This is a genomic window from Megasphaera massiliensis (assembly GCF_000455225.1).
GTDB classification, from domain to species: Bacteria; Bacillota; Negativicutes; order Veillonellales; family Megasphaeraceae; genus Megasphaera; species Megasphaera massiliensis.
Genome location: NZ_HF954536.1, coordinates 91326 through 136211 on the forward strand (window position 1 = coordinate 91326; position 44886 = coordinate 136211).

44 protein-coding genes and 1 riboswitch are annotated in these 44886 nt (G+C 49.1%); of the genes, 19 read left to right on the forward strand and 25 right to left on the reverse strand.

Annotated elements, in window-relative coordinates; genetic code table 11:
* Positions 1 to 21 precede the first annotated feature (21 nt).
* Positions 22 to 1305 (reverse strand): adenylosuccinate synthase, encoded by a 1284-nt coding sequence (locus TX77_RS03215; protein ID WP_044503390.1) that lies wholly within the window; start codon positions 1303 to 1305, stop codon positions 22 to 24.
* A gap of 284 nt (positions 1306 to 1589) precedes the next feature.
* Between TX77_RS03215 and TX77_RS03220 the strand changes: the two genes are divergently transcribed.
* From TX77_RS03220 to TX77_RS03245, 6 genes are all read left to right on the forward strand, one after another.
* A complete protein-coding gene (locus TX77_RS03220) occupies positions 1590 to 2693 on the forward strand; it encodes an NADH:flavin oxidoreductase (RefSeq protein WP_044503391.1) in 1104 nt (367 codons plus the stop codon).
* An 89-nt stretch (positions 2694 to 2782) separates the two neighbouring features.
* Complete coding sequence (locus TX77_RS03225) at positions 2783 to 3559, forward strand: hypothetical protein (protein ID WP_044503392.1); 777 nt, start codon at positions 2783 to 2785, stop codon at positions 3557 to 3559.
* Positions 3552 to 3962 carry a GerW family sporulation protein gene (locus TX77_RS03230; RefSeq protein ID WP_044503393.1) on the forward strand — a complete coding sequence of 137 codons (411 nt, stop codon included), beginning with the start codon at positions 3552 to 3554 and terminating at the stop codon, positions 3960 to 3962. Before TX77_RS03225 ends, TX77_RS03230 begins: the two co-directional genes overlap by 8 nt.
* A gap of 106 nt (positions 3963 to 4068) precedes the next feature.
* Positions 4069 to 4497: an OmpH/Skp family outer membrane protein gene (locus tag TX77_RS03235; RefSeq protein ID WP_044503394.1), complete on the forward strand. Its 429-nt coding sequence runs from the start codon at positions 4069 to 4071 to the stop codon at positions 4495 to 4497.
* A gap of 203 nt (positions 4498 to 4700) precedes the next feature.
* Positions 4701 to 5021: a metal-sensing transcriptional repressor gene (locus tag TX77_RS03240; protein WP_044503395.1), complete on the forward strand. Its 321-nt coding sequence runs from the start codon at positions 4701 to 4703 to the stop codon at positions 5019 to 5021.
* A 13-nt stretch (positions 5022 to 5034) separates the two neighbouring features.
* Positions 5035 to 7707, forward strand: coding sequence for a heavy metal translocating P-type ATPase (locus tag TX77_RS03245; RefSeq protein WP_044503396.1), 2673 nt, complete (start codon positions 5035 to 5037; stop codon positions 7705 to 7707).
* 73 nt (positions 7708 to 7780) lie between these two features.
* Here the strand turns inward: TX77_RS03245 and TX77_RS03250 are convergent, their stop codons facing one another.
* From TX77_RS03250 to TX77_RS03275, 6 genes are all read right to left on the reverse strand, one after another.
* The gene (locus TX77_RS03250) at positions 7781 to 8935 is read right to left on the reverse strand and encodes a sensor histidine kinase (protein ID WP_044503397.1); all 1155 of its coding nucleotides are present in this window, start codon (positions 8933 to 8935) and stop codon (positions 7781 to 7783) included.
* Positions 8922 to 9629, reverse strand: a complete 708-nt coding sequence (locus tag TX77_RS03255; RefSeq protein ID WP_044503398.1) for a response regulator transcription factor — start codon at positions 9627 to 9629, stop codon at positions 8922 to 8924. The genes TX77_RS03250 and TX77_RS03255 overlap by 14 nt, the downstream gene beginning before the upstream one ends.
* A gap of 126 nt (positions 9630 to 9755) precedes the next feature.
* A complete protein-coding gene (locus TX77_RS03260; RefSeq protein ID WP_044503399.1) occupies positions 9756 to 10394 on the reverse strand; it encodes a DUF6803 family protein in 639 nt (212 codons plus the stop codon).
* 28 nt (positions 10395 to 10422) lie between these two features.
* On the reverse strand, positions 10423 to 10638 hold the full coding sequence (locus TX77_RS03265) for a hypothetical protein (RefSeq protein ID WP_044503400.1): 216 nt from the start codon (positions 10636 to 10638) through the stop codon (positions 10423 to 10425).
* 104 nt (positions 10639 to 10742) lie between these two features.
* Complete coding sequence (gene panC / locus TX77_RS03270; RefSeq protein ID WP_044503401.1) at positions 10743 to 11588, reverse strand: pantoate--beta-alanine ligase; 846 nt, start codon at positions 11586 to 11588, stop codon at positions 10743 to 10745.
* A 26-nt stretch (positions 11589 to 11614) separates the two neighbouring features.
* Complete coding sequence (locus TX77_RS03275; RefSeq protein WP_081651687.1) at positions 11615 to 12577, reverse strand: bile acid:sodium symporter family protein; 963 nt, start codon at positions 12575 to 12577, stop codon at positions 11615 to 11617.
* 447 nt (positions 12578 to 13024) lie between these two features.
* Between TX77_RS03275 and TX77_RS03280 the strand changes: the two genes are divergently transcribed.
* Positions 13025 to 14431: a sodium:solute symporter family protein gene (locus TX77_RS03280; protein WP_044503402.1), complete on the forward strand. Its 1407-nt coding sequence runs from the start codon at positions 13025 to 13027 to the stop codon at positions 14429 to 14431.
* Positions 14432 to 14566: 135 nt separating this feature from the next.
* On the opposite strand, the gene TX77_RS03285 is transcribed toward TX77_RS03280, so the two are convergent.
* Positions 14567 to 14953 (reverse strand): winged helix-turn-helix transcriptional regulator, encoded by a 387-nt coding sequence (locus TX77_RS03285; protein WP_044503403.1) that lies wholly within the window; start codon positions 14951 to 14953, stop codon positions 14567 to 14569.
* Positions 14954 to 15125: 172 nt separating this feature from the next.
* Between TX77_RS03285 and TX77_RS03290 the strand changes: the two genes are divergently transcribed.
* Positions 15126 to 15416 (forward strand): hypothetical protein, encoded by a 291-nt coding sequence (locus tag TX77_RS03290; RefSeq protein ID WP_044503404.1) that lies wholly within the window; start codon positions 15126 to 15128, stop codon positions 15414 to 15416.
* Between the two features lie 106 nt (positions 15417 to 15522).
* Here TX77_RS03290 and TX77_RS03295 read toward each other — a convergent pair whose 3' ends face one another.
* From TX77_RS03295 to rpmH, 16 genes are all read right to left on the reverse strand, one after another.
* Positions 15523 to 16335 (reverse strand): basic amino acid ABC transporter substrate-binding protein, encoded by an 813-nt coding sequence (locus tag TX77_RS03295; protein ID WP_044503405.1) that lies wholly within the window; start codon positions 16333 to 16335, stop codon positions 15523 to 15525.
* Between the two features lie 134 nt (positions 16336 to 16469).
* Positions 16470 to 18101 (reverse strand): phosphoenolpyruvate--protein phosphotransferase, encoded by a 1632-nt coding sequence (ptsP, locus tag TX77_RS03300; RefSeq protein WP_044503406.1) that lies wholly within the window; start codon positions 18099 to 18101, stop codon positions 16470 to 16472.
* 21 nt (positions 18102 to 18122) lie between these two features.
* Positions 18123 to 18380, reverse strand: coding sequence for an HPr family phosphocarrier protein (locus tag TX77_RS03305; RefSeq protein ID WP_044503407.1), 258 nt, complete (start codon positions 18378 to 18380; stop codon positions 18123 to 18125).
* Positions 18381 to 18468: 88 nt separating this feature from the next.
* Complete coding sequence (locus tag TX77_RS03310; RefSeq protein WP_044503408.1) at positions 18469 to 20412, reverse strand: PTS fructose transporter subunit IIABC; 1944 nt, start codon at positions 20410 to 20412, stop codon at positions 18469 to 18471.
* Positions 20413 to 20481: 69 nt separating this feature from the next.
* Positions 20482 to 21387, reverse strand: a complete 906-nt coding sequence (pfkB, locus tag TX77_RS03315; RefSeq protein ID WP_044503409.1) for a 1-phosphofructokinase — start codon at positions 21385 to 21387, stop codon at positions 20482 to 20484.
* The gene (locus TX77_RS03320; RefSeq protein WP_044503410.1) at positions 21384 to 22145 is read right to left on the reverse strand and encodes a DeoR/GlpR family DNA-binding transcription regulator; all 762 of its coding nucleotides are present in this window, start codon (positions 22143 to 22145) and stop codon (positions 21384 to 21386) included. Before TX77_RS03320 ends, pfkB begins: the two co-directional genes overlap by 4 nt.
* 254 nt (positions 22146 to 22399) lie before the next feature.
* Positions 22400 to 23647, reverse strand: a complete 1248-nt coding sequence (locus TX77_RS03325) for an L-lactate MFS transporter (RefSeq protein ID WP_044503411.1) — start codon at positions 23645 to 23647, stop codon at positions 22400 to 22402.
* Positions 23648 to 23732: 85 nt separating this feature from the next.
* Positions 23733 to 23818, reverse strand: a riboswitch (ZMP/ZTP riboswitch).
* Between the two features lie 47 nt (positions 23819 to 23865).
* Complete coding sequence (locus TX77_RS03330) at positions 23866 to 24900, reverse strand: D-alanyl-D-alanine carboxypeptidase family protein (RefSeq protein WP_081651688.1); 1035 nt, start codon at positions 24898 to 24900, stop codon at positions 23866 to 23868.
* 15 nt (positions 24901 to 24915) lie between these two features.
* Positions 24916 to 25626, reverse strand: a complete 711-nt coding sequence (rsmG, locus tag TX77_RS03335) for a 16S rRNA (guanine(527)-N(7))-methyltransferase RsmG (RefSeq protein ID WP_044503412.1) — start codon at positions 25624 to 25626, stop codon at positions 24916 to 24918.
* Between the two features lies 1 nt (position 25627).
* On the reverse strand, positions 25628 to 27502 hold the full coding sequence (gene mnmG / locus TX77_RS13545; RefSeq protein WP_044503413.1) for a tRNA uridine-5-carboxymethylaminomethyl(34) synthesis enzyme MnmG: 1875 nt from the start codon (positions 27500 to 27502) through the stop codon (positions 25628 to 25630).
* Positions 27503 to 27514: 12 nt separating this feature from the next.
* Entirely contained in the window at positions 27515 to 28891 is a 1377-nt protein-coding gene (gene mnmE, locus TX77_RS13550; RefSeq protein ID WP_044503414.1) for a tRNA uridine-5-carboxymethylaminomethyl(34) synthesis GTPase MnmE, read from the reverse strand.
* A gap of 72 nt (positions 28892 to 28963) precedes the next feature.
* Complete coding sequence (gene jag / locus TX77_RS03350; protein ID WP_044503415.1) at positions 28964 to 29770, reverse strand: RNA-binding cell elongation regulator Jag/EloR; 807 nt, start codon at positions 29768 to 29770, stop codon at positions 28964 to 28966.
* Positions 29767 to 30429 carry a YidC/Oxa1 family membrane protein insertase gene (locus TX77_RS03355; RefSeq protein ID WP_044503416.1) on the reverse strand — a complete coding sequence of 221 codons (663 nt, stop codon included), beginning with the start codon at positions 30427 to 30429 and terminating at the stop codon, positions 29767 to 29769. Before TX77_RS03355 ends, jag begins: the two co-directional genes overlap by 4 nt.
* Positions 30430 to 30486: 57 nt before the next feature.
* Positions 30487 to 30696, reverse strand: a complete 210-nt coding sequence (gene yidD, locus TX77_RS13155) for a membrane protein insertion efficiency factor YidD (protein WP_071822302.1) — start codon at positions 30694 to 30696, stop codon at positions 30487 to 30489.
* Between the two features lie 6 nt (positions 30697 to 30702).
* Positions 30703 to 31056, reverse strand: a complete 354-nt coding sequence (gene rnpA / locus TX77_RS03360; RefSeq protein ID WP_044503417.1) for a ribonuclease P protein component — start codon at positions 31054 to 31056, stop codon at positions 30703 to 30705.
* 75 nt (positions 31057 to 31131) lie between these two features.
* Entirely contained in the window at positions 31132 to 31266 is a 135-nt protein-coding gene (gene rpmH, locus TX77_RS13160) for a 50S ribosomal protein L34 (RefSeq protein ID WP_071822304.1), read from the reverse strand.
* Positions 31267 to 31638: 372 nt separating this feature from the next.
* Between rpmH and dnaA the strand changes: the two genes are divergently transcribed.
* From dnaA to TX77_RS03410, 10 genes are all read left to right on the forward strand, one after another.
* Positions 31639 to 33156: a chromosomal replication initiator protein DnaA gene (gene dnaA / locus TX77_RS03365; protein WP_044503418.1), complete on the forward strand. Its 1518-nt coding sequence runs from the start codon at positions 31639 to 31641 to the stop codon at positions 33154 to 33156.
* A gap of 225 nt (positions 33157 to 33381) precedes the next feature.
* Positions 33382 to 34497: a DNA polymerase III subunit beta gene (gene dnaN / locus TX77_RS03370; protein WP_044503419.1), complete on the forward strand. Its 1116-nt coding sequence runs from the start codon at positions 33382 to 33384 to the stop codon at positions 34495 to 34497.
* The gene (locus TX77_RS03375) at positions 34497 to 34712 is read left to right on the forward strand and encodes an RNA-binding S4 domain-containing protein (RefSeq protein ID WP_044503420.1); all 216 of its coding nucleotides are present in this window, start codon (positions 34497 to 34499) and stop codon (positions 34710 to 34712) included. Before dnaN ends, TX77_RS03375 begins: the two co-directional genes overlap by 1 nt.
* A gap of 2 nt (positions 34713 to 34714) precedes the next feature.
* Positions 34715 to 35827 (forward strand): DNA replication/repair protein RecF, encoded by a 1113-nt coding sequence (recF, locus tag TX77_RS03380; RefSeq protein WP_044503421.1) that lies wholly within the window; start codon positions 34715 to 34717, stop codon positions 35825 to 35827.
* Positions 35808 to 36713: a DciA family protein gene (locus TX77_RS03385; RefSeq protein WP_044503422.1), complete on the forward strand. Its 906-nt coding sequence runs from the start codon at positions 35808 to 35810 to the stop codon at positions 36711 to 36713. Before recF ends, TX77_RS03385 begins: the two co-directional genes overlap by 20 nt.
* Positions 36691 to 36951 (forward strand): extracellular matrix regulator RemB, encoded by a 261-nt coding sequence (remB, locus tag TX77_RS03390; protein ID WP_044503423.1) that lies wholly within the window; start codon positions 36691 to 36693, stop codon positions 36949 to 36951. Before TX77_RS03385 ends, remB begins: the two co-directional genes overlap by 23 nt.
* Before the next feature lie 101 nt (positions 36952 to 37052).
* Positions 37053 to 38972, forward strand: a complete 1920-nt coding sequence (gene gyrB / locus TX77_RS03395; RefSeq protein ID WP_044503424.1) for a DNA topoisomerase (ATP-hydrolyzing) subunit B — start codon at positions 37053 to 37055, stop codon at positions 38970 to 38972.
* Between the two features lie 12 nt (positions 38973 to 38984).
* Positions 38985 to 40145: a pyridoxal phosphate-dependent aminotransferase gene (locus TX77_RS03400; RefSeq protein WP_081651689.1), complete on the forward strand. Its 1161-nt coding sequence runs from the start codon at positions 38985 to 38987 to the stop codon at positions 40143 to 40145.
* Between the two features lie 36 nt (positions 40146 to 40181).
* Positions 40182 to 40970 carry a hypothetical protein gene (locus TX77_RS03405; RefSeq protein ID WP_044503425.1) on the forward strand — a complete coding sequence of 263 codons (789 nt, stop codon included), beginning with the start codon at positions 40182 to 40184 and terminating at the stop codon, positions 40968 to 40970.
* Between the two features lie 23 nt (positions 40971 to 40993).
* Positions 40994 to 42361 (forward strand): hemolysin family protein, encoded by a 1368-nt coding sequence (locus TX77_RS03410; RefSeq protein ID WP_044503426.1) that lies wholly within the window; start codon positions 40994 to 40996, stop codon positions 42359 to 42361.
* Between the two features lie 57 nt (positions 42362 to 42418).
* Here TX77_RS03410 and TX77_RS03415 read toward each other — a convergent pair whose 3' ends face one another.
* Positions 42419 to 43378, reverse strand: coding sequence for an NAD(P)H-dependent glycerol-3-phosphate dehydrogenase (locus TX77_RS03415; RefSeq protein ID WP_044503427.1), 960 nt, complete (start codon positions 43376 to 43378; stop codon positions 42419 to 42421).
* 255 nt (positions 43379 to 43633) lie between these two features.
* On the opposite strand from TX77_RS03415, the gene TX77_RS03420 reads away from it, so the two are divergent.
* Positions 43634 to 44827 carry an anaerobic nitric oxide reductase flavorubredoxin gene (locus tag TX77_RS03420; protein ID WP_044503428.1) on the forward strand — a complete coding sequence of 398 codons (1194 nt, stop codon included), beginning with the start codon at positions 43634 to 43636 and terminating at the stop codon, positions 44825 to 44827.
* The last annotated feature ends 59 nt before the right edge of the window (positions 44828 to 44886 follow it).

Consider the following 44886-nt stretch of genomic DNA (forward strand, 5'->3'; position numbering starts at 1 on the left):
GTTATGGTATAATTCAGTTACTTAAAAAATGGTTTTAAGAATGATGGTCTGATTGCGGTTCGGACCGACAGAGACGATTCCCAGAGGTACGCCGACGAGTTCGCTAATCCGTTCCACATAATGACGGGCTGCTTCCGGCAGTTCATCATAGGATTTGCAGTTTGAAATCGACGTCTTCCAACCCGGCATATCTTCATAAATCGGTTCGACGTTTTCAAGGACATCGAGGCTGGCCGGATATTCTTTCAGCTGCTGGCCCTTGTATTTGTATCCCGTGCAGATTTTAATCGTATCCAAGTCGTCGAGGATGTCGAGGCGGGTAATAGCCAAATAATCGAGGCTGTTCAACATGGCTGCGTATTTTACAACGGCCGTATCGAGCCATCCGCAGCGGCGGGGACGACCGGTAACGGTACCGAATTCGTGACCCGTATTGCGCAGATAATCACCGATTTCATTGAGCTGTTCCGCCGGGAACGGACCGGCACCGACACGCGTCGTATAGGCTTTTACGACACCGACGATATTTTCCATGCGGCGAGGACCGACACCGGAACCGGTGCAGGCACCGCCGGCCGTCGGATTCGAGCTGGTGACGAAGGGATATGTACCATGGTCTAAATCAAGCATAGCTGCCTGAGCCCCTTCAAAGAGGACCTTCTTACCTTCACTGACGTAGAGGTTAGCCGAGTAGTTCGTATCCTTTACATACTGGCGGATTTGGTCGGCATAACCGAGGTATTCCTGGAGTACTTCATCGTAATCGAAGCCCTGGCAGCCGTAATATTTTTCAAAGAGACGATTTTTCAATTCCATATTGCTACGCAATTTTTCCGCAAAAACATCGCGGTCCATGAGATCGCCAATGCGAATGCCGACACGGTTGATTTTATCGGCATAGCAGGGGCCGATACCATTTTTCGTCGTGCCGATTTTAGCATCGCCCTTGAGCTTTTCATCTTCTTCATCAATACGGACATGGTACGGCATAATGACGTGTGCCCGCGTAGAAATTTCCAGCTTACTGATAGTTACGCCTTTTGAAGTCATGCTTTCAATTTCTTCGAGGAGGACTTTCGGGTTAACAACGACACCGCTGCCGATGATACAAGTTTTGTCGGAAAAGAGGATTCCCGACGGCAAGAGGCGCAGTGCAAAGGACTTATCGTCAACGACGACCGTATGGCCGGCATTATTCCCACCTTGGGAGCGGATGACGACGTCGGCTTTTTGGGCCAAATAATCTACGATTTTACCTTTTCCTTCGTCGCCCCACTGGGTTCCGATTACCATTGCTGTAGCCATGTATTCAACATCCCTTCATGAATTGCAAAATTAACAAACACGTATATTATACCATAGGCCTTATAGTTATGCTACTAAAAAGGCAATAGCTTTTACCCCTTTTTTACGATGTCAGCTTGAATAAAAAAAATTTTCCCTCGGGATCCCTATAAAATAAAAAGAAACATTTCGATACAGACTTGATAAAACAACTCATTGGCTTATTTCAACAAATATTGTATAATATGGAAATACCAAAGAAAAAACTGAAATTCAATTTTTATTACCAAGGAGAGATTTTTACTATGTTATTTGATACCTGTCGCATCGGCCGTATTGAAACGAACTGCCGTATTATCCGTTCTGCTACGTTTGAAGGAATGGGAAGGTACGGTGTGCCGACAGAAAATCTGACCAAAATGTATGAAAAATTGGCAGACGGCGGTGCCGGTATCATCATTACCGGTATGATGGCTACCAATAAAATGGAACCGCGGCAGCACTGCCAGATTCGCATTGACGATGACCAGTGCATCGAACCCCTCGCCAAGGTTACCCAGCACGTCCACGACCACGGCAGTAAAGTCGTCGCTCAGCTCGTCGTCATGGGATCGGCCATCCTCCTGCCGGAAGTACCCGAAGGGGAAGAACGCTTCATCTTCAGTCCCAGCGGCGTTACCGAAAAGGTCGCCAAGTGGACCCAAGAATCGAAGGCCTTGACAATCGATCAGATTCATGAACTGATCGAAGCCGTTGCCCGGGCAGCCAAACGAGCCCAAGAAGCCGGCTTCGACGGCGTCCAGTTCCATGGGGCTCACGGTTATTTGGCCAGCAAATTCTTGTCCCCCCACTTTAATACCCGTACCGATGAATACGGCGGCAGCTTAGAAAACCGGGCCCGCTTCCTCTTAGAAGCCATTGCGGCTATGAGAAAATCCGTCGGTCCGGACTACCCCATTTGGGTCAAGCTGAACTGTGCCGACTTCATGAAAGACGGCAGCCTGACCTTTGAAGAAAGCAAACAGGTCATGACCTGGCTTGCTGAAGAAGGTGTCGACGCCATCGAAGTCAGCGGAGGCAATACATCGTCCCTTCCGCGCAAAGGGCCGATCCGGGCCATTAAGCGCACGAAAGAACCGATGTATTTTAAAAACTATGCTGCCGAAGCCGCTTCCTTATTAAAAGGTAAAATCGATATCGGCGTCGTCGGCGGCTTCCGCAGTGCCGAAGAAATGGAACAGGCCCTTAGTGAAACGGATTTGGCCTTTATTTCCATGAGCCGCCCCTTCCTGCGTCAGCCGGATCTTCCCAAACGGTGGCGCGAAGGCGATACCGAGCCGTCCTTATGCATTTCCTGTTCGCGCTGCTTCGGTGCTGAAAACGTCGACTGCATCTTCAATAAGCGGTAAAAAGAAAATCAAGAAGTCTGAGATTCTATACTGAAATAAAGAGATTCGCTACGTGTTGATTTTGTACGCATGGAAGAGGAGGGCTGGTCATGACGCTTATCGCCATTGCCGTCATACTATTCAGCACGATCCTGCTCATTTTATGTCTGCCTGTCACTTATGAAATCAAAGTCCATATCGGCCCGCCCTTCCACTTGGCCTTCAGTGCCGGTTGGGGACGACAGCTGATTCGAAAATCCTGGTCCTATACCGTAGGTGAAGAATTTAAGGATGAACTCTATATCCTCGGAAAAAAGGACAGCCTGCCCTCGGAAAAAGAGTCAACCCCGATGGAAGAATCCCGGGAAAAACCGCCTCCAGCTGAGGAAATCCGAAAAACAGCAGATGAGACGCTTCCGCCTATGGAAGATATCGAAAAAGAAGTCGAAAAGGCAGTTAAAAAAGAGGTTGAAAAAGAACCTGACAAGGAAGCCGGCAAGGACCCTCCTGAAAAGAAGAAGGACAGCCTCGGAGAGTGGATTCCCCTCATCGTCAACACCGACTTCTTAGCCGCTCTTTTCACTTGGCTGTCCCGCCTCATCGGTCACGGTCAAATTCGTCACCTGTCCTTATGCGGAATCCTAGGCCTTCCGGCTCCGCATAAAACCGGTTTCTTAGCCGGCGCACTATACGCCTATTGTCCCGGAAATCTCGAAAACCTTCACTTCAACTTTTTGGAAGAACAATATGACTGCACCGCCTATGCTTCAGGTCGCCTCTATCCGGCAATGCTCCTCTTGTTCACCTTGATGTTTGCCTTGTCGCGACCTGTACGCCATATAATAACTCATTGGTTTGCTGTGAATAAGGAGACGCGCTATGGATAACTCGAATATCAAAAACAATTTAGAGCAAATTTTTGAAAGTTTCAGAGAAATGATCAAAGTCGAAACCGTCGTCGGCCAGGCAGTCCACATCGGCGATGCCATCTTGGTTCCTTTCGTCGACGTCACCTTCGGTTTTGGTACCGGCGGACTGAACGGTAAGACCGACAACGGCCGCGACAGTATCGGCAGCGGCGGTGGAGCCAGACTCGAACCGGCAGCTATCCTGGTAATCAAAGGCGACCGCGTCGAAATGTTCTCCATCAAAAAAGGCGGCTATCAGGCCTCGGCCTTTGAAAAGCTCATCGCCATGGCACCGGAAATCATCGACAAGATGAAGAAGGATAAATATATTTATATCCACGACGATGCAGAAGATGAATCCCCTGAAAAAGAGGAAAAATAAGCTTAGCTCTTTTGCTCATTATTGTAATTCTTAACTAAATTTGTTATAATATAATAGTAATCATATTTAGTATTTGAACCGCACCGCGGTATAGGAGGAATAAATTATGAAATTAAAAAAACAATTGGCATCTCTCGCCGTTATGGGTATGATGAGTCTTGCAGCTGCATCGTCAGCCTTTGCTGCCGGTGTCGGTTACGTTAATTTCGACGCCCTCGTTCAGGCGCACAAAGACTTCCCGAAAGTCAGCGCTCAGATGCAGTCGGCTATTAAAGACGCTAACGACAAGTTCTCTAAACAGGCCCCGAAACTGAAGACCGATCAGGAAAGACAGAACCTCGGCCGTGAATTGGCACAGAACCTCAGCCAGCTTGAAACGAAACTCGTCGTTCCGATTGAAAAAGACGTCGTCTCTAAAGTTGAACAGGTCCGCAAAGAAAAAGGCCTCGACAGCATCGTCGCTCAGGGAGCTATCATCGCCGGTGCTGAAAATGCTACCGACGAAACGGATGCCGTCAAAGCCTTGTTAAAATAAAATCATCGATTTTCCAAAGACTGTCACCTTCGTGGCAGTCTTTTTTTGTGCCTTCTTCGTGCCTATAGAAGCTATAACAAAGCCCTTTTCCAACCTTTTTGTAAAAATATATCAAAATCCCACACTCACTCTTGACATATACCCCCATTGGGTATATCATAACAATGTACCCCAAGGGGGTATCTAAGGAGGGAACCAATACTATGGAAGAAAAAGATGTCTGTCCCTGCTGCAATTCTGAAAAACATAAGTACCGCAGCAAAGAGGGCAAAGAGTATAAATCTCTCGTATCGCGGCTGAACCGTATCGAAGGCCAGGTCCGAGGCGTGAGAAACATGTTGGAAGACGACCGCTACTGTATCGATATCCTGACTCAAGTCAGTGCCATCCAATCGGCATTGAATGCCTTTAATAAAGAGCTCTTAGGTCAGCATATCAAGGGATGCGTCGTCGATGATATTCGCGATGGCAAAGACGAAGTCGTCGATGAACTCGTCGGAGCCTTGCAAAAACTCATGAAATAAAGGAGTGAGCCTAGTGAAACACGAAAAATTTACCATTACCGGCATGAGCTGCTCTGCCTGCTCAACGCGTGTTGAAAAAGCAGTCAATAAGCTGGACGGCATCGATAAAGCCAGCGTCAACCTCTTGACCAACAGCATGCAGGCCGACTACGACGAAAACGTCGTCAGCCAGCAAGATATCATCAAAGCCGTCGTCGATGCCGGCTACGGTGCCAGCCCGGCCGATACGGGAAGTTCCGCCTCATCCGGAGCGCCGCAGAAGAGCGCCTCCGATTTAGCAAAAGAAGAAATGAAGTCCATGAAGCAGCGTCTCATCGGATCCATCATCTTCTTGATCCCGGTCATGTACATTTCGATGTATCATATGTTCAATGAATGGTTCGGTCTTCCTATTCCGAATTTTATGCACTACATATTTCATGGGCCGCAAAACGCCATTACCTTTGCATTTACCCAGTTCTTATTAATCCTTCCCATCCTGTACCTGAACCGCAAGTACTATATCAACGGTTTCCGCAACCTCTTTGAAGGGGCGCCGAACATGGACAGCCTGGTAGGTTTAGGCTCGATGGCTGCTGCCCTCTACGGCGTCTTCGCCATTTTCCGCATGAGCTGGGGCCTCGGCCACGGCGATTTAGCACTGGTCTCTCAATACAGCATGAACCTGTACTTTGAATCGGCCGGTATGATCGTCACCCTCATCGACATCGGCAAATACCTGGAAGCCCGCGCCAAAGGCAAGACCAGCACGGCCATCGAAAAACTGATGGATCTGGCACCGAAACAGGCGACGGTCCTTCGTAACGGAATCGAAACGGTCATTCCCGTCGAAGAATTAGTCGTCGGCGATGAAATCGTCATCCGCCCGGGCGAAAGCATCCCCGCTGACGGGATCATTTCGGAAGGCTCGACGAGCGTCGACGAATCGGCCATTACCGGTGAAAGCATCCCTGTCGAAAAACAGGCCGGCGACAAGGTTACGTCGGCTACGATCAATAAAACGGGCTTCATCCACATCAAAGCCCAGCGCGTCGGCTCCGACACGACGATCAGCCAAATCATCAAACTCGTCGACGAAGCCAGTGCCAGCAAGGCTCCTATTGCCAAACTGGCCGACACCATTTCCGGTTACTTCGTACCGGCCGTCATCGCCATCGCTCTAGTAACCGGTATCGTATGGTATTTCGTCTTAGGCTTCAGCGCTGAATTCGCCTTCTCGACAGCCATTGCCGTCCTGGTTATTTCCTGCCCCTGCGCCCTGGGCCTGGCAACACCGGTGGCCATCATGGTCGGTACCGGTAAAGGCGCTGAAAACGGGATCCTCATCAAGTCCGGCGAAGCCTTAGAAACGGCCCATGCCATCGATACCGTCGTCATGGATAAAACCGGTACCATTACCGAAGGTCGCCCGAAAGTTACGGATATTATCTCCTTTAAGGGCAGTGACGATCAATTAGTCAGCCTCGCTGCCGCCCTCGAAAAAGGCAGTGAACACCCCTTGGCCGAAGCTATCAATACCTATGCTGCCGATCACAGCCTCACAGGGAAAACCGCCAGTGATTTTAAGGCTCTCTTCGGCCGCGGTGTCCAAGCCGTCATCGACGGAAAAACCTATTACGCCGGCAACATCCGCCTCATGGATGAAGTCCACATCGATACGACAGCCATTACGGCAACCCTCAACACCCTGGCCGACGACGGCAAGACGCCGCTCCTCTTTGCCGATGAAAAAGAAGTTATCGGCATCATCGCCGTCGCCGACGTCGAAAAAGAAACGAGTGCCGAAGCCATTGCCGACTTTGCCAAAATGGGCATCAACGTCGTCATGCTGACCGGGGACAACCAGCGCACGGCTGAAGCCATTCGCCAGCGTCTCAACATTCCTCAGGTCATCGCCGGTGTCCTGCCTCAGGATAAAGAAAAACACATTGCCGCCCTCCAGGCGAAAGGCCATAAAGTCGCCATGATCGGCGACGGCATAAACGACGCTCCGGCCCTTGCTAAAGCCGATTTGGGCATGGCCATCGGTGCCGGCACAGACGTCGCCATCGAAAGCGCTGACGCAGTCCTCATGCGCAGCGACCTTCTCGACGCCGTCAGCGCCATCCGCCTCAGTAAAGCCGTCATCAAGAACATTAAGGAAAACCTGTTCTGGGCGTTCTTCTACAACGTCATCTGCATTCCCTTGGCCGCCGGCCTCCTCTATCCGGCCTTCGGCATCCGCCTCAGCCCCATGATTGGCGCCGCAGCCATGAGTCTCTCAAGCTTTACCGTCTGCATGAACGCCCTGCGCCTGCGTTTCTTCCAAACGACGCACAGCTCCCGTGTTTCACGTGAAACACGTACCGATAAATCCCAGCCTGCTGTTACCGCCGCTGAATCAAAAGCGGTCGAAGCAGCCACAACCTCCGTTTCCGCAGATAAAACTGCTGAAGATACAGGAAAAGTTTCTAACGAACCTAAGAAAGGAAATGATGAAACGATGGAAAAAACACTGAAAATCGAAGGCATGATGTGCCAACACTGCCAGAATCACGTACATGAAGCATTGTCCGCTATGGACGGCGTCACCGCTGTTACGGTTGACTTGGAAGGTAAAAAAGCCGACGTCACCCTCAGCAAAGATATTCCCATGGAAGATTTTGCTAAGGTCATTGCCGACGCAGGCTATGAATTAGTAAAATAATCGAACTATAGGAAAGGGCTCATCCGATTTTTCGGATGAGCCCTTTTTCTGCTTAACAGACTTAATGTTTGCCCTAGATTTTGGCCTTAAGGGGGAGAATAAAGGTAAAGGTCGTTCCCTTGCCGACCGTACTGTCAGCCCAGATGTTGCCGCCGTGACTGCGGATAAACTGCTGTGCCAATGCGAGGCCAATGCCGCTTCCGCCACTTTTTCGATTCCGTGACTGCTCACTGCGATAGAAGTATTGAAAAATATGATTCAAATCTTCCGGAGCAATCCCCTTTCCCGTATCGGCAACCTGTACCTGAGCATAGGTTTTCCCCTCTACGGCAACCTTCATGGTTGAAACGGTAATCGTACAGCCCTTGTCGATATAGCGGATGGCATTGTTCAGTAAATTATAAATGACCTGATTGATGCGATCGACGTCGATGACAAGAGACGGCAGATCACGACTTAGGTTTTGTCGAACTGTCAGCGATTTTTCCTCACATAAAGGCTGAAGCATACTGACCGCCCGTTCTAACATCGTATTGATATCGGCCGGCTCCTTATGGAGGGTCAATTCATCGATTTCTGCCAAGGACAGGTCCCGAAGATCCTGAATAAGGCGCCCCATGCGCACCGTCTCATCGGCCATAGACAAGAGTATTTTTTTATCCGTGGGAATAATATCATCGATCATGCCTTCTAAATTCCCCTGGAGAATGGCCAGAGGAGTCCGCAGTTCATGAGCAATGTTGGCAAACAACTGGCGCCGCATCTTATCGTTCCGTGCCAGTTCTTCCGACATCTTATTAAAAGACTCCGTCAAGACACCGACCTCATCGTGGCGTTCCACAGATACCGTTTGACCATAGTTTCCGGTCCTGATGTTTTGGACGGCACCGGTCAGGGTCGACAAGGGACGCATGATTTCCCGGACGACAAAATAACTGACGATGACACTGACGCCAATCATGCCCAAGCCGACCCACAGCAAGGACTGGTGGACAGCAGAAATATAAGTACTCTCTGCCGGCCCGTGCATCGATCCGTGCATACCGCTCATGCCCATTCCCATGCCGTTCTGGGCATTGCCCATCATATGAGACATATTGGTCAGGTATTGGGAAAAATGGTTATTCATCTGATTATTGACTAAAATGAGCAAGATAGCAATCGTCAAAAGCAGCAGAATAAAGACTAAGGCTGTCAGACGAATCACGATGCTGTCAGACCTCTTCATGGCTGCCTCCTACAAATTTATAGCCGATGCCGTACACGGTCAAGATATACGTAGGTTCGGCCGGATTGGGCTCCAGCTTTTTGCGCAGATTGCGGATGTGCGTATCGATAGTCCGCTCATAGCCCTCAAAGCTGTATCCTCCCTGTATCTTATCCATGAGCTGCATGCGGCTGAAGACGCGGTCCGGAGACGCTGACAACACGTCTAAGAGATTAAATTCCGTCGGCGTCAGTACGATAGGCTGGCCGTTTCGAAGAACAGTGAACTTCTCTTTATCGATGACCAAATCGCGAATCATGTACGACGTCGGCTGCTGCAGGACCTCGCCCCGAGTGCGGCGCAATAGGCTGTAGACCCGGGCAATGATTTCCTTAACGTGAAAAGGCTTGGTCACATAGTCATCACCGCCGATATTAAGCCCTACCAAACGATCCGTTTCATCATCTTTTGCCGACAGAAAAATAATCGGTATATCACTGAACTGCCGCGTCCTACGGCAGACTTCAAACCCGTCCATGCCGGGCATCATCAAATCGAGCAGCATGATCTGCGGCTTTTGGTTCCGCAAAATATTCAAGGCCTCCAAGCCGTCATGAGCGATGTACACGACAAACCGCTCCTCTTCAAAATAGGATCGGAGCAAGGCACAAAGCTTTTCATCGTCATCGACGATGAGAATGGAATTGGTACGCAAAAAGGCTCACCTCCAAAAATTTCTTTGTTTCTATTGTACCATATGGCCTCTATAGGAGCGACCCCATCAAAAAAAGACTGCCTCCGAAGAAGCAGTCCATTCTTATGATTGAAAATACACGAAATCTTATTTATTCGAATCCATCTGATCGTGACTCATCTGGTCATGACCCATCTGATCGTGGTTCATCTGACCATTACTCATCTGGTCGTGATTCATCTGGTCATGGTTCATCTGGCTGTGATCCATAGGCATATTCATGTCCATCTGCATGTTGTCATGCATCTGCATTTCCTGCTGCGTCGGAACGTAGCCGGCCAGTTTCGGATCTGCCATCCCAAAGACCATCGCCAAGTGGGTGAACAGAACGAAGAGGATCATGAGCACGATATGATTCTTGATCTTAGACGTAGAATCCTGGTTCTTGAAGATAATCCCCAATTCCTGCAAGAGAATCAAAACGGCAGGAATGACGCCGAGGACGTAAGCCCAAATCGAAACCATGTCGATAGGACCGCGCCACTGAATGGTCGGAACGTAAGACGTGACGATATATACCGTCGCAATGATGAAGAATACCCCGAGAATAATACCGCAGATGTGGCTCAGGCTGTCCCATTTTTCGCTGCGATGATCCTTATACAGCAAGGAAAAGGCACCCGATGCCAAAATCGTTTCTGCCAATACCATCGGCACCAGCATGAAGAGAATCAAAAACCACGGTGAATGAAGCGACAAGAGCTCCATGTAATGAGTCATTACCATATTAACTTCCCCCTTTTAAAACAAATGATTATCTCTGATAGCCATGGTGGCCCATGTACGGGCCATGGCAATAGCCGTCGTCGTAGCCATCGCCATTGTCACTGTAGTAGCCATTGCCGTGACAGTAATAACCATTGTTGTAATAAGAAGAATCATTCTGGTCTGAATATGAATTGGCTGCAAAAGCAGAGAATCCTGCCATAACGGAAAGAGCAGCTACGATAAGCAGTACCTTCTTTTTCATAGATATAACCTCCTAAAGAAAATCATCATCATTTCTATGGTTAGAGTATACCAAAATGGTGCGAAAAAGATATGGAGGAAATGTCAAGAAAATATAAAGATTTACTATTTTAAGATGATATTGTCGATGAGGCGGGTCTTACCGATGCGGACGGCAATGGCCAAAAGGCTTTCGTCGGAAACCGTTTGGATCGGTTCCAAGTCAGGGAAGGAAAAGAGATCGACATAATCGATGGAAGCCATCGGTTCGGCTTCAATTTCAGACGTAACAATGGCTTTCAGCTTTTCTACATCTTTTTCGCCGCCGTCATAAGCCGTCTCAGCTTTTCTCAGGCTGCGCGAGAGGACCAGGGCTGCTTCTTTTTCAGTGTCGGACATATAAGCATTGCGCGAACTCCGAGCCAGACCGCTGTCTTCACGGACGATGGGGACCATATTGATATGGACGGGCAGGTTAAGGTCACTGACGAAACGGCGGACGACGACGACCTGCTGGGCATCTTTTTGGCCAAAGAAAGCTTCATCGGCGCCGGTAATATTGATCAGCTTGGTGACGACCGTTGCCACACCGCGGAAATGGATGGGCCGCTGGGCACCGCAGAGCTTATGGGTAATATCGCCGTCGACATTGACGTACGTGCAGTAACCCTTGGGGTACATTTCCGACGGTTCCGGATGGAAGACGGCATCGACGCCGACGCTTTCCAGTTTCCGGCAGTCTTCTTCAAAGCGGCGCGGATAGGCGTCGTAGTCTTCGTTGGGGCCGAACTGGGTCGGATTGACGAAAACCGAAGCGACGACGACATCACAGGCGGCTTTCGCCGTCCGCATCAGCGTCAAATGCCCTTCATGGAGGGCACCCATAGTCGGGACCAGTCCGATGACCTTGCCGGCCTTCTTTTGTTCACGAGAAAATGCCTGCATTTCTTTGACAGTACGGAAAATTTTCATGATAATAAACTCCTTTATAAAATAGATTATGCCACGTGGGCCGTCGATTCCTTAACACAAACGGCGCCTCTCTTTTCATCGCGGCGAGAGAAGTAGTTGGCAATGAGGGATCCGGAAATATTGTGCCAGACACTGAAAATAGCACCGGGAATAGCCGCTGCCGGATTAAAGTACAAGACCGCCAAGGACGCTGCCATTCCGGAATTTTGCATGCCCACTTCGATAGCGACGGTCCGGGATTTTTTCGAATCGAGGCGGAACAGTTTGGCCATGAGGTAGCCGAGGGTCAGTCCGAAGACGTTGTGCAGGACGACGATGACAGCCATTAAGAGGCCGACATCGAAAAGGCGAGATGCACTGAGGGATACGACGCAGCCTACGAGAATGACGATGGTGACTACGGAAACGACGGGCATGGCCGGAAGAATCCGTTCGACGCCGCGGGCAAAGAAATGGTTAACCCCTAAGCCGAGCAGCACCGGAACCAGGACCATCTGGACAATGGAAAGCATCATCGACAAGAAAGAAACATGGATCCATGCGCCCGCCAAAAGCCAAGTCAAAGCCGGCGTAACGATGGGAGCCAACAAGGTCGTTGCCATGGTCATCGATACCGACAGGGCTACGTCGCCCTTAGCTAGGTAGGAAATGACATTCGATGCCGTCCCACCCGGGCAGGTGCCTACCAAGATGACGCCGATAGCCAGTTCCGGCGGCAGGGCAAAGATACGGACCAGGCCCCAAGCCACGAAAGGCATGATCAGGAACTGCGCAAAGATGCCGATAAGGACTTCCCAAGGCCGCTTAAAAACGGTCTTAAAGTCCGCGACGGTCAAGGTCATGCCCATGCCGAACATGACGATGCCCAAGAGCCAGCCGACATAAGGAGCAGCCCACTTCAGCGTCCACGGCCACAGCGCTCCGACAACGCCGATGAGGACGACGAAGACGGCCATATGGCTGACCAGAAAATCACAACACTTTTTCAATCAATCTATACCTCCTGTCTTAGTTTCGGGGCAAAAGGACATAAAAAAATACCTTTCAGCTCGGACTGAAAGGTATGGATATCTGCAAACGTCACTTGGCCCGGGGACAGATCGTAAAATAATGCGCCGCCAGCCCTTGCCGTAACATGATGAGCAATCCTTCCTGTCTCGGTCTGAATCAGATCCAAGCAGATAATGACTCGATAGTAGACATAAAAAAAGTATAACTCACATTGCGTGATGCTATCTTTTGCCTCGGCCGTATCATACCATATTTATGCGCCTCATGCAATGGTCCTCACAAAATCAGAAAAAATAGGCGATCCGTCCATAAACTCCTTGTATTTTTCATCATTTTATCCTATAATATTACCAATTCTTGTCACATGTTGTTCCATTGTAAGGAACCAATGTTGCAAAATAAACAAAAAGGGAGATACCAGGAATATGTCGATTCAACTTGCTATTGTCATCTTATACATCATCTTATTATTTGCCATCTCCATGTATGTCAAACATCGGGCCAGCCAAAATCCGACGGAATACCTCTTTGCCGGCCGTAAGTTTTCGACCGGCTTGGTCGCCGTCAGTATTACCGGTATGGCCGTAGGCGCAGCTTCCACCGTCGGCGTCGCTGAAAGTGCCGTAAAAATCGGCTTGGCCGCCGGCTGGTACAATGCCGCCTGGGCTATCGGGGCCATCGTCATGGGCTTCGTCGCTGCCGGCAAATACCGTTCGCTGAACTGTACGACCATTCCCGAACTCTTTGAACGGAGCTATGATAAAAAAGCCCGCATCATCAGCGTCATCGGCTTGTCTCTCATCATGCTCTGCATCACGTCCCTGCAGTACGTCGCCGGCGGCTCCATCCTGCACGCCCTCATGCCGGATATCTTTTCCATGCAGGGCGGCATGATTACCAGCGCCATCGTCTTCGTCGGCATCACGGCCATCGGAGGCCTGTGGTCGTCGGGCCTGTCCAATATCTTAAGCGTTACCGTCATTTACCTTGGCATCATCTATTCCCTAATTCGCATCCTCATCCGTGACGGCGGCATCAGCGGCATCAACGCAGCGCTTCCGGCAGCGGACTTCAACTGGTTCTCTCCCATGGGCGGCCTGTCCTTCGCCGTCCTCATGGGCTGGATCATCGTCATGACCACCCAGGCCATCACCGCCCAAGGGCCGGTACAGATCGCCTGCGGTGCCAAAAGCGCCAAAGAAGCCCGTAAAGGATTTATTCTCGGCGGCCTGCTCATCTTCCCTATCGGCTTCTTATCGGCCATCTTAGGCCTGGCTGCCAAGGCCCAGTTCCCCGATATCAATCCGACCCTGGCCCTGCCGCAAATCATCATGAGCCTCGATCCTTTCTCTTCCGGGATGACCTTAGCCGCCCTTTGGGCCGCTGACGTATCGACGGCCTGCACCATCCTCCTCGGCGCCGGCACGCTCATCTCTCAGGACGTGTTTAAACGTTTTATCAAGCCGAATATGTCGGACATGACCTACGTCAAAGCCAACCGCCTGATCATCGTCATCATTGGCGCCATCACCCTGCTGATGGCCTTCTATGCCGTCGGCATCGTAAAGGTTATGCTCATTGGCCTGAGCCTTACGACAGCCTTTACCTTGGTATTCCTGTGCACCCTCTTCGCCCCGTCCCTGTGCCGTAAAAACACGGCCTTTTGGACGACTTTGGTTGGCATCGCCGGCCTAATTCTCTGGCAGTTATGCCCGGCTGTCCGCCTGCTGCCCCATGTCATCTACTTTGAATGGGTCATCTGTATCATCACCTTGCTGATTGTCCGCCTCGTCGATAAGACACCCATCAAAATGCCTGAACTGAAAAGTTAAATGACATATCCTGCAAAAACGCACGGTATCCATGAAAAAGAGAGATCGTCATCCACTCGGTGACAATCTCTCTTTTTTTATCGGCTGTACCCGTTGAAAAATCCTGCTCGGATTATAAGAACACATAGGTCTCCCTCAGTCAGTCCGCTGATTGTAATCACATTTTTGGCACTGGCTCAGCGCATGTTCATGGTCGTCCCTATGATAAGCTCCGGACCATTTACAGATACTTTGCAGCAGGGGAACGGAAGATATCCCTTTAGCCGTCAGTCCGTATTCAACCCGCGGCGGAATTTCATAAAACTGATGCCGTTCGATCATGTCATCATTCATCAGTTCTTTCAACGTTGCCGCTAAGACGGCATCGGTGATATTGGACATCTCTTTTCGTATCGCACTGTAGCGCAGCCTTCCTTTTTGGGCCAGCACGCAGATGACCCTCGATTTCCATTTACCGCCAAAAACAGACAGTCCATATTCTAAGGGACATCGGATATCCTTTTCTAATTTAGGCTTATACACCGTTCACGCCACCTTTCTTGATGCTGATTTTATTATAGTAGCTCCCTTTTATCCCTTCAAGTTACTATTAAAATGAATAGTGACTCATAAATTTGCTTATATCTTCTCCCGGCCGAGTAAGAAAGCTATAATGAAGAAGAGCTCACAGAAAACCGAAAGGGAGGAACATACTATGAACGTAAAGGCTTATTTAGAAATTACCATGAAAATCGATGCCGCCAATCGACCGGCTGCCGCCAAAGTATATACGGACTACCGCCAGCCCTTCCTGACGACTATTGAAGGAGCCTTGACCAAAGACCTCCTCATCCGCGATGAAGACGTACAGGTACTCCACGGCTTTGACAGTGCCGAACACGCCCAGGCTTATCTTTCCAGCGACCTCTTCAAAAACGACGTCTTCGTCGGCCTTCAGCCCCTTTGGACAGGAGATCCGGAAGTAAAGATTTATACCCTTGCATAGTTTCGCAAGCATCCAAAAATACCGGTATCATAAAAAATAAGCAGCCCTTAAAGGCTGCTTATTTTTATCTCTCATGTTCTATAACGAAGGCTGCCTGTGCTGCCCCTTATTTCAAGACTGCATCGGCACTGGTCGGGAGATCCGGCATGTCCGTATTGAACCATTTTTTATAGATCTGCTGGAATTCGCCGCTCTTCTTCAATTTTTCCATAGCTTCATTTACTTGCTGCAAGAGTTCCTTATTGTCCTTATTGAGGGCAAAGGCCAGATATTCCGGCTTCGTATTGCTGATATCGATGACATCGAATTTATCCTTACCATCTTGGGTCAGGAAGTAATCGGCAACAGGCTTATCGATGATAGCTGCCGGCGAGCCGCCAACCTGGAGTTCCATGATGGCTTCCGAGTTATTATCGAACTGCTTGACATTGTAGCCCTGTTCTTCAGCATATTTAGCCCCTGTCGTCCCGATCTGGACAGCAATCTGTTTGCCCTGGAGATCCGCTGCCGAATGGATACCGCTGTTCTTCGGCGTTAAGATGACCAGTTTCGATTCATAGAAGGGCGCGGCAAAAGCGACTTTCTGAGCCCGTTCCGGCGTAACCGTCATCCCTGTCGCAGCAATATCCATATCGCCCTGCTGGATGATGGGGATGATGCCGGAAAAGGCAATATTATTAAATTCGACATCGCGATTCATTTCTTTGGCGACGGCACGGATCAAATCCATTTCAAAGCCTTTGTATTCGGCCGACTGATCGCTGTCTTTAAATTCAAAAGGAACGAAGGTCGCATTGGTAGCGACTCGAAGCGGCTTATTGGCATCGCCTGCTTCTTTTTGACTGCTGCCGCAGCCGGCTAAGAGTGACGCCGCCAAAACACCTGTAAGCAATGCAGTACCCATTTTTTTCATATCCATGCCAATTCCTCCATTAAAATGAATAAAAATTAAATTTGTTTTTATTATTATACCATTTTATACAAAAAGTAAAGAGGCTTTTAGGCTAAAATATCAAAAAAGCGCTGCTCCCGAAGGAGCAACGCTTTGATAGATTATTTACTGAGATCCAAAGAGCGAACTTTTTCACGCAGCGGCAATACAGACGGAGGGCTGACCGACAGTTCGTCTACCCCCATGCGCAGGAAGGTTTCCGTCAAGGTCAAATCAGCACCGAGTTCACCGCAGATACCTACCCAAATGCCGGCTTTATGGCCATTTTCAATGGTCATCTGAATCAGTTTCAGGACAGCCGGATGATGGGGATCGAAGAAGGTATCGAGTTTCGTCTGCTGACGGTCGATAGCCAAGGTGTACTGGGTCAAATCGTTAGAACCGATGCTGAAGAAGTCAACTTCTTTAGCCAGTTCTTCACTCATGACGGCAGCCGCCGGCGTTTCGACCATAATGCCGACTTCCATATCCTTATCGTAGGCAATGCCTTTGGCATCCAATTCCCGGCGGACTTCGTCCAAGATTTTTTTGCTCTGCTGTACTTCCCAGACGGAAATAATCATGGGGAACATGATGGCAATCTTACCGAATGCCGAAGCACGCAGCAAGGCGCGGAGCTGTGTCTTGAACAAATCGACGCGGCTCAGGCAGATGCGGATAGCACGCATGCCCATAGCCGGATTTTCTTCCGGATCAAGGTCGAAATAGTCAACCTTTTTATCGGCACCGATATCAAGCGTACGGATGACGACGGTCTTGCCTTCAAGGGCTTCTGCAGCCTGCTTATAGGCTTCGAACTGCTGATCTTCCGTCGGATAGTTGCTGCTTTCCAAATAGAGGAATTCGCTGCGGAAAAGACCGATGCCTTCAGCATCATTGGCCAGAACCTGAGGCAGGTTGCCCGGATTTCCGATATTGGCAAAGAGATTGATCTTCTTGCCGTCTTTGGTAACCGTCGGGACACCGCGCACCTGTTCTAAGGCTGTAAGGCGCAGTTCTTCTTCTTTCTGCTTTTTCTTCATCAGGGCCAGCGTTTCTTCATCAGGATTGATGTAAACGTCCCCTGTCGTACCGTCGATGACGGCCATCATACCGTCAACGTCGTTGTGAAGCTGCGTTCCCGTGCTGACGACAGCGGCAATGCCCAAGGTACGGGCTAAGATAGCCGTATGCGAGTTGGTGCTGCCTGCTGACGTAACAAAGCCAAGGATCTTGTCAGTATCGAGCTGTAACGTTTCGCTCGGTGCCAAGTCGTCAGCAGCAATGATAACCTGATCATAGTTACTGAAATCAATCCCCGGGCCGCCGCTGAGCTGCTGCTCTACGCGGCGGGAAATATCGAGAACGTCGGCTGCACGGGCCTGCATATAGGCGTCTTCCATGGAGCGGAACATCTCCGCAAGTTCTTGAGCCGTCTGATCAACGGCTGCTTCAGCATTCATTTTTTCCTCGCGGATTCTTGTTTCAATACCTTCAACATAGTCATCGTCATCGAGCATCATCTGATGAACTTCAAAGACAGCCGCTTGTTCTTCACCGACTTTGTCTACAGCTTTAACATATAAGTCTTTCAGCTGGCTCATCGCTTCTTCACGCGCTTTTTGGAAACGCGCCAATTCTACTTCGACACTTTCAATGGGCCGAACGGCTGTAGAAATAGTGTTGCGATGAAACAGTGCCAGCGGTCCGATACTGATACCGGAAAAGACACTCTTACCTTTTAACGTCAGCATCTGCTTTCCCCCTCAAAAATCTTAGAAGTTTTCCTTCAAGAAGGCTTCTACAGCACTTGCTGCCTGTTCTTCGTCAGCGCCTTCTACCTGTACTTTAATGGATTCACCCTGCTTTACCCCTAAAGCCATGACGGTGAAGATTTTTTTCAAATCACCTTTACGAGCGCCTTTGAAGACACTGATGTTGGATTCAAATTTTTTAGCTTCTTTAACCAAGAGGCCAGCCGGACGAGCATGGATACCCTGGGGATCGGTTACAACAAATTCAAATTCTTTCATGAAAATTCCTCCTTCAGGAAATAAGTGTTTGGAATAGTTGAGATAAAACTCTATTATATAGTGTACTTGATTTATGGAAATTACGCAATTACTCTTGAGGACGTTTTTTGCGGAAAATACCGAGTAAGATGGCTGCTACGATGACACCGGCGATTAAAGAGACGATATACATGGGCCAATTGGTGATGACACCGAATACGAAGATACCGCCGTGAGGTGCCGGAAGGGCGCAGCCAAAGAGCATCGACAGCGAGCCGGCGACAGCAGAACCGATGGCGCAGGCCGGAATGACGCGAAGCGGGTCAGAGGCTGCAAAAGGAATGGCACCTTCCGTAATGAAGGACAGGCCCATGATGAAGTTGGTAATCGTCGACTGCCGTTCTTTCGGCGTAAACTTATTTCTAAAGATCAGCATAGCCAAGGCGATTGCCAGGGGCGGAACCATGCCGCCGGCCATGACCGAAGCCATGATGCCCGAGCTGACAGCCTGACCGGTAGCACTCATGAGCGAGGCCGTCCCAAAGACGTAAGCTGCTTTGTTGATAGGACCGCCAAAGTCAATAGACATCATGCCGCCCAGGACGAAGCCGAGGACGATACGGCTCGACGTCGTCATGCTGTTGAGGCTGTCGAACAACCAGGTATTAAAGATAGCCGTCGGCGGATTGATGACGAAAGTCATGATGAGGCCGATGAGAACCAGGCCTAACACCGGATAAAAGAGGATGGGCTTCGTGCCTTCCAAAGATTCCGGCAGGACCGACAATACTTTTTTCAATAAAAGAACCAAGTAACCGGCAATGAAGCCCGCAAAGAGGGCTCCAAAGAAACCGGATCCGCCCGTTGTCGCCAGGAAACCGCCGACGATGCCGGGCATGAGAGCCGGCCGTTCACCGATACTCATGGCAATGTATCCGGCTAGGATAGGCATCATCATACTGAAGGACAGGCCGCCGATATTTTTCAATAAGGCGGCGACAGGCGTCCCACTGCCGAAGTTTGCTGCACCGGCATTATCCATATCGAAGAGGAAGGCCAAGGCGATGAGAATACCGCCGCCAATAACGAAGGGCAGCATATGAGATACGCCGTTCATCAAATGCTTATAAATCTGACGGCCGACGCTTTCTTTTTCGGAGCTTTCAAGAGCCACCGATTCAGAAGACGATTCCGCCCCCTGATAAACGGGAGCTTTGCCGTCGAGGACTGTCTGAATCAATTCTTCCGGGATCTTAATGCCGTTGGCAACTTTGGTGAAGATGACCTTTTTGCCGGCAAAGCGCTGGACCGGTACGTCTTTATCGACGGCGACGATGACGCCGACAGCCCGCTTGATATCGGCTTCGGTCAGGTGATTTTTAACCCCGCCGGAACCATTGGTTTCGACTTTGATGTCGACGCCCATGGCAGCGGCCTTGTTTTCCAACGCTTCGGCAGCCATATAAGTATGGGCAATCCCCGTCGGGCAAGCCGTAACGCCGACGATGAAGGGTCGTTCGGATGGAGCCGCTTCTACGGCCGGTGCTTCTTCCGCAGCGGCTTCAGCGGCCGCTTCTGCGGCTTCGGCTTCAATCTGTTCGGCTTCGGCCTTATCGATCGTCGCCAGGTATTCTTCCGGCGTCTTAGCCTGCATCAAGGCATTGCGAAAATCATCATCCATCAGCATACGGCTCAAACGGCTCAATACTTCCAAATGGACGTCTGCACCGCCGGCCGGGGCTGCAATCATGAAAAACAGATGAGCCGGTTCGTCGTCGAGGCTTTCGTAATCGACGCCGTCACGAACGATCATCGAGGCCAGCCCCGGTTCGTTTACGGCTTCCGTCTTGGCATGAGGAATGGCAATGCCTTCGCCGATACCCGTGCTGCCTTCGGCTTCACGAGCCAGAACACGTTCTTTGTACAGCTCTTTGTCATTCAAATTACCGCCGGCATCCATGAGGTCGACGAGGTGGCCAATGGCCGCTGTCTTATCGGCAACAGCGGCATTAAGGTCAATGCTCTGCTTCTTGAGTAAATCTACAATACGCATCTACATCACTCCTTCTCGCTTTAATTCTCTATACCATTCAATTCTCTAATACAAAAAGTACAAATTCACTTATAACTGGGAATAAATGTCCCGAATCTGGGATTCCGTTGCCAGCCATTCATTAAAGGCCGAAGCACTGCCGGCGCTGATACCCATCTTCAAAGCTTCATTGAGGTCTCCCTTAGCCGATTCAAAACCGGCCAGGAATCCGGCGACCATACTGTCTCCGGCACCGACAGAGTTGACCAGTGTGCCCTTCGGGGACGGACGGCGGTATACTTTTCCGTCTTCGCCGAGAAGAAGCGCACCGTCTCCCCCGAGAGAAACGAGGACGTTGCGGGCCCCCATAGCCTGCAGCTGTTTAGCGCAGACGATGATTTCATCATCCGTCTTGAGATCGACGCTGAACAGTTCGCCTAATTCAAAATTATTGGGCTTAATGAGGAATGGTTTATATTTAATGACATTTTTCAATAAGTCGCCTGTAGCATCGACGACGACGCGAATATCCCGGCCTTGAAGGCGCTTCAAGATCTGTTCATAGATATCGTCCGGAATATCACTGGGAATACTGCCGGCCAAGACCAATGTATCACCATCCGCAATGGCATCGATTTGCGCCAAAAGGGCATTGAGCTTATCTTCAGGAATATTCGGACCCATGCCGTTAACAGCCGTTTCGTCATCGGCACTGACCTTGAGGTTAATGCGCGAGCATCCTTCATCGAGGAGGATAAAATCCGTATCCCCGCCGTTTTCTTTAGCCAGGCGTTCGATTTCCTTACCCGTAAAGCCGGCCACAAAGCCCAGCATCTTAGACGGGATGTGAAGGTTGCCGAGAACGAGGGATACATTGATGCCCTTGCCACCGGGATAAATCATTTCCTGCTCTGCCCGATTGATATCACCGGCTGTAAACTTCTTCATATGGACAACATAATCTAAGGATGGGTTGAACGTAACTGTATAAATCACAGGATATGCACCTCCGTAATTTGCTGATACGGTTTGTAATCGAGGCTGTCATCGTCCCGCGCCGTAATCAGCGTAACCATTGACAATTCTGCAAATGTAATATGTGAAGATAAGCCGAACTTACTGGAATCGGCCAAGACAAAGCGGTCCAAGCACTGCCCCAAAGCGGCTCTTTTACAAACGGCCTCTTCATCATCGGGCGTCGTGCAGCCGGAATGGACTGCAATGCCGTTGGCACCAAAAAATCCTTTGGTAAAATGGTATCGGCCAATCATGTCTCTCATTTCACTGCCGACGATGGCTTCCGTATCGCCCTTCACTCGTCCGGGAACGATATAGACCCTGCCGCCGATGCGGCCTAATTTCTGTGCCAAGGGGATACTGTTCGTAACAAATGTCGCTTCTGAACCGGCCAGGAACTCGACGAGCTGTTCCGTCGTCGAACCGGCATCGAGATATACAAAGTCCTCTTTATGAATCAGTCGGGCTGCATACTGAGCAATACGCCGCTTTTCACTCATATGAATAGAATATTTATCCTGCAAATTCTCCATATCCGCTTCATATAAAGAATCGTCTCGAAGTGTCGTCGCTCCGCCATGAACACGGCGCAGGCGGCCTTCCCGATCAAGGGTCAGTAAATCCCTTCGGACTGTCGATTCCGAGATGTTCAAAAAACTAACTAAATCCTGAACAGATACGGCTCCGCTCGTATTGACGAGTCGCATTATTTTTTCATGTCTTTCTTCAGTCAGCATCGCATCACTTCCTTTTCCAGCCTCCTCTCGCCATATTATATCGTTATTTTCATTCATTTTCAATCAAATACAACCATTATAATCAAAAAGCAATCAAATTCGTTCATTTATGTGCTCAGCTCATTCAAGTGATTTTATTCACATAGAAATAAAAAAAAGAAGGAAACTGTCATATAAGGGACAATTTCCTTCCATGAACTTCCATAACCCGATGATGAATCGGTCGGGTCAATCATTTCTGTTTAAGAAAGCACTTACATACCGGTACTCCGGGACGGCTGGGCCGTCGTTTCAATTCCGTGACGGGTCTGGTATTTCAAGAATGCCATCAGTACCAAAGCCACTACGAAGGCTCCGACGAAGAAGTACAGCGTCGTAGCGTAGCTGTTCGTCGTTTCTTTGATGATCGATACCAAGACCGGACCGGCAACGCCGGCAGCCCCCCAAGCCGTCAGGATACGGCCGTGAATGGCGCTGAGATACTTGGTCCCAAAAAGGTCGCTGAGGTAAGCCGGCATGCAGGAAAAACCGCCGCCATAGCAAGTAATGATGAGCAGGAGGAGGATTTGGAAGCTGAAAGCGCTGGTTACATTGGCAAGCTGCCAGAAGGCCAGGATTTCAATGGCGAAGAATAAAACATATGTCGACGAACGGCCGATATAGTCGGAAACGGTAGCCCAAGCAATGCGGCCGGCACCGTTCAAGAGACCGATGAGGCCGACCATAGAAGCCGCTGCCATGGGAGACATGCCGACGACATCCTGGGCCATGGGAGAAGCGACGGCCAAGAGGGCGATGCCGCAGGTAATGTTCGTAAAGAAGAGCCACCAAATGGCGTAGAACTGCCACGTTTTCATGGAGTCGCGAACGGTAAACTGAGGCTGTGCATCAGCATATTCAACGTTTGATTTCTTTTCAGCAGCCGCTGCCGAATCTTCTTCGGGAGACGCTAAATATAAGGAAGAGGCCGTCATAATGACCATATATACAATACCGAGGATGATGAAATTAGCCACCAGACCAAAAGACTGAACCAGAATTTGCATGGCAGGACCTGCAATCAAGCTGGCAAAACCGAAGCCCATGATAGCCAAACCCGTTGCAAAGCCTCGGTTTTCAGGGAACCACTTAACCAACGTCGATACCGGCGTAATGTATCCCGTCCCCAGGCCGATGCCGCCGATGACGCCGTAGAACAAGTAGAGCATGGGCAGGCTGTGCAGATAGAGGGCAGCTGCCGTACCGAACATAGCCAAGACGAAGAAGGTCATCGACAAGAGCCCTGATTTGCGAGGTCCGATTTTTTGAACAAAACTGCCCAAGAAACCGGCCGATAATCCGAGGAATAAAATAGCTAAAGAAAAAGTCCACGTCGTTTCCTGCAGGCTAAAGCCCATAGCTTCCATGATCGGCTTGGTCAAAACGCTCCAAGCGTAGACACTGCCGATACAAATATGAAGGCCGATAGCCGACAAAGCGATGAGCCAACGATTTCTTTTCATGATCCATTATCTCCTTCCAGGTAGGGAGCCAAGAGGTCTGAAAAAAAATATACCGACCCCCGGGCCCAAGAATATGTTAGTAGCATACACTTGCCCAGACGGTCGGCATGAAATGGCTTCGTACAGTTCACGTGGTTGCTCCACTTGAATCCGTCAGTCCTGTACGAATCTGCTGATGTTATTATACGAATATTGATTTATTTTGTCAATATCAAATTTTAAGCGGCCGGAGAAAAAGGAACGTAGTCCTTCGATTCCGTGGACTGGCCGGCAGCTTTTTGTGTCGTTGCTGCACTCGACGATTGTTCCTGCCCCTGCTGAGCGGCTAATTCAGCAGCCTGCTGCTGCTTTTCCTGAATATCCGATAAGGTCTGGCCTGCCGGTGCATGGCGCACGATGTAGACATTTTCTGCCGGTTCCGCATCTTTCAGAGCCGAAAAAGCGTAGGTCATCAGTTTCTGGGCATCGCCATAGCGGTCACTCGAATTCATGATCGACGCAATGACCGTCCGGCCGTCTCTCGTTGCCGAAACGACCAGGCAAGGACCGCCGGCATTGGTCGTACCGGTCTTGATGCCGTTGGCGCCGGCAAAGCCGCTGGTCAAAAACTCGTTGGTCGACGTGCAGTGCTTGAATCCGCCGTCCATATAGGGCATGTCGAATTCGCTTCGGCTGACCATATCCTGAAATTCAGGGATCTTCATGCCATAGGCAGCGATAACAGCCATGTCGTGAGCCGTCGAGTAATGGTTCGTATCGGGAAGGCCGTGAGGATTGGCAAAGTGCGTATGAGAAGCGCCTAAAGCAGCTGCTTTTTCATTCATCTTGGCGACAAAATCGGCTTCTGTCGGCGTCACCGTTTCGGCGACGGCAACGGCCGCATCACAGCCCGATACGAGCATCATGCCGGTCATGCCATTACTGAGGGTAATCTGATCGCCCGGTTTGATGCCGAGGACCGAAGCATCACTTTCGATGTCATAGATATCATTCGTAATATTAAGGGGTTTATCCATCAGATTTTGACTCTTCCCGAGCTCAATGCCGAGGATGGCCGTCATAATCTTAGTCGTACTGCCGGGATAGGCCAGGTCATCGGCATTTTTCGCATAGAGTTCATCCCCCGTATCGGCATCCATGACATAGGCTGCATGAGCCTCGATATCCGGTTTCTGCAGTTCATCGGCAAAGACCGGCGCTGCCATCGTCATACAGGCAGCAGCAGCCAAACAAATCATTTTTTTCAAAGACATAATTGCACCTCTCCTTTATAAAGGATTTTTTACAGCCATTTTCGGCTTGCGCGGATATTTTTTAGGACTTTCGCCAGTCTTTTGAATATAGATGACGGCCCGCACCTCATCGAGTCCCGGAAGCTGAACGGCCTTCACATGGTCCACCGTACCGCCTAAAATCTTCAAGGCCTTTTCAGCTTCTTTCAGTTCGTCCTCATACTGGGCGCCCTTTAAAGAAATGAAATAACCGTCCTGTTTGACATAGGGCAGAGCCCATTCGGCCAGAATATTTAAACGAGCCACGGCTCGGCTGGTCACGACGTCAAAGGCACTGCGGTAGATAGGCTGATGGGCCGCCTCTTCGGCCCGACCGTGAAGGAAATCGGCAGTAAGTCCCAATTGATCGACCAAGTTCTGCAAAAAAGTAAGTCTCTTTTGCAGGGAGTCAAAAAAGGTAACCTTCAAATCCGGGCGATAGATGAGCAGGGGCAGGCCGGGAAAACCGGCGCCGGTTCCCAAATCAAGAACGGACGCCCCCGGCGTAAAGCAATCCGCTTCATAACAGGAAAGACTGTCGGCCATGTGTTTTATCGCTACTTCTTTAGGCTCGGTAATGGCCGTCAGGTTCATGACCTTATTGGTTTCAATTAATTGTTCATGAAAGACGTCGAATTGGCGGAGCTGTCCCTCCGTAACCGAAAGTCCCATGGCTGTAAGAGCCGATTGTAATTCACTGCCAAACATATTACTTATCCCCCCGGTTGTGTTGTTCCAAGAGAATCAGAAGGGCCGTAATATCGGCCGGTGAAACGCCGGAAATACGGCTGGCCTGACCTAAGGACAAGGGGCGGATTTCATCGAGCTTCTGCCGCGCTTCGGCAGACAAAGTGTCGATGTCGGCATAGACGATGTCTTTGGGCATTTTCTTCTTTTCCAGACGGTTCATCTTATCGACCTGTTCCATCTGGCGACTGATATAGCCTTCATATTTAATCATGATTTCGATTTCTTCCTCAACGTCTTCCGCTAAGTCCGGCAAGTCAAAGACGGTCTGCAAGGAAGCATAGGTCACGTCATCACGACGAAGAAGGTCATAGGCTGTGAGGGCCGTATGGATAGGCGCTGTGCCGAGTTTTTCAAGTTTCGCCAAGTTGTCTTTAGACGGCGTAACTGAAATTTCCTTCAAGGCCGAAATCCCCGCTTCAATAGCCTGTTTCTTATTTGTGAATGCCTGATATCGTTCTTCTGTAACCAGGCCGATATCATAGCCCTTCTGGGTCAGGCGCAAATCGGCATTATCCTGCCTCAGGATGAGGCGGTACTCACTGCGGCTGGTCATGATGCGGTAAGGCTCGTTCGTTCCCTTGGTGACTAAATCATCGATGAGGACACCGATGTACGCTTCGGAACGGGTCAGGACGAAGGGATCCTTATGCTGCACTTTTAAAGCTGCATTAATACCGGCAATCAGCCCTTGAGCTGCCGCTTCTTCATAGCCGCTGGTACCGTTGGCCTGGCCGGCTGAAAAGAGGCCGGAAATCTTTTTCGTTTCCAACCACGGCGTAAGCTGCGTCGGATCGAGGCAGTCGTATTCGATGGCGTAACCGGGACGCATTATTTTCACGTCCTCAAGACCCGGTATGGTCCTCAAAAAAGCGTACTGAACATCGGCCGGCATACTGGTACTCATGCCCTGGACATACATTTCTTCTGTCGATTCCCCTTCCGGTTCGACAAAGAGCTGGTGCCGCTTTTTATCGGCAAAGCGGACGATTTTCGACTCAATGGACGGGCAGTACCGGGGACCTATGCCTTCGATGACGCCGTTGCACATCGGCGCCCGATCAAGGTTGTCGCGAATGATTTTATGCGTTTCTTCATTGGTAAAGGTCAGCCAGCAGCAAGCCTTGTTGCGGTTCTTTCGTTCCGACAAGAAGGAAAATGCATGGCCGTCTTTATCCCCTTCCTGCTTAGTCATTTCATCAGTCCGAAGGGTGCGGCGGTCAACGCGGGCCGGCGTACCGGTCTTAAAGCGCATGAGCTTGATCCCGGCTTTTAAGAGCGATCCCGACAGGTCTTCTGCCGAACGCTGGCCGATGGGGCCGCCGGAATAGGTGCAGTCGCCAATGATGATTTTCCCCTTTAAATAGGTTCCTGTCGCCAAGATGACGCAGGATGCCTTATAGACTTCGTCCAGTTCCGTCCGCACGCCAGAAACCTTACCGTCTTCGAGCAGCAAGTCAGTAATCATAAGCTGTTTGACATCGAGATTTTCCTGGTTTTCCAGGGTCTTGGTCATGTCCATCTGATACAGCTTTTTATCGGACTGCGCCCGCAGCGAATAGACAGCAGGACCCTTGCCGGTATTGAGCATCCGCATTTGCAGGCACGTTTTATCGGTATTGATTCCCATTTCTCCGCCTAAGGCATCGATTTCCCGGACCAAATGACTCTTTCCGGGACCTCCTACGGCCGGATTGCAGGGCATGAGGGCAATATTATCTAAATTTAAAGTAGCCATCAACGTCTTGGCACCTAAGCGGGCACTGGCAAGAGCCGCTTCACAGCCGGCATGGCCGGCGCCGATGACGATGACATCATATGTATCGACGGTAAACATAGTTCCACCTCTTTATTTTCCCAAACAGAATCGGCTGAAGATTTCTTCAACGATATCGTCATGAACGGTATCCCCCGTGATAGAGCCCAAGAGGCTCCAGGCTTCCCGCAAGTCGACGACGGCAAAATCGACAGGCATGCCGTCTTCCATCGTCTTCAGGGCACGGCTCAAGGCCTCCCGGCTTTGGCGGACCAGCTCAATATGACGCGTATTGGTTAAAAGAGCACTGCCCGATTGATTCGTACGTGGCAGGGCCTGTTCCAAAAGCCGGTCTTTTAAAACCTCCAGGCCTTCGCCGGTACTGGCCGAAATAGACAGGATCGGATGGTCATAAGCCGTAAGATTGCCTTCGCCGACGACAGCCGGCAAATCGAGTTTATTGAGGACGATGAGGGCATTTTTATCAGCCGTTGCCGCTAAGATGCTCTTATCTTCCTCAGAAAGAGGCCGAGAACGGTCGATGACAACGACGGTGATATCGGCCTTGTCCATATAGGATTTAGCCTTCGTTACGCCAATCTGTTCGACCCGGTCATCGGTCTCGCGAATTCCTGCCGTATCGACCAAACAGACGGGAACGCCCTTTAAAGAAATCCATTCTTCGAGAACGTCCCTCGTCGTGCCCGGCACATCGGTGACGATAGCCCGATCGCTTTGAAGCAGGCAGTTGAGCAGGCTCGATTTGCCGGCGTTCGGTGTGCCGGCAATGGCTGCCATGACGCCGTCACGGATCATTCGCCCTTCCCGCGAAGCAGTCAACATCTCATCGAGGGCTTCAATTTGAGTCCGAATAGAACCGGCAACATCTGGGACCGTAATATCTTCTAAGTCTTCTTCAGGATAGTCGATCATGACTTCTAAGCGGGTAATAAAATCGGTCAATTCCCTGCGCATGGCACCGACGGCCTTCGAAAGCCGTCCTTCAAGCTGACTGACAGCATTGGTAAGGCCCTGATCGCTCTTGGCCTGGATGACATCCATGACGGCCTCGGCCTGAGCCAGGTCGATACGGCCGTTCACGAAGGCCCGCTGCGTAAATTCGCCGGGATTGGCCAGGCGGGCCCCATGGGAAAGGACCTGAGCCAATATTTCTTCTAAGGCCTTGTAGCCCCCGTGGCACTGGATTTCTAAGACATCTTCAGCTGTATATGAATGAGGCCCCTTCATGATGAGCAGCAAAACTTCATCGATTGGCCGGCCGTCATCAGACACGATCATACCGTGCTGGATGGAACGGTCCCGACGGTTCGCTAAAGGAACCTCAGAGGAACTCTTAAAAACGGCATCGCCGACCGCATAGGCCTTGCTGCCGCTGATACGAATGACGCCGATGCCGCTTTCACCGAGCGGGGTTGCAATGGCCGCAATCGTATCGGCCGTATCATACATCATATATGACTCCTTCCATAGTCTAAAAGGAGTTGTCAGCGACAACTCCTTTTTCATATCTATCGTTATGCGTTATCCTTGATAATAAATGACGACGTGACGGTACGGATCTTTGCCTTCGCTTTCCGTCCGCACTTCCGAATCATTTTGAAGCGCGACGTGAATAATTTTTCGTTCATAGCCATTCATCGGCTCTAAGGTAACGGACTCGCCATTTTGTTTGACCCGGTTGGCCAAACGATGAGCCAGCTGCTTCAGCGTTTCTTCACGGCGATGGCGGTAGTTTTCAACATCGAGCATAATAAAGTACCGTGCATTCTCGCCTTGATTGGTCGTCAGGTTGGTCAAATATTGGAGGGCATCCAAGGTTTGACCGTGCTTGCCTATAAGAATGCCTAAGTTCTTGCCATGGAGATGAAGAAGGATCTTATCGGATTTAATCATCTTTTCAATGACTACGTCAATGCCCATGTTCTTAAGGACTTCCTGAAGGAAAGCCTTGCCCTTGGCAGCCGCTTCTTCTGCCGAAAAAACAGCTTCCTCCGGTTCATGTACGACCGCTTCAGAAATCCCGTCTTCTTCCACATCAGATGCTGAGACTTCTGGATCCTTTGCATCTTCAGACGTTTCAGCTATTTGCGGTTCTTCAACGAGAACTTCCTTTTCCGGTTCGGCCTGAACGACGTCAGACGGTACCGGCGTGACATCGGCCTTTTCAGTAATACGGACCCGGGCCGGTTTACTGCCAAATCCAAAGAAACCGCTTTTCGGTTCTTCTAAGATCTCGATATCGACTTCTTCTTTCATTCTGCCGAGGCGCACCAGACCGGAGCGCACGGCATCTTCGATCGTTTTTCCTGTTGCTTCGATAGTACTCATGCTTCTGCTCCTTTATTCTTGAGGTGAGCCATAATCATCTGCTGGCCCCACTGGAAAAGGTTAGAAACGACCCAGTAAATGACCAAGCCGCTCGGGAAGTTGAGGCTGATCCAACCGATAAACAGCGGCATGACGACTTTCATGATTTTCTGCTGTTTCGCTTGAGCCTCCGAGGCAGCTACCTGTGCGCCGGACATCTGGTTCTGAATAAAGTACGTCGAAATGGCCGACAGGATTGGCATGACGTAAATAGGATCCGGCTGACCGAGACTGGGAAGCCATAAAAAGCTTTCAAAGGCAGGGTCATAAGGATACTCTCTTAAAGCATAGAATATAGAAATAAGGAAAGGCATCTGAATGAGAATGGGAAGGCAGCCCGACAAGGGGTTAACGCCCATTTCCCGATACAGTTTAGACATTTCTTCCTGCATCTTCTTCTGATTTCCCTTATATTTCTTCTGTATCTCTTTAATCTTAGGCTGCAAAAGCTGCATGCCTTCCATGGAACGGATCTGTTTCGCCGTAAGGGGCGACAGCACCAATTTAATAATCAAGGTGAGCAAGATAATGGCAATGCCATAGCTCGGATAGCCCATGTTCTGGGTAAAAGCATAACAGTAATTCATAAATGTCGTCATAATACCACTGAGGACATCCATTATTCCACTGAAAAAGCCCAATGTGCTCAACTCCTGTTCAGTTGTAAAAATAAGGATTTACGGTACGGGATCATATCCACCCTTATGAAAGGGATGGCATTTTAAAATGCGCCTTATTGCCAAGTAACTCCCTTTTAACGCACCGTATTTCTGCAATGCTTCAAGAGCATAGGCAGAACAAGTGGGATAAAACCGGCAGCATGGCCGGTGAAGCGGCGATATAAATAACTGGTAGCCCCGAATCAGGGCTATGAAACACCATTTCATGCATCATCACTTCTTTTTCAATACCCTGGCATGCCGGAATAACTGCAAAATAGACTGCTCTGCTTCTGCATATCCGGCATATTTCAGACTGCTGCGGCCAATGAGGACTAAATCGAAACCGTCCTTCAGATCAAACTGATGGAGTCGGTATACTTCCTTCATCAGACGGCGGCAGCGGTTGCGCTCAACGGCACAACCGATTTTTTTCCCCGTCACAAAACCAATGCGGGTCGGTTGCTTTGGCGACCGCGGCAGGACGTATAAAACGACGCGGCGATTGACATACGACTTCCCGCGGCGGTATACGAGCTGGTATTCGCGATTTTTACACAGCCGTTGCTCTTTCGTTAGTTCATACATACATAATTGTCCTAGTAATGCTAGAAAAACAGAAAAATTCCACATGCCGGAACTTTTCTGTTTATCTCGTAATAATTAAGCAGAGAGTTTTTTTCTGCCTTTCATGCGTCTTCTTTTTAAAACCATGCGGCCGCCCTTAGTCTTCATTCTTTCACGAAAACCATGAGTTCTTTTTCTCCACAATGTATTCGGCTGATATGTCTGTTTCAAGCTAGACACCTCCTTTTCCATCATTGACTGTAATTAATTTACACCATAACAGGTTAATTATAGTAAGTGAATGAAGGCCTGTCAAGCCTTATTTTTAGTAGATTATTCCATTTGAGAATACCTTATGCATAAGTATTCCAGCAAAAATTCCTTCCCATAACCGGGGTTTTGTTGTAGAATGTGGATAGATAAATACAGTTATCAACAATCCATCCACATTTTGTGGATAAGTGGAAAGAATCGGAAACTCGATGTATATCGGCTTTCCGGCTTTTTACATTTCATTTGTTCACGTTGTCCACAATGAAGTTGTACACATATGAACGCCCATTATACACACTTAAATTTTTCGTACAGACAGGAAGGATTATTATGGATCTGCTCAGTTTATGGGAAAAAATGTTAGCCAATTTGAAACAAGTCTTGCCAAAAGAAATTTTCACTAATTGGTTTGAAGGCAACATCATTCCCTACTCGTATTCCGAAGAAGAAAATCTGCTCATCCTCGACACGATGACCAATTTTCTTCGCGATTATGTCAGCAAAAAGTATACCGATGTCCTAGAGACAATCGCCGAAGAAGTCATTGGCCATAAAACCAGGGTTCAGCTCATTACCAGCCAAGAAAAAACGCCGACCCACGACAAAACCGAAGCCGTCGCCGAAACGATTACCCTTCCGCCAAAACAAAACACGACGCCGGCTGAACCCGTGACAACCTCCCACGTCGGAAAACCGGCCCAGGCAGTCCCTACCGAATGGGTTCAACCTGAACTTCCCATGAACGATACCATGCCGGCCATAAAGGATGCCGCTCCGTTATCACTGACAACAGAATCCAGTCCTTATAATAATAATTTAAATAAAGATTATACCTTTGACAACTTCATCGTCGGCAACAGCAATCGCGTAGCTACGGCCGTTGCCAAGTCGATCGCTGCCGCTCCGGCTCAAAAATGGAATCCTTTTTATATTTACGGGGACAGCGGCCTGGGCAAGACCCATTTAATGCATGCCATCGGCCATGAACTGTTAAAAAACTTCCCGAATATGCGTCTCTTATGCATTACCAGCGAAGACTTCGTCAATGAATTCATCCAATGCATCCAGGACCAGAATACGGAAAGCTTCCGCCGCCGGTACCGCAACGTCGACGTCCTCTTTGTCGATGACATCCAGTTCCTCGGCCGCGGTGAAAAGGAAAGCTCTAAGGAAGAATTCTTCCATACCTTTAATAAGCTCTACCAGGATAAAAAGCAGATGGTATTTACCAGTGATCGTCCGCCCCGCGACATAAAAAAACTGGAAGAACGCCTGCGCTCACGCTTTGAAAACGGCATGGTCACGCAAATCGAACCGCCTGATTTGGAAACGAGAACCGCCATCTTACGAACCTGGTCCGAAAAAGAAAATATCGTCTATGATTTAGATGCCTTAAATTACATTGCCGCCAATGTCAGCGAAAATATCAGAAAGCTGCATGGCGCTTTTATCCGCGTCCTCTTAGAAGCCTTGCAGACCAAGAGTAATGTCACCTTGCCGTTGGTTAAACATGCAATCAGCTATATCACCGATGCGCAAGATGAAAAGAAGTATATTACCATCGATGAAATTACAACCTATATCTGCCAACATTATAATATCAATTATAAAGAATTGATGGGCAAAAAAAAGACCAAGGATATTGCCCTCCCTCGTCAAATTGCCATGTATATGTGCCGTGAACTGACCGGGAACACTTATCCTCATATCGGAACGGCTTTCAATGGTCGTGACCATACGACGGTTATGCATGCCTGTACCAAGATCATGGAACGAGCCAAAGAAGATCGTCATTTCAAAGAACATATCGAAAAGATGATGAATGAAATCCGCGGTGTGGATAACTAGGTTGATAAAAATATCGATAGATTGTGGATAAGGTAAAAAAAGAAATCCACAGTGGAAATGTGGACAAAAAATAACTCATTATCCACATTCTATCCACACCTGTGGATAGCTGAAATTGGCTCTTATTCATCACTTATCCACAAATTCACAGGCCCTACTACTAAGACTACTATTTTTTAATTCACATTTAATTAATTTACTCAGCGCAGAAAAGGGGATACTCCATTGAGACTGAAACTAAAAAAAGAAGATCTGAACAAAGGCTTACAAGCTGTCCAAAAAGTAGCTCAGAACAAAAACAACAATATGTCTTCTGAAAACGGCCTTCTGATTAAAGCCCTTCACGGCATTATCGAATTTCAGGCCAATGATTATGACATGGGAATCAAGATCACCGTTCCCGGAATCATTGAAGAAAAAGGAGAAGCCTTCATTGCCAATCCTTATTTAATGGACTTGACCCGACGAATTCCCAGTGATGAAATTGAAATCATCAAGGCCGATACGGATACGCAGCTGCTCATTAAAGGCGACAAGCTGAAATTTGAATGCCTGACCATCAACCCCGATGACTTTAATGAAGTCGAAATCGTCGAAAACGGTTATGCCAGCTTTAAAACGACGAGTGTCGTCTTAAAGGATTTAATCGATAATACGTCTTATGCCTGTGCTACCGACGTAGCACGTCCGATTTTCATGGGGACCTTCCTCGATGTCCAGGGGGATCAGATGACCATGGTAGCCACGGATACGCACCGCCTGGCTCTGAAAAAGACGACCCTCGATGAACCGGTGAATAATCCGCTGCAGGCTGTTATCCCCAGCCGGCTCTTGTCAGAAATTTCTCGTCAGCTGCCAACGGATATTCCGGAGACCGTCGAAATCACAGCCGTCCGCAACTACCTGGCCGTTCAGTTCGGCAACGTCTACATCCGTACGCGCCTCATCGAAGGGGACTTCCCCAATTACCGCCGCGTCATTCCGACGGACTTTAAATGTATTGCCAAAGTCAATCGCTCCGAATTTACTGGCGCTGTGGAACGAGCTTCCATCGTAGCCAAAGATGCTCAGTATAATGTCATCAACTTCCTCATCAGCGAGGGCCAGATTAAATTGATGAGTCAGCATCCCGATTACGGTACCGTCGAAGACTACGTCTCCTGCGACATGGACGGCGAAGAATTGGATATCTCCTTCAATGGAAAATTTATCCTCGACATCTTGAAACATTGTCAGAGCAGCGACGTCATCTTGAAATCGAAAGAAAACAGCCCGATGCTCGTTCAGGATAAGGATGACGATTCTTGTGTATTTGTTGTAACCCCTATGAGGACAAAATAATGGAAACAATTAAAATTGAAACGCCGATGATCCAATTGGACCAGTTTTTGAAATGGGCCAGTATTTTACAAAGCGGCGGCGAAATCCGCTTTTTATTGGATGAAGATAAAATTTTAGTAAATGGAATTTTATGCAAAGCTAAGAGAAAAAAACTCTATCCGGGAGATACGGTAGAAATTAAGGATGTCGGTACATATTTGATTAAAGGTGAATAATTATGATGATTGAGTCGGTTCGACTGCACCGGTTCCGAAATTATGAGAATCAAAAAATCTCCTTTCCTAAGGCGACGATTCTCTTATATGGGCAAAACGGACAAGGGAAGACCAATCTTCTGGAATCTTTATATTTAGGCGGAATCGGCAAGTCTTATCGGGGCATTGCCGATTCTGATCTCATTTCCTGGGAGCACGAGAAAGCCAGCGTTATCATCGATTTTAACCGTAACGATACGACACAGCAGATAAAAGTGATCTTGTCCAAACTCGAGAAAAAAGAACTGTGGGTCAATGAAACAAAGGTATCGCAGAAAGAATTGATCGGAACCTTGAATGAGGTCCTGTTTTCGCCCGATGACCTTCAGCTCATCAAGGGCAGCCCTTCTTTGCGGCGCCGTTTTATCGACATGGAGATTTCTCAGGTCAGCCGGTCTTATTACCGGGATTTACTGCAGTATAACCGGGCCGTGTCGCAGCGCAATCTCTTATTGAAAAAGATGAAATACAACGGCAATCAATCGCTTGATGAATGGGATCGTCAGATTGCCGGTTTTGCAGCGTCCATCGTAAGCAAACGCTTAGAAGCTCTTCAGAAATTATCGTTTTTGGCAGGGGTTCTCCATAAAAGGCTCAGTCGGGGAAAAGAAATGCTCCATCTGACCTATGTCCAACCTTATGGGACTGGGGAGGGCCGCCATCAGACTGATCCGAAATGGTATTATGATTGCTTACAGCAGCATCTCCCTGAAGATATCCGCCGTCAAGCTACGTCGGTCGGGCCTCATCGTGACGATCTCTTATTTTCTGTCGGCCAAGGGGATTTAAAGAAATACGGTTCTCAGGGACAACAGCGGACGGCTGTCTTGGCGCTGAAATTGTCGGAGCTGGAATTTATCAAATCGGAGACCGGCGAATACCCCGTTCTCTTATTGGATGACGTCATGAGTGAGCTCGATCAAAGCCGGCGCCAGGCCTTGCTGGACTTTGTCCGCAACCGGATTCAAACCTTTATTACGACGACAGAGCCTGACATTTTTGCCGGTATGGATGGCTGTCATCCCATCTGTATTGAACAAGGGAGGGTGGTTTCTCATGGAGAAGCGAAGTCTTAAACTTGAAAAAGCCGGACTTGCCATTCCTGAAGTCTTGGCCAAACACCGTCTGCTCCTTCCCTACCGGATGTACCAGGCTAAGCGGGACTGGAAAAAAATCGTAGGCGAGCAAATTGCTAAATATTCATATATATTAGATTTTAAGAATAATGTTATTGTCATTGCCGTCATGAATCCCGTTTACATGAATTATTTATTTGTGTATAAAAATAAAATAATAGAGGAAGTTAATTCCTATATTGGGCATCAGGCTATTGCCGATGTCCGTTTTGTCAAAAAGGGGAAAAAGCCGGTTCAGACGGTCTATGAAACCTTAGAAGGAGAAGAAAAAGATGTCCTTCCTGAGGGGAATATCCGCCAAGTCATTCTTGACGATTCGACGGTGGCCAACATTCGTCGTGAAACGGAAAACCTCCCGGACGGCTTACGGGAACGGGTCGTACAGCTTCGTTTTGCCCAGGCTAAACGGGTAAAAGCCTATGCCGTAAGCGGCTTCATTCCCTGTCCCTCCTGTGGCCGCTGGATGGCTAAAGGCGAAAAGATTTGCATCTTTTGCCGGAGTGCTGCCCACCATGCCCTGAAAATGAAGGTACGTGCCGTTTTAGAAGATATGCCCTGGCTGACCTGGGAGAAAATGGCCGAGGCCCTGACTGTTCCGACAACGGATAAATCCGGTGAACAGGCCTATAATGACGTTAGGCGCAGCCTTATCTATCGGTATATTGAAAAGGTGTATTATGAATACGATACGGCTGCTGATGACCTCGTTTTGGCCATCCTCATTACCCGCCGTGTCCCCGGCGATATACCGCCTAAATTTATTGAAAATCTCGTTGCAAAATATCGGAGGAAACCAGAACATAATGTATCTCCATCTGAGTCCTGACACGATGATTCCCATCAAGGATATTGTGGCTATCGTACCGTATCCGAAACAAAAGGGCGCGGCTATTTTACAGTCTTTCGATCTCCCCGTGCGAGAGGTCGGAGTTTCGTCAGAACGGAATTGGCGCTCTTTAGTGATTACCGGGGAGGCAGTCTATTCTCTGCCCCTGACCGGGGAGACCATGCTTCGCCGATATCAGAAATGTTTGCAGATTTTGTCGCATTGCGAACAGGCGTAAGGGCGGTACGTATTTAAAAATTATTGATTTTACGGTATAATAAAGTGTTAGTTGCCTAGTTAATCATTAAAAATTGCAAGAAACAGGAGTTGAGAATTTATATGTCGAAAGACAAAGCGCGATATGGTGCCGAACAGATTCAAGTATTAGAAGGCCTGGAAGCCGTTCGTAAACGGCCTGGGATGTACATCGGCAGTACGTCTGAACGCGGTCTGCACCATCTGGTTTATGAAGTCGTCGACAATAGTATCGACGAAGCCTTGGCCGGGTATTGTACACATATCGAAGTTACGATTCAGGAAGACAACAGTATCACCGTTGTTGATAACGGCCGTGGTATTCCGGTTGCCATGCATAAGATCGGCAAGCCTGCTGTTGAAGTCGTATTGACTGTCCTCCATGCCGGCGGCAAATTCGGCGGCGACGGCTATCCCATTTCCGGCGGCCTTCATGGCGTCGGTATTTCTGTCGTCAATGCCCTGAGTGCCTGGACTAAGGTCGAAGTAAAGCGCGACGGTTATCTGTGGGGCATTTCTTTTGCCCGCGGGTTGACGGAGTCGCCGTTGAAAAAAATCCGGCCCTTGGAAGCCGGGGAAGAAACGGGAACCCGAGTTTCATTTAAACCGGATCATGACATTTTCCCCGATACGGTATACGATTTCAATACCCTGAAGACCCGCCTGCGGGAACTCGCATTTTTGAATAAAGGCTTAAACATCACCCTTACCGATAAAAGAGGCGAAGGCAAACAAGAAGTATACTGCTATGAAGGCGGTCTCGTTTCCTTTGTTTCCTTCTTAAATGAAAAACACCAGGCCGTTAATCCGACGGTGGTCAGCATCGATGGTGAAAAAAATAAGGTTATCGTCGATATCGCTATGCAGTATAACGACGGCTACAGTGAAAATATCCTGACCTTTGTCAATGATATCTTTACCGAAGAAGGGGGCACGCACCTCAGCGGGTTCCGTTCCGGTTTGACTCGTACCATCAACGACTATGGCCGCAGTGCCGGCATTTTAAAGGACAATGAAGATAATTTATCCGGTGAAGACGTCCGCGAAGGGTTGACGGCTGTCATAAGTGTCAAAGTCCGGGAACCTCAGTTTGAAGGGCAGACGAAGACCAAGCTCGGAAATGGCGAAGTCAAAGGCATCGTCGATAACATCATTTCTGATGGCTTGAAAGAATTTTTTGAAGAACATCCGTCGGAAGCAAAGGCGGTCATCAATAAGACCATTTCGGCGTCTCGTGCCCGCCAGGCAGCCCGCCGTGCCCGCGAATTGACGCGCCGGAAAAATGCTTTGGAAATCAGTAGTCTTCCCGGTAAATTGGCCGACTGCTCAGAAAAAAATCCTGATCAGACGGAAATTTACTTAGTCGAAGGTGACTCGGCAGGCGGCAGCGCCAAACAGGGCCGAGATCGAAGATTCCAGGCTATCCTTCCGCTCCGCGGGAAAATCATCAATGTCGAAAAAGCTCGTCTCGATAAGATTTTGGCTAACGAAGAAATTCGCTCCATGATTACGGCTTTCGGTACCGGTATCGGTCAGGAATTCGACATCAGCAAACGCCGTTACGATAAAATTATCATCATGACCGATGCCGATGTCGACGGTGCCCATATCCGCACGCTGCTCTTGACCTTCTTCTATCGGTTTATGAAGCCCCTCATTACGGAAGGCCACGTCTTCATCGCTCAGCCGCCGCTGTATCAGGTACGCAAGGGAAAACAGGTATGGTATTTCTATACCGATGAATCGATGCAGAGCAAGCTCGATGAATTAGGACGCGACAACAATTCTGTCGTCGTCCAGCGTTATAAAGGTCTTGGTGAAATGAATCCGGAACAGCTCTGGGAAACGACGATGGATCCGGAAAACCGGACCATGCTCCAAGTCCACTTGGAAGATGCTGTGGAAGCCGACCGTATTTTTTCGGTCCTCATGGGCGATAAGGTCGAACCGCGGCGTAAATTCATTGAAGACAATGCGAAAAAGGTCCGTAACCTCGACTTATAATCAGGAGAACCTATGCCGAAACTTTCTCGAAAGATAAACTTATTTACCGATTCCGTCATTGCCCGCATGTCAAAGGTAGCTGAAGGATGCGGGGCCATTAACCTGTCAGAAGGGTTTCCCGATTTTCCGCCGCCTAAGGCTATGCTCGACCGCTTGGCCGAAGTCGCCAAGGAGGGACCTCATCAGTACAGTCTCGATAACGGGGCTTCGAATCTGCGCCGGGCTCTGGCTGATTATCGAAAAAGCTTTACCGGAAGGCGCCCAGACCCGGAGACGGAAATCGTCGTTACCTGCGGAGGTACGGAAGCGCTGATGACGGCCATGATGGCCATCGTCGATCCCGGCGATAAGGTCATCCTCTTCTCGCCTTTTTATGAAGCCTATGCAACGGATGCCCTGCTCTGCGGGGCCGAGCCGATTTATGTGTCCCTCAAAGGAGACGATTATACCTTTGACGGCGATGAATTAGAAGCGGCCTTTAAACAGCGGCCGAAGGCAATTTTTATTTGTAACCCGTCCAATCCCTGCGGTAAGGTTTTTTCGAAAGAAGAACTGCTTACCATTGCGTCCCTTGTCGAAAATTATGATACCTTTGCCGTCATCGATGAAGTCTATGAACACATCGTCTACGAACCGACGGAGTATACCTATTTTTCGACCCTTCCCGGGATGTATGAACGGACCATTTCCTGCGGCTCCCTATCGAAGACGTATTCGATTACGGGCTGGCGGTTAGGCTATATCTTTGCCTCTCCCGCAGTAACCGATGCCATTAAAAAGCTGCACGTCTATCTGACAATCAGTGCTCCCAGTCCCCTTCAAGAAGCGGCTGTAACCGGTCTGGAGTTCGGTCTTGACTACTATCAGTGCCTTCGAGAACTCTACCGGAAAAAGCGAGATTTCGTCATGAAGGGCCTCGATGCCATCGGCATAGCTCACAACGTCCCTCAAGGAGCTTTTTATATGCTCCTCGACATCGGTACCTACGGGTATGATGACGATGAAGCCTTTTGCCGGGATTTAGCGGAAAAAATCGGCGTCGCCCTCGTTCCGGCATCGACCTTTTTTAAAGAACCTGTCCATCACCTGGCAAGATTGCAGTTTGCCGTCCGCGATGAAACCTTAGCCGAAGCCATGCATCGTCTGGAAGGCATTCATAAACTAAAAAAATAATTTGTCTCGTTACCTTATCATAAGGAGGGATTACCGATGAAAAAATGGCACCTGCTTCTCGCTGCCCTTTGTCTGACAGTCAGTACGATGACAGTCCTGGCCGACGGCGTTCCGGAAGGTACGCAGACGGGACAGTCGTCAGCCGTCATCCTCACTGATCCGACGGTAAATATGAAGAATTTGAGTGATTTTTATATTCTTGAAGGCCGTACCTATGACAAGGTAACCGGATTGCTTATGGCCTTGCCGCCGCAGACGACAGGCCTTACAGGCGATTATTATTTTCGCGTTGACAAGCAGGTCGTCGGCGACTACTTCTATCACGTCAAAGCTTACGATACGGACTCCCACGTCTTAAAGGGAAACTATTTTGTGGCTAAAGATGAGAGCAGTGCCTGGAAGCTTCAGAACGACCAGCAGGCATCCCTTATCTACGGCAGTTCCGAAAAGCTGATGGATAAGGTTGAAGTCGTCGTGTATCCGCAAAAAATCCCTCTTGGCAGTTACGGTATCATCCGCGTTCATGTACCGGGAATGATTCCCTATGATATCAAGGCGACCAGCCTCAATACGAAAATTGCCGATATTACGGAGCATATGAATATCCGCCCGCTGGAAGCGGGGAAAGTCGATCTCGTCGTCGATGTGAAAATCGGCGATTCCCTTCGCACGGTGACTAAAGAAATTACCGTCGTCGATGAAGCGGACCGCAGAGAATCAAAGTCCCGCAATAATCCCAGCGTCGGTGTCGGTATCGGTATTGGCTGGGGCAGCGGATGGCATCATGGCGGTGGAATCGGCATCGGTGTAGGACCTTGGTGGTAATCTAAAAGGAGAGTGTATCTACTGTGGAGTTTTCCCTAGGAAAACAGTTACTGGTCATCATCTTACTTATCTTTGGCAACGGCGTCTTTTCATTATTGGAAATGGCTATCGTCAGCAGTCATCAATCTCGATTGGAAGCGATTGCCGATGAAGGAAGCAAGTCGGCGGCTATCGTCCTGAAACTGCGTGAAAATCCGAATAAGATGTTTTCTACGGTCCAGTTCGGCATCACCTTGATCAGCCTTCTGACCGGTGTCTACGGCGGTACGGAAATGGCCGGTCCTTTATCCGTTTATGTAGCCAAGATTCCAGGCCTTGAACCGTATGCCTATACGATTAGTCTGACCAGTGTCGTCGTATTGATTACCTATTTGACGATTATCCTCGGTGAAATTGTTCCTAAAAGGATTGCCATTGACAATCCTGAAAAAGTAGCCTGCTTGCTGGCCCGTCCCATGCTGTACTTTTCGGCCATCTGTACGCCTGTCGTCTGGATCCTGTCGTGGTCGACGACGGCTGTTACCAAAATGATGGGCGTCAAGAAGCCGGAAGTGCTGCCGGTTACGGAAGACGAAATAAAATTGCTCTTAGAGCAGGGCGTCGAACTCGGGGCTTTTGAAAAAGAAGAACCGGAGCTGGTCACCCGCGTCTTTCGCCTGGCCGATATGGACGTCGGCGACATCATGACTAACCGGACCCAAGTCGATTGGCTCGACGTCGAAGATCCGGAAGCGACGATGATGAATGAATTGGTGGCTTTCAATCACAATAATCTTCCTGTCGGGCGGGGGTCTTTGGATGACTTCATCGGCATGGTATCGGTCAGTGAAATCTTTCAGAAGTATTATGAAAATATTCGCCATCAAAAACCGGCGTCTCTGCCTGTTATTGTAGAAGAATGCGTCCACAAACCGATTTATATTCCGGAATCGATGGACATCATGAAAGTCGTCCACGTCTTTCGCGAACACAGCGTTCATGAAGTCGCCGTCCTTGATGAATACGGAAACTTTAGCGGCATCCTGACCCTTCACGATATCCTCGAAGAATTAGTCGGCATCATGCCGGCCGGGGAAGAAGAAAAGAAGGAAGAAGCCAATCGCATCATCCAACGGGGACCGAACGACTGGCTTATCGAAGGACTGCTTACGATTGAAGAATTTAAAGATTTCTTCGGCATCGAAGATGAACTGCCTGACGAAGAAGAAGACTTGTATAAAACCCTGGCCGGCCTGATTACCTATGGTGTCGGCCGGATCCCACGGGAAACGGATACCTACGTATGGAAGGACTTTACCTTTGAAGTCGTCGATATGGATAACCTCCGCGTCGATAAAATCCTCGTCACTCGCAATCCAGATTATTCTGAAGATGATGAAGAAGAAAAATAAAGGCATGAAAAAAGGGAGCTGTACCTCAATCAATGGGTACAGCTCCTTTTGTCGTACTTATTCACTTTTGGTCGAGCGGAGAAAGAGATTTTTTAAGACTTCATGAGGGTCCTGATGTTCCTGTATGATGGAATGAACGGCCGACGTAATGGGCAGTTCTACGCCGTAGTGGGCCGATAGATCTAACAGGGCTTCGGTCGTGCTGACGCCTTCAGCAAGTTTTGAAAAAGTGTTTCCTTCGATAAAATCCTGACCGAAGCGGCGGTTGTTGCTGTGCGGCGAAAAGAGGGTTGCTTCATAGTCGCCTAAGTGACTGAGGCCGTACACGGTCATGGCCTGGCCGCCCATGGCAGAGACTAAAACCGATAACTCATGGGCACCGCGGGCCATGAGGGCACCTTTTAAGGCCGTCATATGGGCCCCGTCGAGCATGCCGGCTGCAATACCGACGACGTTTTTGGCAGCAGCTCCGATTTCAATGCCGAGAAGATCTTGGCCGTAATAGAAGCGGATCAGCGGGCTGGTAAAAGTATCGACTAAGAAATGGGTCAACTCATCGTCTACCGAGGCGATGACCATACAATTGGGCATGCCGCTAATAAAGTCCTGGACATGGCCGGGTCCGACCCAGACCGCAGTCCGTACGGTATCCCCAAGTTCTTCTGCCATTACCGTTGTCAGCCGCTTGCCGCTGCCGGCTTCGAGGCCCTTCATGGCCAATACGAAGGGCAAGTGCTTGTCGTATCCGGCGCTCCGGATATCCTTGGCAAAGGAACGAAGCTGCTGGGCACTGATGGAAATAATGCAGATATCGGCACCGGACAGGGCCTCTTTCAGGTCGTCGGTCAGGGTGATTGCGTCTGGTAAGGTAAGATAATCATTTTTCCTTGTTTCTTTCAGGCGGCTCAGGTTTTTAGAACCCGGTCGTCCCCATAAGGTCACGTCATGACCGATATGGTCGGCATACCAGGCATGGAAACTGCCCCAGCGGCCACAGCCTAAGACGGTGATATTCATAGTGGTTTCTCCCCTCAGAATAAGTTTTTGTAATTAAATTATAACATGGATTTATCGATTCAGACAGTTTGTGACGATGGATAAGGGCTTTAACCAAAGTATACTTTTTTGGCAAGGATGTTGAATTTTGTTGGAATTGCAATGGATATTTGTCCCCTCATTGGATATACTGAACTCAGAAAGGGCAGTGATGAGCCCTCTTGTTTCGATATGTCGTGAGTCAGCAGCTAGTCTGCCGCGAAAGGAGTATGCCTTATGGGAAGAAAAATTACAGAAAAAGTTACTTGGGTCGGAAAAATCGATTGGGAACTGAATAAGTTTCACGGCCATGAATATTCGACGGAAAAGGGTTCGTCTTATAATTCCTATCTAGTTCGCGACCAGAAAGTCGCCTTGATCGATACGGTATGGAAACCCTTCGATGAAGAATTCGTCGATTACTTAAAACAGGAAATCGACTTGAATAAAATCGATTACATCGTCATGAATCATAATGAAAATGACCACAGTGGGGCACTGCCGGCTTTGATGCGGGAAATCCCCGACGTTCCCATTTACTGTACCCAAAAAGGCGAAGCCATTCTTCGCGGGCTGTATCACCAAGATTGGAATTACGTCAACGTCAAAACGGGCGATACCCTGGATCTTGGTGACAGTAAGCTGGTATTCATTGAAGCGCCCATGCTCCACTGGCCGGATACGATGTTTACCTATATGACCGGTGACAATATCCTCTTCAGTAATGACGGCTTCGGTCAGCATTTTGCCAGCGAATGGATGTATAACGACTGCGTCAACCAGGCAGAACTCTATCATGAAGCCATGAAGTATTATGCCAATATCTTGAATCTCTACAGTCCCATGGTCATCCGTAAGATTGATGAGATCTTAAAGATGAACGTTCCCGTCAATATGATCTGCCCCAGCCACGGCGTCATCTGGCGCGATAATCCCCTGCAAATCGTGGAAACATATCAGAAGTGGGCTAAAGAATATCAGGAAAATCAGATTACCATCATTTACGATACGATGTGGAACGCCACGCGGCGCATGGCTGAATCGATTGCCCAAGGCCTTCGTGAGGCCGACCCGACGCTGACGGTCAAGTTGTATAATTCAGCCGTCGACGATAAGAACGATATCGTCACGGAAGTCTTTAAATCGAAGGCTATTTTAGTCGGCTCACCGACAATCAACTACGGATTTCTCTACTCTATCGGCGGCATCATGGAGATGATTCGCGGTCTGAAGTTTAAAAACAAGAAAGCCGCAGCCTTTGGCAGTTACGGCTGGAGCGGCGAATCGGTCAAACAGATTACGGGCCTTTTAAAAGAAGCCGGATTTGAACTGGTTAACGACGGACTCCGCTGCCAGTGGAACCCCGACATGGAATCACAAAACCTCTGCCGTGACTTTGGGCACGATTTTGCAAAGTCTCTGGCAAAATAAGCCTCTTCTGTCTCATAAAAAAAATCGGATCTCTCCCTCGAGAGGTCCGATTTTTATTT

Bases quoted from the DNA above. Each gene is read 5' to 3' on its own strand.
- ptsP (WP_044503406.1), bottom strand. From the start codon at position 18,101: ATGCTGACGTTAAAAGGTAAGAGTGTCTTTTCCGGTATCAGTATCGGA.
- rnpA (WP_044503417.1), bottom strand. From the start codon at position 31,056: ATGTATGAACTAACGAAAGAGCAACGGCTGTGTAAAAATCGCGAATAC.
- TX77_RS03330 (WP_081651688.1), bottom strand. From the start codon at position 24,900: ATGTCTTTGAAAAAAATGATTTGTTTGGCTGCTGCTGCCTGTATGACG.
- TX77_RS03290 (WP_044503404.1), top strand. From the start codon at position 15,126: ATGAACGTAAAGGCTTATTTAGAAATTACCATGAAAATCGATGCCGCC.
- yidD (WP_071822302.1), bottom strand. From the start codon at position 30,696: ATGAAATGGTGTTTCATAGCCCTGATTCGGGGCTACCAGTTATTTATA.
- TX77_RS03235 (WP_044503394.1), top strand. From the start codon at position 4,069: ATGAAATTAAAAAAACAATTGGCATCTCTCGCCGTTATGGGTATGATG.
- TX77_RS03400 (WP_081651689.1), top strand. From the start codon at position 38,985: ATGCCGAAACTTTCTCGAAAGATAAACTTATTTACCGATTCCGTCATT.
- TX77_RS03415 (WP_044503427.1), bottom strand. From the start codon at position 43,378: ATGAATATCACCGTCTTAGGCTGTGGCCGCTGGGGCAGTTTCCATGCC.
- TX77_RS03240 (WP_044503395.1), top strand. From the start codon at position 4,701: ATGGAAGAAAAAGATGTCTGTCCCTGCTGCAATTCTGAAAAACATAAG.
- TX77_RS03215 (WP_044503390.1), bottom strand. From the start codon at position 1,305: ATGGCTACAGCAATGGTAATCGGAACCCAGTGGGGCGACGAAGGAAAA.
- TX77_RS03250 (WP_044503397.1), bottom strand. From the start codon at position 8,935: ATGAAGAGGTCTGACAGCATCGTGATTCGTCTGACAGCCTTAGTCTTT.
- TX77_RS03265 (WP_044503400.1), bottom strand. From the start codon at position 10,638: ATGAAAAAGAAGGTACTGCTTATCGTAGCTGCTCTTTCCGTTATGGCA.
- TX77_RS03220 (WP_044503391.1), top strand. From the start codon at position 1,590: ATGTTATTTGATACCTGTCGCATCGGCCGTATTGAAACGAACTGCCGT.
- remB (WP_044503423.1), top strand. From the start codon at position 36,691: ATGTATCTCCATCTGAGTCCTGACACGATGATTCCCATCAAGGATATT.
- dnaA (WP_044503418.1), top strand. From the start codon at position 31,639: ATGGATCTGCTCAGTTTATGGGAAAAAATGTTAGCCAATTTGAAACAA.
- TX77_RS03260 (WP_044503399.1), bottom strand. From the start codon at position 10,394: ATGGTAATGACTCATTACATGGAGCTCTTGTCGCTTCATTCACCGTGG.
- TX77_RS03405 (WP_044503425.1), top strand. From the start codon at position 40,182: ATGAAAAAATGGCACCTGCTTCTCGCTGCCCTTTGTCTGACAGTCAGT.
- TX77_RS03280 (WP_044503402.1), top strand. From the start codon at position 13,025: ATGTCGATTCAACTTGCTATTGTCATCTTATACATCATCTTATTATTT.
- recF (WP_044503421.1), top strand. From the start codon at position 34,715: ATGATGATTGAGTCGGTTCGACTGCACCGGTTCCGAAATTATGAGAAT.
- TX77_RS03420 (WP_044503428.1), top strand. From the start codon at position 43,634: ATGGGAAGAAAAATTACAGAAAAAGTTACTTGGGTCGGAAAAATCGAT.
- TX77_RS03325 (WP_044503411.1), bottom strand. From the start codon at position 23,647: ATGAAAAGAAATCGTTGGCTCATCGCTTTGTCGGCTATCGGCCTTCAT.
- TX77_RS03230 (WP_044503393.1), top strand. From the start codon at position 3,552: ATGGATAACTCGAATATCAAAAACAATTTAGAGCAAATTTTTGAAAGT.
- TX77_RS03305 (WP_044503407.1), bottom strand. From the start codon at position 18,380: ATGAAAGAATTTGAATTTGTTGTAACCGATCCCCAGGGTATCCATGCT.
- TX77_RS03375 (WP_044503420.1), top strand. From the start codon at position 34,497: ATGGAAACAATTAAAATTGAAACGCCGATGATCCAATTGGACCAGTTT.
- jag (WP_044503415.1), bottom strand. From the start codon at position 29,770: ATGAGTACTATCGAAGCAACAGGAAAAACGATCGAAGATGCCGTGCGC.
- panC (WP_044503401.1), bottom strand. From the start codon at position 11,588: ATGAAAATTTTCCGTACTGTCAAAGAAATGCAGGCATTTTCTCGTGAA.
- TX77_RS03320 (WP_044503410.1), bottom strand. From the start codon at position 22,145: ATGCTGACTGAAGAAAGACATGAAAAAATAATGCGACTCGTCAATACG.
- TX77_RS03385 (WP_044503422.1), top strand. From the start codon at position 35,808: ATGGAGAAGCGAAGTCTTAAACTTGAAAAAGCCGGACTTGCCATTCCT.
- TX77_RS03295 (WP_044503405.1), bottom strand. From the start codon at position 16,335: ATGGATATGAAAAAAATGGGTACTGCATTGCTTACAGGTGTTTTGGCG.
- TX77_RS03225 (WP_044503392.1), top strand. From the start codon at position 2,783: ATGACGCTTATCGCCATTGCCGTCATACTATTCAGCACGATCCTGCTC.
- TX77_RS03310 (WP_044503408.1), bottom strand. From the start codon at position 20,412: ATGCGTATTGTAGATTTACTCAAGAAGCAGAGCATTGACCTTAATGCC.
- mnmE (WP_044503414.1), bottom strand. From the start codon at position 28,891: ATGTATGATACGGCCGATACGATTGCGGCCATTGCAACCCCGCTCGGT.
- gyrB (WP_044503424.1), top strand. From the start codon at position 37,053: ATGTCGAAAGACAAAGCGCGATATGGTGCCGAACAGATTCAAGTATTA.
- rsmG (WP_044503412.1), bottom strand. From the start codon at position 25,626: ATGTTTGGCAGTGAATTACAATCGGCTCTTACAGCCATGGGACTTTCG.
- mnmG (WP_044503413.1), bottom strand. From the start codon at position 27,502: ATGTTTACCGTCGATACATATGATGTCATCGTCATCGGCGCCGGCCAT.
- TX77_RS03355 (WP_044503416.1), bottom strand. From the start codon at position 30,429: ATGGATGTCCTCAGTGGTATTATGACGACATTTATGAATTACTGTTAT.